Source organism: Rubellimicrobium thermophilum DSM 16684 (assembly GCF_000442315.1).
In the GTDB taxonomy this organism is placed as follows: domain Bacteria; phylum Pseudomonadota; class Alphaproteobacteria; order Rhodobacterales; family Rhodobacteraceae; genus Rubellimicrobium; species Rubellimicrobium thermophilum.
The window spans coordinates 382,175-436,636 of the sequence record NZ_KE557320.1; the positions used below are offsets into that span (position 1 = coordinate 382,175).

General features: G+C 69.9%; 49 protein-coding genes, 1 tRNA gene and 11 pseudogenes (2 of these 61 only partly in view). 35 read left to right on the forward strand and 26 right to left on the reverse strand.

The features are described 5' to 3' along the window. From RUTHE_RS02860 to cysE, 13 genes and pseudogenes are all read left to right on the forward strand, one after another. Positions 1-559, forward strand: the 3' end of a protein-coding gene (locus RUTHE_RS02860) for a phage major capsid protein (protein WP_021096754.1). The gene continues 623 nt to the left of window position 1, outside the view; 559 of the gene's 1,182 nt are visible here — the last part of the coding sequence; the start codon falls outside the window, past its left edge; the stop codon is at positions 557-559. Between the two features lie 72 nt (positions 560-631). Next, a complete protein-coding gene (locus RUTHE_RS02865; RefSeq protein WP_021096755.1) occupies positions 632-1,228 on the forward strand; it encodes a head-tail connector protein in 597 nt (198 codons plus the stop codon). Further along, positions 1,225-1,566, forward strand: coding sequence for a head-tail adaptor protein (locus tag RUTHE_RS02870; RefSeq protein WP_021096756.1), 342 nt, complete (start codon positions 1,225-1,227; stop codon positions 1,564-1,566). Before RUTHE_RS02865 ends, RUTHE_RS02870 begins: the two co-directional genes overlap by 4 nt. Continuing rightward, positions 1,563-2,000 (forward strand): DUF3168 domain-containing protein, encoded by a 438-nt coding sequence (locus RUTHE_RS02875; protein WP_021096757.1) that lies wholly within the window; start codon positions 1,563-1,565, stop codon positions 1,998-2,000. The genes RUTHE_RS02870 and RUTHE_RS02875 overlap by 4 nt, the downstream gene beginning before the upstream one ends. A 23-nt stretch (positions 2,001-2,023) precedes the next feature. Further along, positions 2,024-2,428, forward strand: a pseudogene (locus RUTHE_RS02880) (phage major tail protein, TP901-1 family); the annotation flags it as partial. 77 nt (positions 2,429-2,505) lie between these two features. Further along, positions 2,506-2,823 carry a gene transfer agent family protein gene (locus tag RUTHE_RS16750; RefSeq protein WP_021096759.1) on the forward strand — a complete coding sequence of 106 codons (318 nt, stop codon included), beginning with the start codon at positions 2,506-2,508 and terminating at the stop codon, positions 2,821-2,823. Continuing rightward, the gene (locus RUTHE_RS16755; protein ID WP_021096760.1) at positions 2,820-3,026 is read left to right on the forward strand and encodes a rcc01693 family protein; all 207 of its coding nucleotides are present in this window, start codon (positions 2,820-2,822) and stop codon (positions 3,024-3,026) included. Before RUTHE_RS16750 ends, RUTHE_RS16755 begins: the two co-directional genes overlap by 4 nt. Further along, a pseudogene (locus RUTHE_RS02895) lies at positions 3,023-3,678 on the forward strand (phage tail tape measure protein). Before RUTHE_RS16755 ends, RUTHE_RS02895 begins: the two are co-directional and overlap by 4 nt. A gap of 18 nt (positions 3,679-3,696) precedes the next feature. Next, a pseudogene (locus RUTHE_RS02900) lies at positions 3,697-4,328 on the forward strand (phage distal tail protein, Rcc01695 family). Continuing rightward, a complete protein-coding gene (locus RUTHE_RS02905) occupies positions 4,325-5,200 on the forward strand; it encodes a DUF2163 domain-containing protein (RefSeq protein ID WP_021096763.1) in 876 nt (291 codons plus the stop codon). The pseudogene RUTHE_RS02900 and the gene RUTHE_RS02905 overlap by 4 nt, the downstream one beginning before the upstream one ends. Then, positions 5,197-5,649 (forward strand): NlpC/P60 family protein, encoded by a 453-nt coding sequence (locus tag RUTHE_RS02910; RefSeq protein ID WP_021096764.1) that lies wholly within the window; start codon positions 5,197-5,199, stop codon positions 5,647-5,649. The genes RUTHE_RS02905 and RUTHE_RS02910 overlap by 4 nt, the downstream gene beginning before the upstream one ends. Then, a pseudogene (locus RUTHE_RS02915) lies at positions 5,637-9,551 on the forward strand (baseplate multidomain protein megatron). The gene RUTHE_RS02910 and the pseudogene RUTHE_RS02915 overlap by 13 nt, the downstream one beginning before the upstream one ends. 90 nt (positions 9,552-9,641) lie before the next feature. Continuing rightward, complete coding sequence (gene cysE / locus RUTHE_RS02920) at positions 9,642-10,448, forward strand: serine O-acetyltransferase (protein WP_021096767.1); 807 nt, start codon at positions 9,642-9,644, stop codon at positions 10,446-10,448. A gap of 44 nt (positions 10,449-10,492) precedes the next feature. Here the strand turns inward: cysE and RUTHE_RS02925 are convergent, their stop codons facing one another. From RUTHE_RS02925 to RUTHE_RS02945, 5 genes and pseudogenes are all read right to left on the reverse strand, one after another. Further along, the gene (locus tag RUTHE_RS02925; protein WP_021096768.1) at positions 10,493-11,857 is read right to left on the reverse strand and encodes a pyruvate dehydrogenase complex dihydrolipoamide acetyltransferase; all 1,365 of its coding nucleotides are present in this window, start codon (positions 11,855-11,857) and stop codon (positions 10,493-10,495) included. A 12-nt stretch (positions 11,858-11,869) separates the two neighbouring features. After that, positions 11,870-13,209 (reverse strand): annotated as a pseudogene (locus RUTHE_RS02930) (pyruvate dehydrogenase complex E1 component subunit beta). Positions 13,210-13,263: 54 nt separating this feature from the next. Further along, positions 13,264-14,304 (reverse strand): pyruvate dehydrogenase (acetyl-transferring) E1 component subunit alpha, encoded by a 1,041-nt coding sequence (gene pdhA, locus RUTHE_RS02935; RefSeq protein WP_021096770.1) that lies wholly within the window; start codon positions 14,302-14,304, stop codon positions 13,264-13,266. Positions 14,305-14,427: 123 nt separating this feature from the next. Continuing rightward, on the reverse strand, positions 14,428-14,727 hold the full coding sequence (locus tag RUTHE_RS02940; RefSeq protein WP_021096771.1) for an FtsB family cell division protein: 300 nt from the start codon (positions 14,725-14,727) through the stop codon (positions 14,428-14,430). A 183-nt stretch (positions 14,728-14,910) separates the two neighbouring features. Next, the gene (locus RUTHE_RS02945; RefSeq protein ID WP_021096772.1) at positions 14,911-15,834 is read right to left on the reverse strand and encodes a class I fructose-bisphosphate aldolase; all 924 of its coding nucleotides are present in this window, start codon (positions 15,832-15,834) and stop codon (positions 14,911-14,913) included. Positions 15,835-15,990: 156 nt separating this feature from the next. Here RUTHE_RS02945 and RUTHE_RS02950 point away from each other — a divergent pair, with 156 nt between their 5' ends. Next, on the forward strand, positions 15,991-16,503 hold the full coding sequence (locus tag RUTHE_RS02950; RefSeq protein ID WP_021096773.1) for a hypothetical protein: 513 nt from the start codon (positions 15,991-15,993) through the stop codon (positions 16,501-16,503). Positions 16,504-16,524: 21 nt separating this feature from the next. Here RUTHE_RS02950 and RUTHE_RS02955 read toward each other — a convergent pair. Then, positions 16,525-17,713, reverse strand: a pseudogene (locus tag RUTHE_RS02955) (phosphoglycerate kinase). A 150-nt stretch (positions 17,714-17,863) separates the two neighbouring features. Between RUTHE_RS02955 and RUTHE_RS02960 the strand changes: the two are divergent. Further along, complete coding sequence (locus RUTHE_RS02960; RefSeq protein ID WP_021096775.1) at positions 17,864-18,397, forward strand: peptidylprolyl isomerase; 534 nt, start codon at positions 17,864-17,866, stop codon at positions 18,395-18,397. Next, the gene (locus RUTHE_RS02965) at positions 18,394-18,942 is read left to right on the forward strand and encodes a peptidylprolyl isomerase (protein WP_021096776.1); all 549 of its coding nucleotides are present in this window, start codon (positions 18,394-18,396) and stop codon (positions 18,940-18,942) included. The genes RUTHE_RS02960 and RUTHE_RS02965 overlap by 4 nt, the downstream gene beginning before the upstream one ends. 52 nt (positions 18,943-18,994) lie before the next feature. Here RUTHE_RS02965 and RUTHE_RS02970 read toward each other — a convergent pair whose 3' ends face one another. Beyond that, positions 18,995-20,404, reverse strand: a complete 1,410-nt coding sequence (locus RUTHE_RS02970) for a protein adenylyltransferase SelO (RefSeq protein ID WP_021096777.1) — start codon at positions 20,402-20,404, stop codon at positions 18,995-18,997. Positions 20,405-20,447: 43 nt separating this feature from the next. Next, positions 20,448-21,350, reverse strand: a complete 903-nt coding sequence (locus RUTHE_RS02975) for an acyltransferase family protein (RefSeq protein ID WP_040644961.1) — start codon at positions 21,348-21,350, stop codon at positions 20,448-20,450. A 163-nt stretch (positions 21,351-21,513) separates the two neighbouring features. Here RUTHE_RS02975 and RUTHE_RS02980 point away from each other — a divergent pair, with 163 nt between their 5' ends. Next, the gene (locus tag RUTHE_RS02980; protein ID WP_021096779.1) at positions 21,514-22,248 is read left to right on the forward strand and encodes a GcrA family cell cycle regulator; all 735 of its coding nucleotides are present in this window, start codon (positions 21,514-21,516) and stop codon (positions 22,246-22,248) included. A gap of 261 nt (positions 22,249-22,509) precedes the next feature. Further along, positions 22,510-23,881 (forward strand): annotated as a pseudogene (gene rimO / locus RUTHE_RS02985) (30S ribosomal protein S12 methylthiotransferase RimO). Positions 23,882-23,944: 63 nt separating this feature from the next. Here rimO and RUTHE_RS02990 read toward each other — a convergent pair. Both RUTHE_RS02990 and RUTHE_RS02995 read right to left on the reverse strand, forming a co-directional pair. Continuing rightward, entirely contained in the window at positions 23,945-24,631 is a 687-nt protein-coding gene (locus tag RUTHE_RS02990) for an exopolysaccharide biosynthesis protein (RefSeq protein ID WP_021096782.1), read from the reverse strand. A 90-nt stretch (positions 24,632-24,721) separates the two neighbouring features. Further along, positions 24,722-25,174: an NUDIX hydrolase gene (locus RUTHE_RS02995; RefSeq protein WP_021096783.1), complete on the reverse strand. Its 453-nt coding sequence runs from the start codon at positions 25,172-25,174 to the stop codon at positions 24,722-24,724. A 191-nt stretch (positions 25,175-25,365) separates the two neighbouring features. Here RUTHE_RS02995 and RUTHE_RS18150 point away from each other — a divergent pair. The 3 genes and pseudogenes from RUTHE_RS18150 to RUTHE_RS03000 form a co-directional block, all read left to right on the forward strand. Further along, a pseudogene (locus tag RUTHE_RS18150) lies at positions 25,366-25,614 on the forward strand (NAD(P)-binding domain-containing protein); the annotation flags it as partial. Beyond that, positions 25,592-25,795: pseudogene (locus tag RUTHE_RS18155) on the forward strand (NAD(P)-binding domain-containing protein); the annotation flags it as partial. The pseudogenes RUTHE_RS18150 and RUTHE_RS18155, both read left to right, overlap by 23 nt. Before the next feature lie 17 nt (positions 25,796-25,812). Further along, positions 25,813-26,769, forward strand: a complete 957-nt coding sequence (locus RUTHE_RS03000) for an NADP(+)-dependent, decarboxylating phosphogluconate dehydrogenase (RefSeq protein WP_342662216.1) — start codon at positions 25,813-25,815, stop codon at positions 26,767-26,769. A gap of 172 nt (positions 26,770-26,941) precedes the next feature. Here RUTHE_RS03000 and hrpB read toward each other — a convergent pair. From hrpB to RUTHE_RS03015, 3 genes and pseudogenes are all read right to left on the reverse strand, one after another. Then, positions 26,942-29,319 (reverse strand): annotated as a pseudogene (gene hrpB / locus RUTHE_RS03005) (ATP-dependent helicase HrpB). Further along, positions 29,310-30,332, reverse strand: a complete 1,023-nt coding sequence (locus RUTHE_RS03010) for a quinone-dependent dihydroorotate dehydrogenase (protein WP_040645192.1) — start codon at positions 30,330-30,332, stop codon at positions 29,310-29,312. The pseudogene hrpB and the gene RUTHE_RS03010 overlap by 10 nt, the downstream one beginning before the upstream one ends. Before the next feature lie 29 nt (positions 30,333-30,361). After that, positions 30,362-30,694 carry a DUF952 domain-containing protein gene (locus tag RUTHE_RS03015; protein WP_021096788.1) on the reverse strand — a complete coding sequence of 111 codons (333 nt, stop codon included), beginning with the start codon at positions 30,692-30,694 and terminating at the stop codon, positions 30,362-30,364. Positions 30,695-30,837: 143 nt separating this feature from the next. Between RUTHE_RS03015 and RUTHE_RS03020 the strand changes: the two genes are divergently transcribed. The 6 genes from RUTHE_RS03020 to RUTHE_RS03035 all read left to right on the forward strand — a co-directional run bounded on the left by RUTHE_RS03020 (position 30,838) and on the right by RUTHE_RS03035 (position 34,234). Then, positions 30,838-32,424 carry a bifunctional metallophosphatase/5'-nucleotidase gene (locus RUTHE_RS03020; protein ID WP_021096789.1) on the forward strand — a complete coding sequence of 529 codons (1,587 nt, stop codon included), beginning with the start codon at positions 30,838-30,840 and terminating at the stop codon, positions 32,422-32,424. 5 nt (positions 32,425-32,429) lie between these two features. Next, complete coding sequence (locus tag RUTHE_RS15275) at positions 32,430-32,930, forward strand: MliC family protein (RefSeq protein ID WP_021096790.1); 501 nt, start codon at positions 32,430-32,432, stop codon at positions 32,928-32,930. Between the two features lie 13 nt (positions 32,931-32,943). Then, entirely contained in the window at positions 32,944-33,180 is a 237-nt protein-coding gene (locus RUTHE_RS17335; protein ID WP_051150367.1) for an META domain-containing protein, read from the forward strand. After that, positions 33,177-33,440 (forward strand): META domain-containing protein, encoded by a 264-nt coding sequence (locus RUTHE_RS18550; RefSeq protein ID WP_425413927.1) that lies wholly within the window; start codon positions 33,177-33,179, stop codon positions 33,438-33,440. Before RUTHE_RS17335 ends, RUTHE_RS18550 begins: the two co-directional genes overlap by 4 nt. Further along, entirely contained in the window at positions 33,406-34,089 is a 684-nt protein-coding gene (locus tag RUTHE_RS03030; protein WP_021096792.1) for an SOS response-associated peptidase, read from the forward strand. Before RUTHE_RS18550 ends, RUTHE_RS03030 begins: the two co-directional genes overlap by 35 nt. Positions 34,090-34,160: 71 nt before the next feature. Continuing rightward, positions 34,161-34,234, forward strand: a tRNA-Gly gene (locus RUTHE_RS03035). Positions 34,235-34,292: 58 nt separating this feature from the next. Here the strand turns inward: RUTHE_RS03035 and RUTHE_RS03040 are convergent. Then, a complete protein-coding gene (locus RUTHE_RS03040; RefSeq protein ID WP_021096793.1) occupies positions 34,293-34,535 on the reverse strand; it encodes a DUF2934 domain-containing protein in 243 nt (80 codons plus the stop codon). Between the two features lie 62 nt (positions 34,536-34,597). Next, complete coding sequence (locus RUTHE_RS03045; protein WP_040645193.1) at positions 34,598-35,458, reverse strand: helix-turn-helix transcriptional regulator; 861 nt, start codon at positions 35,456-35,458, stop codon at positions 34,598-34,600. Positions 35,459-35,589: 131 nt separating this feature from the next. On the opposite strand from RUTHE_RS03045, the gene RUTHE_RS03050 reads away from it, so the two are divergent. Beyond that, positions 35,590-36,486: a fatty acid desaturase gene (locus RUTHE_RS03050; RefSeq protein WP_021096795.1), complete on the forward strand. Its 897-nt coding sequence runs from the start codon at positions 35,590-35,592 to the stop codon at positions 36,484-36,486. Between the two features lie 15 nt (positions 36,487-36,501). Here the strand turns inward: RUTHE_RS03050 and RUTHE_RS03055 are convergent, their stop codons facing one another. After that, complete coding sequence (locus tag RUTHE_RS03055; protein ID WP_040645194.1) at positions 36,502-36,897, reverse strand: DUF983 domain-containing protein; 396 nt, start codon at positions 36,895-36,897, stop codon at positions 36,502-36,504. Positions 36,898-37,108: 211 nt separating this feature from the next. On the opposite strand from RUTHE_RS03055, the gene RUTHE_RS15285 reads away from it, so the two are divergent. From RUTHE_RS15285 to RUTHE_RS15290, 4 genes are read left to right on the forward strand one after another with little or no spacing between them, the layout of a single operon-like run. Beyond that, entirely contained in the window at positions 37,109-37,696 is a 588-nt protein-coding gene (locus tag RUTHE_RS15285) for an EF-hand domain-containing protein (protein ID WP_021096797.1), read from the forward strand. 59 nt (positions 37,697-37,755) lie between these two features. Then, a complete protein-coding gene (locus tag RUTHE_RS03065; RefSeq protein WP_040645198.1) occupies positions 37,756-38,358 on the forward strand; it encodes an RNA polymerase sigma factor in 603 nt (200 codons plus the stop codon). Next, a complete protein-coding gene (locus RUTHE_RS03070) occupies positions 38,348-38,695 on the forward strand; it encodes a hypothetical protein (protein WP_021096799.1) in 348 nt (115 codons plus the stop codon). Before RUTHE_RS03065 ends, RUTHE_RS03070 begins: the two co-directional genes overlap by 11 nt. Positions 38,696-38,704: 9 nt before the next feature. After that, positions 38,705-39,136 carry a periplasmic heavy metal sensor gene (locus RUTHE_RS15290; RefSeq protein ID WP_021096800.1) on the forward strand — a complete coding sequence of 144 codons (432 nt, stop codon included), beginning with the start codon at positions 38,705-38,707 and terminating at the stop codon, positions 39,134-39,136. A gap of 77 nt (positions 39,137-39,213) precedes the next feature. Here the strand turns inward: RUTHE_RS15290 and argF are convergent, their stop codons facing one another. The 10 genes and pseudogenes from argF to RUTHE_RS15860 form a co-directional block, all read right to left on the reverse strand. Continuing rightward, the gene (gene argF / locus RUTHE_RS03080; protein WP_021096801.1) at positions 39,214-40,140 is read right to left on the reverse strand and encodes an ornithine carbamoyltransferase; all 927 of its coding nucleotides are present in this window, start codon (positions 40,138-40,140) and stop codon (positions 39,214-39,216) included. A gap of 73 nt (positions 40,141-40,213) precedes the next feature. After that, a pseudogene (locus RUTHE_RS03085) lies at positions 40,214-41,388 on the reverse strand (acetylornithine transaminase). A 160-nt stretch (positions 41,389-41,548) separates the two neighbouring features. Then, a complete protein-coding gene (gene dtd / locus RUTHE_RS03090; RefSeq protein WP_021096804.1) occupies positions 41,549-41,986 on the reverse strand; it encodes a D-aminoacyl-tRNA deacylase in 438 nt (145 codons plus the stop codon). Further along, positions 41,983-42,903: a carbohydrate kinase family protein gene (locus RUTHE_RS03095; RefSeq protein ID WP_021096805.1), complete on the reverse strand. Its 921-nt coding sequence runs from the start codon at positions 42,901-42,903 to the stop codon at positions 41,983-41,985. Before RUTHE_RS03095 ends, dtd begins: the two co-directional genes overlap by 4 nt. A gap of 7 nt (positions 42,904-42,910) precedes the next feature. Beyond that, the gene (locus RUTHE_RS03100; protein WP_021096806.1) at positions 42,911-44,023 is read right to left on the reverse strand and encodes a TFIIB-type zinc ribbon-containing protein; all 1,113 of its coding nucleotides are present in this window, start codon (positions 44,021-44,023) and stop codon (positions 42,911-42,913) included. A 103-nt stretch (positions 44,024-44,126) separates the two neighbouring features. Further along, the gene (locus RUTHE_RS03105) at positions 44,127-45,254 is read right to left on the reverse strand and encodes an SPFH domain-containing protein (RefSeq protein ID WP_021096807.1); all 1,128 of its coding nucleotides are present in this window, start codon (positions 45,252-45,254) and stop codon (positions 44,127-44,129) included. Between the two features lie 92 nt (positions 45,255-45,346). Continuing rightward, on the reverse strand, positions 45,347-46,345 hold the full coding sequence (locus RUTHE_RS03110; RefSeq protein WP_021096808.1) for a DUF2927 domain-containing protein: 999 nt from the start codon (positions 46,343-46,345) through the stop codon (positions 45,347-45,349). Positions 46,346-46,367: 22 nt separating this feature from the next. After that, positions 46,368-47,570, reverse strand: coding sequence for a toxic anion resistance protein (locus tag RUTHE_RS03115; protein ID WP_021096809.1), 1,203 nt, complete (start codon positions 47,568-47,570; stop codon positions 46,368-46,370). Next, complete coding sequence (locus RUTHE_RS03120; protein WP_021096810.1) at positions 47,567-48,496, reverse strand: 5-bromo-4-chloroindolyl phosphate hydrolysis family protein; 930 nt, start codon at positions 48,494-48,496, stop codon at positions 47,567-47,569. The genes RUTHE_RS03115 and RUTHE_RS03120 overlap by 4 nt, the downstream gene beginning before the upstream one ends. Positions 48,497-48,697: 201 nt before the next feature. Further along, positions 48,698-50,224 (reverse strand): pseudouridine synthase, encoded by a 1,527-nt coding sequence (locus tag RUTHE_RS15860; RefSeq protein WP_021096812.1) that lies wholly within the window; start codon positions 50,222-50,224, stop codon positions 48,698-48,700. Between the two features lie 77 nt (positions 50,225-50,301). Between RUTHE_RS15860 and RUTHE_RS03130 the strand changes: the two genes are divergently transcribed. The 3 genes from RUTHE_RS03130 to rpoD form a co-directional block, all read left to right on the forward strand. Beyond that, complete coding sequence (locus RUTHE_RS03130) at positions 50,302-50,757, forward strand: nucleoside deaminase (RefSeq protein ID WP_021096813.1); 456 nt, start codon at positions 50,302-50,304, stop codon at positions 50,755-50,757. Between the two features lie 48 nt (positions 50,758-50,805). Beyond that, entirely contained in the window at positions 50,806-52,791 is a 1,986-nt protein-coding gene (gene dnaG / locus RUTHE_RS03135) for a DNA primase (RefSeq protein ID WP_021096814.1), read from the forward strand. A gap of 150 nt (positions 52,792-52,941) precedes the next feature. Beyond that, a protein-coding gene (rpoD, locus tag RUTHE_RS03140) for an RNA polymerase sigma factor RpoD (RefSeq protein WP_021096815.1) crosses the window boundary here: on the forward strand, positions 52,942-54,462 show its 5' portion. Its footprint extends 468 nt past the window's final position; 1,521 of the gene's 1,989 nt are visible here — the first part of the coding sequence; it begins with the start codon at positions 52,942-52,944; the stop codon falls past the right edge of the window.

Sequence of the window (54,462 nt, forward strand, 5' to 3'; positions counted from 1 at the left end):
CGCCGAACGCTTCGCCCGGGCCGAATCGGCCGCCTTCGTGACGGGCGATGGCGTGGACAAGCCGCGCGGCTTCCTGGCCTATCCCGCCGTGCCGGATGCGGACTGGGCCTGGGGCAGCATCGGCTATGTGCCGACCGGTGTCGCCGGGGGGCTGACGGATATCGATCCGGTGGTGGATCTCGTCTATGCGCTGCCGGCGGCCTACCGGTCGGGCGCGGCCTTCGTGATGAACTCGAAGACCACCGCCGTGCTGCGCAAGCTCAAGGATGCCGACGGCCGCTTCCTGTGGTCGGACGGGATCGCCGCGGGCGAACCGCCGCGTCTGATGGGCTACCGGGTGCTGGTCTGCGAGGACATGCCGGACATCGCGCCGGGCTCGCTGTCGGTGGCCTTCGGCAATTTCGCCCAAGGTTACACCATCGCCGAACGGCCCGATCTGCGCATCCTGCGCGATCCCTTCAGCGCCAAGCCGCATGTGCTGTTCTACGCGACGCGGCGCGTGGGCGGGGCCGTGACCGATTTCGCCGCGATCAAGCTGCTGCGCTTTGCCGCCTCCTGATCTCTGCCGGGCCGTGCCGGGAGCCATGACGGCGCGGCCCTTCCAGACAACCCATGCGAGGGGGATCTTGCGATGAATCTGGTCGAACTGACCGAGGCGCCGGCTGCCGCGCTCCCGGTCCAGACCCTGCGGGAGCATCTGCGCCTCGGCTCGGGCTTTGCCGATGACAGTCTGCAGGAGGGGCTGCTGGCAGGCTTTCTGCGCGCGGCCATCGCGGCGATCGAGGGGCGGACGGGCAAGGCGCTGCTCTCGCGCGATTTCGCGCAGAGCGTCACCGAATGGGCGCGCCCGGACCGTCAGCCGCTTGCCGTGGCGCCGGTGGTGGAGATCGCCGCCGTCCGCCTCGTGGATGCCAATGGCGCCGAGACCTCGCTGCCGCCTTCGGCCTGGCGTCTCGACCGCGAAGGCAGCGTCCGCCCCGCGCTCGTGCCCGTCGGGGCCTTCCTGCCGCGCGTGCCGATCGGCGGACAGGCGATCGTCACCTTCACGGCCGGATACGGGCCGCAATGGGCCGATGTGCCACCCGATCTGGCCCAGGCGGTTCTGATGCTGGCGGCGCATTATCACGACTTCCGCCATGATACGGCGCTTGGTCCCGGCTGCATGCCCTTCGGCGTGACCGCCCTGATCGAGCGCTACCGCCCGCTGCGGCTGGGGGTCTGCGCATGATCCCGCGCCCCAATCGCCGCCTTCTGCTCGAGGCGCCCATGACCGAACCCGACGGGGCAGGGGGCTTCGCGATCCGCTGGGCGCCGCTCGGCACGCTGTGGGGCGCCGTCGTCCACCCCCCCCCGCGCGAAGGCATGCTCCCCGCCGGCAGCGGGATGCGGCGTCCTGTCCGGGTGACGCTGCGCGCGGCCCCTCCGACGGCGCCCTCGCGCCCCCGTCCCGGCCAGCGCCTGCGCGAGGGCGACCGCTTCTATCTCATCGATGCCGTGGCCCCCGCGACGGCGGATGGCCGCTGGCTGATCTGCCACGCGCATGAGGAGGAGGAGGCTGCCCCATGACCTATGCCCTCGCCGGCGCCCTTCAGGCCGCCCTGCATGGGCGCCTGTCTGCCGATCCTGCCCTGACCGCGCTGGTCGGCCCGCATGTCCATGATGCGCTGCCCCCCGGCCCCGTCCCGCCCCTCTATGTCGCCCTCGGGCCCGAGACGGTGCGCGACCGCTCCGACGGCACGGGGCGCGGGGCCGACCATGACTTTTCCATCGTCGTGGCGACCGAGGCGCATGGCTTTGCCCGGGCCAAGGCGGCCGCCAGCGCCGTCTGCGATGCCCTGCTGCGCGCGCCCCTGACGCTGAGCCGCGGCCGTGTCGTGGCGCTGCATTTCCTGCGCGCCCAGGCCCGCCGCGCCGGGCCCGCGGGCGAAAGGCGCGAGATCGCCCTCCTCTTCCGCGCCCGGGTCGAGGACGCGCCCGACCCCTCACCCCTCCAACCCTGAACCAGCCAGAAAGGATTTCCATCATGCCTGCACAGGCCGGCAAGGACCTCCTGCTCAAGATCGACATGACCGGCGACGGACTCTTCCAGACCGTCGCAGGGCTGCGCGCCACGCGCCTCTCGCTCAATGCGGAGACGGTGGATGTCACCACGCTCGACAGCCCCGGCGGCTGGCGCGAACTGCTCGCCGGGGCGGGAATGCGCTCGGCCTCGCTCTCCGGTGCGGGCGTGTTCCGCGACGAGGCCTCGGACGAACGGATGCGCGCGCTGTTCTTCGCGGGCGCGATCGCGGCCTTCCAGGTCCTCATCCCCGGTTTCGGCACCATCGAGGGGCCGTTCCAGATCACCGCCATCGACTATGCCGGCAGCCATGACGGCGAGGCGACCTTCGAGGTCTCGCTCGCCTCCGCGGGGGCGCTGAGCTTCGCGCCGCTCGATACCTCACCGGTGGCGCCGCCCCCGCCCCCCGACGGGGATGACGGCTCCGGCGAAGGGGAGGGCGCCTGATGGCCAATCCCCATGCCGGAGAGGTGGAGGTGACGGTGGACGGGATTCCGCGCATCGCCCGTCTCACGTTGGGCGCCTTGGCCGAGCTGGAGGAGGAGCTGGGCGAGGACAGCCTCGTCGCCCTCGTCTCCCGCTTCGAGAAGGGCGAGGTGTCGGCCCGCGACGTGCTCGCCCTGCTGGTGGCAGGGCTGCGCGGCGGGGGCTGGCGGGTGAACCGTGCGGATCTGCTCGCGGCCGAGATCGCGGGCGGCCCGCTGGCTGCCGCACGGGCCGCGGCGCTGCTGCTGACACGCGCCTTCGGGTCCCCCGCGCCATGAGCCCCGCGCCCCCCCCGTTCGACTGGCCCGCGCTGCTGCGCGCGGGCCTCCAGACCCTGCGGCTGCGCCCGGCCGAATTCTGGGCGCTCACGCCGGCCGAACTGGCGCTGATGCTGGGCCTCCAGAGCCGCGCCCCCGCCATGACCCGCTCGCGCCTGTCCGAACTGCTCGAGCGCTTTCCCGACAAGGTGCCCCCGCCATGACCGGATCTGTCCTAACCGACGATTTCGCCGAGGATCTGCCCTCTGCCCTTTCCGATACGGGCCGCTTTGCCGCCGCCTTTGCCGAGGAACTGGCCCGCCTGCGCGACGGGCTCGCCGCCACCTCGCAGGAGACGCTGCGCCTCGAACGCGGCTTCTCGGGCGGGTTGCGGCGGGCCATCGACGGGCTGCTGCTCGATGGCGACCGTCTGTCCGATGCGCTCTCGCGCGTCGCCCGCGCCATGGCCGACACGATCTATGCCGCCGCCATGAAGCCGGTGACGGACCGTCTGGGCGATGTTCTGGCCCAGGGGGTCGGGCCGCCATGCAGGCCTTTTCTCCCTTCGCGGCCGGCGGAGGCCTTGCCCAGGGGCGGGTGATGCCCTTCGCCCGGGGGGGCGTCGTCTCTCAGGCCACGGCCTTTCCGATGCGCGGCGGCCTCGGCCTGATGGGCGAGGCCGGACCGGAGGCGATCATGCCTCTGGCCCGCGATGCCTCGGGCCGGCTCGGGGTCCGGGCCGAAGGGGGCACGGCACGCCCCGTGCAGGTGACGATCCATGTCACCACCCCCGATGTGGCCGGCTTTGCCCGCTCCCAAGGGCAGATCGCCGCCGAGATGGGGCGCCTGCTCGCCCGCGGCGCCCGCAACCGCTGAGACCGAAGGGAACTGGACATGGCCTTTCACGACATCCGTTTCCCCCCCTCGCTGTCCTTCGGCGCCCTGGGCGGACCCGAACGGCGGGTGGAGATCGTCACCCTCCGCTCCGGGCATGAGGAACGCAACGCCCCCTGGGCGCATGGCCGGCGCCGCTGGGATGCCGGGCTGGGGCTGCGCTCGCTCGACGATCTGCACGATCTGATCGCCTTCTTCGAGGCGCGCGGCGGGATGCTCCATGCCTTCCGCTGGAAGGACTGGGCGGATCACAAGTCCTGCCCCCCCTCGCGCGATCCCTCGCCTTTCGATCAGGAGATCGGGACGGGAGACCGGACGACCGTGACCTTCGCCCTGCGCAAGGCCTATGCCTCCGGTCCTGCTGTCTACTGGCGCCCGGTGACCAAGCCCGTCCCCGGCACGGTCCGCGTCGCCGTCGGTGGCAGCCCCTGCAGGAGGGGATCGACTGGACGCTCGACGCGCTGGCCGGCACCGTCACCTTCGCGGTTCCGCCCGCGGCCGGCGCCCCCATCACCGCGGGCTTCGAATTCGACGTGCCGGTGCGCTTCGACACGCCGCGCATCGCGGTCCAGGTCTCGTCCTTCCGCGCGGGCGAGGTGCCGTCCGTTCCCGTCGTGGAGGTGCGCGAATGACCCCCGCCTTGCGCGACCATCTCGCCTCCGGCTGCACCACGCTCTGCCGCGCCTGGGCCATCGCGCGGCGCGACGGGGTGGTGCTGGGCTTCACCGATCATGACGCGCCCCTGTCCTTCGAGGGGATCGACTTCCGCCCCGATCCCGGCCTGACGGCCCGTGCCCTCGTGCAGGGCAACGGCCTGGCCGTGGACAACAGCGAGGCCGAAGGGGCCTTCACCTCCGACGCCATCACCGAGGCCGACATCGAGGCCGGCCGCTATGACGGGGCCGAACTGCGCCACTGGCTCGTCAACTGGGCGGATCCGGCCCAGCGGCTGCTCCGCTTCCGCGGCACGATCGGAGAGATCCGCCGCATGGGCGGCAGCTTCCATGCCGAGCTGCGCGGCCTGACCGAGGCGCTCAACCGCCCGCTGGGGCGTCTCTATCAGCGGACCTGCTCGGCCATTCTGGGCGACGGGGCCTGCCGCTTCGATCTCGCCTCGCCGGGTTACGCGGTCGAATGCCCCGCCCCTGCCACGGACGGCCAGAGCTTCCGCCTCGAAGGCCTGCCCGCCTTCGCACCCCGCTGGTTCGAGCGCGGCCGCCTGCTGGTGCTCTCGGGGGCCGCGCAGGGGCTCACCGGCCTCATCCGGCAGGACCGCAGCGAGGACGGGACCCGCGTGATCGAGCTGTGGACCCCGCTGCGCGCGCCGGTGACGGCGGGCGACCTCATCCGGCTCGAACCCGGCTGCGACAAGCGCGCCGAGACCTGCCGCGTCAAGTTCGGCAACATCCTCAACTTCCAGGGGTTCCCCTTCATTCCGGGAGAGGACTGGCTGCTCTCCACGCCGCTGCGCGAAGGGGATCATGACGGGGGGCGCCTGGGATGACCGCGCCGCAATCCCGCATCGTCGCGGTGGCCCGGCTCTGGCTGGGCACGCCCTATTGCCATCAGGCCTCGCTCCGTGGGGCGGGCTGCGACTGCCTCGGTCTGGTCCGTGGCGTCTGGCGCGAGGTCCACGGTGCCGAACCCTGCCCGGTGCCGCCCTACACGCCCGACTGGTCCGAACCCCAGGGCGAGGAGAGGCTCTGGGCCGAAGCCGCGCGCCTGCTGCGCCCCGGCACCGGCCGGCCGGGCGATCTGCTGCTGTTCCGCATGCGCGAAGGCGCCGTGGCCAAGCATCTGGGCATCCTCTCCCGGACCGGAGAGACACCGGCCTTCATCCATGCCTGGTCCGGGCGGGGCGTGGTCGAAAGCCCCCTCTCGGCCCCCTGGGCGCGGCGCATCGTCGCCCTCTTCGATCTCGAACAAGGGAGCAACCCCACATGGCAACCCTGATCCTCGGTGCGGCGGGCGCGGCTCTGGGCGGCGCCATGGGCGGCTCGGTGCTCGGCCTCTCGACGGCGGTCATCGGCCGCGCGGCCGGTGCGGCTCTTGGCCGGGCCATCGACGAACGCCTGCTCGGCCCCGGCAGTGCCCCGGTCGAGACGGGGCGCATCGACCGCTTCCGCCTGACCGGTGCCGCCGAAGGCACCCCCCATTCCCCGCCTGCATGGGGCGGCGCGGATCGGCGGCCAGGTCATCTGGGCCACGCGCTTTCGCGAACATGTCGCCGAAACGGGCGGCAGCGGCAAGGGTGGCGCCCCCCGCCCGGCAGTCCGCGAATACCGCTATACGGTCAGCCTCGCCCTTGCGCTCTGCGAAGGCGAGATCGCCGGCATCGGCCGCATCTGGGCCGACGGGGCCGAGATCGCGCGCGACAGCCTTCAGCTCTCGCTCTATCGCGGCACGATGGACCAGCTTCCCGATCCGCATATCGAGGCGGTGGAGGGGGCAGGGAATGTCCCGGCCTTCCGCGGCATCGCCTATGTGGTGATCGAGGATCTCGACATCACCCGCTTCGGCAACCGCATCCCCCATCTCTCCTTCGAGGTGTTCCGCCCCGCCCCGCGCAGCAGCGATGCCTCGGCCGAGGATCTGGCGCATCTGCTGCGCGGGGTCTGCCTGATCCCCGGCACCGGCGAATATGCGCTGGCCACCACACCGGTGGAGCTCTCGCGCGGCTTCGGCCGGCGCGAGCCGGCGAATGTCAGCACCGATCAGGGCAAGGCCGATCTGCTGGTCTCGCTCGACCGGCTTCAGGCCGAACTGCCCGCCGTCCGTTCGGTCAATCTCGTCGTCTGCTGGTTCGGCGACGATCTGCGGATGGATCGCTGCACGATCCGCCCCAAGGTCGAACAGCGCGAGGCCGACGCCCCCGCGATGCCCTGGCGGGTCTCGGGCCTGTCCCGCGCCGCGGCGCAGGAGGTGCCCCGACAGGACGGCCGTCCCGTCTATGGCGGCACACCCACCGATCAGAGCGTGATCGAAGCCATCCGCGCGCTCAGGGCGCGCGGCTATCGGGTCGTCTTCTATCCCTTCATCCTGATGGACCAGATGCCGGGCAATACCCTGCCCGACCCCTATACGGGAGGGATCGGCCAGCCGGCACTGCCCTGGCGCGGACGCATCACCCTGTCGGTGGCGCCCGGCCGTCCCGGCTCGCCCGACGGAACGGCGGCGGCCGAGGCCGAGGTTGCCGCCTTCTTCGGCGGGCCCGGCCCGATCACTTCACCCGTCATGCGGCGGGCGTCACCTATGCCGGCCCCGAGGACTGGGGATTCCGCCGCATGATCCTGCATTATGCCCATCTCTGCGCGGTGGCAGGGGGCGTGGAGGCCTTCTGCATCGGGACCGAGATGCGCGGCCTGACCACCGTCATGGGGGCTGCGGGTTTTCCGGCCGTGGACCGCCTCCGCCAGCTCGCCGCCGAGGTGAAGGCGATCCTGCCCCAGGCGACCATCACCTATGCCGCCGACTGGACGGAATATCACGGCCATCAGCCCCCCGGCACAGAGGACAAGCATTTCCATCTCGATCCGCTCTGGGCCGACCCCGCCATCGGCGCCGTCGCCATCGACAACTACATGCCCCTGTCGGACTGGCGCGAGGGCGAGGATCATGCCGATGCCCATTGGGGATCGATCCACAATCTCGATTATCTCACGGCCAATGTCGCCGGGGGCGAGGGCCATGACTGGTTCTACCCTTCCGATGAGGCCCGCGCGGCCCAGCGTCGCGTCCCCATCACCGACGAGGCCGAGCAGGAGCCCTGGGTCTGGCGCGTCAAGGATCTGCGCGGCTGGTGGGAGAACGAGCATCGCAACCGCATTGGCGGCATCCGCCAGAGCACCCCGACGCCCTGGGTGCCGCGCTCCAAGCCCATCTGGTTCACCGAGATCGGCTGCGCCGCCATCGACAAGGGCACCAACGAACCCAACAAGTTCCTCGATCCCAAATCGTCCGAATCCGCGCTGCCGCGCCATTCCAGCGGCCTGCGCGATGATCTGATCCAGATCAACTATTTCCGGGCGATCTACCGCCATTTCGCCGATCCGGCGGCGAATCCGGTCTCGGATGTCTATGGCGGGCGCATGGTGGACATGGACATGGCCCATGCCTGGGCCTGGGATGCGCGGCCCTGGCCGCATTTCCCGCTCGACCGGGACCGCTGGGCGGACGGGGCCAATCATGCGCGCGGCCACTGGCTCAACGGGCGGGCCTCGGCGCGGCCGCTCGCTTCGGTCGTCCGGGCGATCTGCCGCGACAGCGGCCTGCCGGATGTCGATGTCTCCGGCCTGCACGGGGTGGTGCGGGGCCTTGTCCTCTCCGACACCGGCACCGCGCGCGAGGCGCTCCAGCCCCTGATGCTCGCCCATGGCTTCGATGCGGTCGAACGCGAAGGCCGCCTGTGCTTCCGCAGCCGCCGGGGCCTGGCCGCGGTGCCGAAGCTCGACCCGGACCGCCTCGCCCTCACCGAGGCCGATGCGCCGGCCCTCGAACGCTGCCGCGCCCCGCAGGCCGAACTGGCCGGTCGCGTGCATCTGACCTTTCTCGACGCCGAACGCGACCATGCCGCCGCCGCCGCCGAGGCGGTCCTGGCCGATGATCCCCTGCCTGCGCTCTCGCGCAGCGAACTGCCGCTGGTGCTCCTGCGCGAGGAGGGGCAGGCGATCGCCGAACGCTGGCTCGCCGAATCGCGGCTGGCGCGCGACACGGCGCGCTTTGCCCTGCCGCCGTCGCTGTCGTATCTGGGCGCGGGGGATCTGGTGCGGCTCGACGGGGCGCTCTGGCGGATCGACCGGACCGAGGATCGCGGCCTGCTCTCCGTGGAGGCCACGCGTGTCGAACCCGCGCTCTGGCGTCCCTTCGAGGGCGCTGCCGACGGGGCCCCGCCGCCGCCTGCCGCGCCCCCCGTGGGGGTAGAGGCGCTGTTCCTCGATCTGCCCCTGATGACGGGGGAGGAACGGCCCCATGCGCCGCATGTCGCCTTTGCCTCGGCCCGCTGGACGCGGCCGGTGGTGCTCATGGCCTCGGACGGGGATGCCGACTATGCCCCCGTCCTGACCGCGCGCCGCGCCGCGGTGGTGGGCACCACCCTGACGCCCCTGCCGGCGGCCCGCCCCGGCCTGTGGGACCGCGGTCCCGCCCTGCGGGTGGAGCTGCTGCGCGGCACCCTCTCCTCGGCCTCCCCGGCGCGCGTCCTGGCCGGCGCCAATCTCGCCGCGATCGGCCCCGGCACCGCCGAGCCCTGGGAGCTGTTCCAGTTCGCCGAGGCCGAGCTGGTCGCCCCGAACATCTATGAGCTGCGGCTGCGGCTGCGCGGACAGGCCGGCACCGATGGCATCATGCCACGGGACTGGCCGGCAGGATCGCGCTTCGTCCTGATCGACGAGGCCGTGATGCAGTGGGATTTCCCCCCCTCCCTGCGCGAGGTGCTGCGCCATTACCGCTGGGGGCCGCAGGGGCAGCTGCCCTCGGATCCCTCCTGGGGCCATCGCGCGATCGCCTTCCGCGGCATCGGCCTGCGTCCCTGGGCGGTGGCCCATCTCCGCCTGACGGCCGTCCCGGACGGCGGGCTGCGCCTGTCCTGGATCCGCCGCACCCGCATCGACGGCGACTCCTGGACCCCCCCCGAGGTTCCGATGGGCGAGGACCGCGAGGCCTATCTCGTCCGCGTGATGCGCGAAGGGGTCCTGCTGCGCGAGGCAACGGTGACCACGCCTGCCTGGATCTGGACCGCCGCCATGCAGGCGGCGGATGGCGCGGCGGAGGGCCCCGGCCCCGTGGTCCTGTCGGTGGCACAGCTTTCGGACCGCTTCGGCCCCGGCCCCTTCCGCTCGGTGGAGGTCCGGCCATGACAGCAGGACAGACCCGGAAAGGGGGGCCTTGCCAGTGGCCGTCGCTGCCTATCTGTCCTATGCTGCCTGCCGGAAACGATGGAGGCGCAGATGGCCACACCCCTTGCCCAGGTCGCAGAGGTCGATCCGGTCTGGTCGCGCATCCGGCGCGAGGCCGAGGACGCCCTGGCCGAGGAGCCGCTTCTGGGCGGCATGATCCACTCGAGCGTGCTGCACCATGCGGGATTCGAGCGGGCTCTGGCCTACCGCATCGCGATGAAGCTCGCCTCGCCGGAGATGGGCCAGCAGATCCTGCGCGAGATCGTGGACGAGGCCCTGGCCGACGATCCGGGCATCGCCCGCAGCGCCCGCACCGACATCGTCGCCATCGAGGACCGCGACCCCGCCTGCCACACCTTCCTTCAGCCTCTGTTGTATTTCAAGGGCTTCCAGGCGGTGCAGAGCTATCGCATCGCGCATTGGCTGTGGAACCGGCGACGTCGGAACATGGCCTATTTCTTCCAGATGCGCGTGTCCGAGGTGTTCGGCGTGGACATCCATCCCGCCGCGCGGATCGGCCAGGGCATCATGATCGACCACGCCCATTCCATCGTCATCGGAGAGACGGCGGTGGTGGGGGACAATGTCTCCATGCTCCATTCCGTGACGCTGGGCGGAACCGGCAAGGAGGATGGGGACCGTCATCCGAAGATCGGGGACGGTGTGCTGATCGGCGCCGGGGCCAAGGTGCTGGGCAATATCCGCGTTGGCCGCTGCTCGCGCATTGCGGCGGGTTCGGTGGTTCTGCACGACGTGCCGCCCTGCACGACGGTGGCCGGGGTGCCGGCGCGCGTCGTGGGCGAGGCGGGCTGCCCCCAGCCCGCGGTCAGCATGGACCATGTTCTGCCGGGGGCCTGATTCCCCCGGCAAACCTTCCCCCGATGGGGCGGGCCGGCCTGCGCTCAGGCCAGCATCGCCATGGGGTTCTCGAGGTTGCCGCGGATCGCATCGAGCAGCTCCGCCCCCAGCGCGCCGTCGATCACGCGGTGATCGACCGAGAGGGTGACGGTCATCACGGTGGCGGCCTCGATCCGGTCGCCCTCGCCGATGACCGGCCGCCTGACCCCTGCGCCGACAGCCAGGATCGCCCCATGCGGCGGGTTGATGACCGCATCGAAGCTGTCGATCCCGTACATCCCGAGATTGGAGATCGCAAAGCTTCCGCCCTGGTATTCATGCGGCGCGAGCTTCCGGCTCCGGGCGCGGGCGGCCAGATCCTTCATCTCGGTCGAAAGCTGCGAGAGGGACTTGGTCTCGGCATCCTTGATGACGGGGGTGAACAGCCCTCCTTCCACCGCCACCGCCACCGCCACATCCGAGGCCTTCATCCGCAGGATCCGGTCCCCGGCCCAGACGGCATTGGCCGCCGGCACCTGCTGGAGGGCGATCGCGCAGGCCCTGATGATGAAGTCGTTGACCGAGAGCTTGACCTTGCGCGGCTCGAGTGCGGCGTTCAGCTCGGCCCGCAGGGCCAGCAGCGCGTCGAGCCGGATGTCCCGCCGCAGGTAGAAATGCGGAATGGTCTGCTTGGCCTCGGTCAACCGCTGGGCGACCGTGCGGCGCATCCCGTCCAGCCTGACCTCCTCGTAGGGGCGCCCTTCGTAGATCCGCAGGATCGCGTCGGCCGAAGGTGCAGCAGGCTTCGGCGCCGCGGGGGCGGCGGGGGCGGCAGGGGGCGCTGCCGGGGCGGCAGCGGGGGCTCCGGCCTGCGCGGCGGGCTTCGCCCCGGGCTGAGCCTTCTCGACATCCGCCTTGACGATCCGCCCGTTCGGCCCGCTGCCTTGAACCGTGGACAGATCGAGCCCCTTCTCCGCCGCGATCCGCCGAGCCAGCGGAGAGGCGAAGATGCGTCCTCCCTTCGCCGGGGCGCTCCGGCCCACGCCGGTCCTGGCCGCGGGGGCGTCCTGCGATCCGCCTCCGGCAGGCAATGCCGGTGCGGAGCGGTCATCGCCGCCCCGTGCGGCCTTGTCGGGGGCCTTGTCGGGGGCCTTGTCGGCGGGGGCGGCGATGTCTCCGGCCTCCTCGCCTTCGGCCAGAAGGATGGCGATGGGCGTGTTGACCTTCACCCCCTCGGTCCCCTCGGGCACCAGGATCCGGCCCAGACGGCCTTCGTCCACCGCCTCGAACTCCATGGTCGCCTTGTCCGTCTCGATCTCGGCGATGACATCGCCGGCACGGACCTCCTCGCCCTCCTTCTTGAGCCAGCGCGCCAGCGTGCCCTCCTCCATCGTCGGAGACAGGGCGGGCATCAGGATCTCAGTCGGCATCTCTCTGCCCCCTTACCGGTAGGTAACCTTGTGGACGGCCTCGACGATCTCGGGCACCGTCACCAGGGCCAGCTTCTCGAGATTGGCGGCATAGGGCATGGGCACGTCCTTGCCGGTGCAGGAGATCACCGGAGCATCGAGCCAGTCGAAGGCCTGCTGCATGATCTGCGAACCGATCCAGGATCCGACCGAACCCTGCGGCCATCCTTCCTCGACCGTGACGCAGCGGTTGGTCTTCTTCACGCTGTCGATGACGGTGGGCAGGTCCATCGGGCGCAGGCTGCGCAGGTTGATGACCTCGGCCTCGATCCCGTCCTTCGCCAGCTCCTCGGCGGCGGCAAGGGTATGCGCCATCCCGATACCGAAGCTGACCAGCGTCACGTCGCGGCCTGCCCGTTCGATCTTTGCCTTGCCGTAGGGGATGGTGAAGTCCTCCATCACCGGCACTTCGAAGCTGCGGCCATAGAGGATCTCGTTCTCGAGGAAGATCACCGGATTGGGATCCCGGATCGCGGTCTTGAGCAGGCCCTTCGCATCGGCGGCCGAGTAGGGCATGACCACCCTCAGCCCCGGCACCTGCATGTACCAGGCGGCATAGTCCTGGCTGTGCTGGGCGGCGACGCGGGCGGCGGCGCCATTGGGCCCGCGGAACACGATGGGACAGCCCATCTGCCCCCCGGACATGTAGAGCGTCTTGGCCGCCGAATTGATGATCTGGTCCATCGCCTGCATGGCGAAATTGAAGGTCATGAACTCGACGATGGGGCGCAGCCCGCCGAAGGCCGCACCGACGGCCAGACCGGTGAAGCCATGCTCGGTGATGGGCGTGTCCACGACGCGGCGGGCGCCGAACTCGTCCAGAAGCCCCCTGGGAGACCTTGTAGGCGCCCTGATACTCGCCGACTTCCTCGCCCATCAGGAAAACCGTCTCGTCGCGGCGCATTTCCTCGGCCATCGCCTCGCGCAGCGCCTCGCGCACCGTCATGGTCTTCGTGGGCGTGCCCTCTGGCCAGTCGGGCGACAGGGGCGCGCGCGGCTCGGCCGGGGCAGGGGCCTGGGGCCTTGTCGGGGGCCTTGTCGGCGGGGGCGGCGATGTCTCCGGCCTCCTCGCCTTCGGCCAGAAGGATGGCGATGGGCGTGTTGACCTTCACCCCCTCGGTCCCCTCGGGCACCAGGATCCGGCCCAGACGGCCTTCGTCCACCGCCTCGAACTCCATGGTCGCCTTGTCCGTCTCGATCTCGGCGATGACATCGCCGGCACGGACCTCCTCGCCCTCCTTCTTGAGCCAGCGCGCCAGCGTGCCCTCCTCCATCGTCGGAGACAGGGCGGGCATCAGGATCTCAGTCGGCATCGGTCATCCTCATGTCCTTGGAATCGACGCGCTGCGCCGGGAATGGGGCCACCATCAGGCGACCACATCGGTCCAGAGCTCGGACGGATCCGGCTCGGGGCTTTTCTGGCTGAACTCGGCGGCTTCGTTGACGATGTCGCGGATCTCCCGGTCCACGGCCTTGAGGTCGTCCTCGGTCGCGTGGTTGCCGGTCAGCAGCAGCGAGCGGACCTGTTCGATCGGGTCGCGCTCCTCGCGCATCTTCTGGACCTCCTCGCGTGTGCGGTACTTGGCGGGGTCCGACATGGAATGGCCGCGATAGCGGTAGGTCTTGACCTCGAGGATGTAGGGTCCCTTGCCGGAGCGGCAGTGGGCGACGGCGCGCGCCCCGGCCTCGCGGACCTTGAGGACATCCATGCCGTCCACCTCCTCCCCGGGGATGCCGTAGGCGGCGCCGCGCTCCCAGAAGGAGGGGGACATCGTGCTCCGCTTCACGGAGGTGCCCATGGCATACTGGTTGTTCTCGATGACGAAGATCACCGGAAGCTGCCAGAGCTGGGCCATGTTGTAGGTCTCGTAGACCTGGCCCTGATTGGCGGCGCCGTCGCCGAAATAGGTGAAGGTGACGCGGTCCCGCCCCAGATACTTGTCGGCGAAGGCAAGGCCTGCCCCGATCGGCACCTGGGCGCCGACGATGCCATGACCGCCGTAGAAATGCTTCTCGCGGCTGAACATGTGCATGGAGCCGCCCTTGCCCTTGGAATAGCCTCCGGCGCGGCCGGTCAGCTCGGCCATCACACCCTTGGGATCCATGCCGCAGGCGAGCATGTGGCCATGGTCGCGATAGCTGGTGATGCGCTTGTCGCCGTCCTCGGCCACGGATTCGAGGCCGACGACAACCGCTTCCTGTCCGATATAGAGGTGGCAGAACCCGCCGATCAGGCCCATGCCGTAGAGCTGACCGGCCTTTTCCTCGAAGCGGCGGATCAGCAGCATCTCGCGGTAGAACTTCAGGAGTTCCTCGCGCGAGACATTGGGAAGGGCGGGGCGGGGGGGCGTCCCGTGGGGCGCGCCATCGGCGGCTGGCTGGGCGGCGGCGGGGGCGGCTCGGGCCATGCGGGTCTCCCTCTGGATCGGTCGCTTTCCTTCGACTTAGCGGAGGGGTCGCCCCTTGGCGAGAGGCCGGACACGCCGCAGCGCGGCGATGGTGGCGCTAACAGCGCGGTCCGGGGGCGGGTCTCAGCGGATGACGATCTCGTCGGCGCGGACCATGCCCAGCACGTCGCGCGCCTGCTGGTCGAGCAGGTCGAGATCGAGATAGTTGTCCGAAAGCCGCCGGGTCAGGTTCTCCATGCGGGCGACCTCCTCGGACAGGGCGGCAAGCGTGACGCGAAGCTCGAGGGCCTCCGCGTCGATCTCGGCGCGGCGGAACAGGCCGTAATCGCCCTGGATGGCGGCAAAGATGAAATAGATGCCCGCCAGGATCATCGTCGTGGCGAACATCAGATAGCCGAGCGGCGCGCGCGAATGGCGGTTCATGCTGTCACCGACTGGTTCCTGCGGCCCTGCAGGGGGCTCTCTGCCGCCCAGCCTGGCACGGGCCGGGCCGATTGCAAGGGGGACGCGCGGCAGCCGATGCGGAGTGGGCCGGCAGCGCCACAGGCTTCAGGGCCGTCGCGCCGCCGGTCGGGCGGATGGGGCAGGGGGCGGCCTGGCTTCTGCTCAGTTCCGGTAGATGTCCACGAGGCGGTCGAGCAGCGCCATTGCCTCCTCGCGCGGGCGCTGGAACACGTTGCGCCCGATGATGGAGCCGTTGCCGCCCCCTTCGCGGATCGCCCGGGCGTCCTCGAGGACCGAATCCTCGCCCTTGGCCGCCCCGCCCGAGAAGACGACGATGCGCCGTCCGTTGAAGCAGGCCTGCACGACATGGCGCACGCGGTCGGCCATGGAGGCGGCGGGGATACCCACCTTGTCATAGACCTTCTTCGCCTCGGCCTGCCCGAGATGATCCGAAGGCAGCTTGACCTTGATGATATGCGCCCCCAGCAGCGCCGCGATATGGGCGGCATAGGCCGTCACGTCGAGCGCCGTCTCGGCCTTGCTGTCCAGATCCTCGCCGCGCGGATAGGACCAGATCACCGTGGCCACCCCCTTGGCGGCGGCTTCGCGGCGCATCTCGGCGATGTCCTCGAACATCGACAGCGACATCGAGGAGCCGGGATAGATCGTGAAGCCGATCGCCGCACAACCGAGGCGCAGCGCATCATCGACCGAAGCGGTGATGGCCTGGGTCTTGGGCGAGGCCGAGGGCATCAGGGAGTTGGAGGAGTTCACCTTCAGGATCAGCGGGATCTGGCCGGCGAAGGTATCGGCCCCGGCCTCCAGCGGGCCGAGCGGTGCGGCATAGGCGGACAGCCCTGCATCGATGGCCAGCCGGTAGTGATAATGCGGGTCGTAGGCCGCCGGGTTGACCGCAAAGCTGCGGGCCGGTCCGTGCTCGAAGCCCTGGTCCACGGGCAGGATGATCATCCGCCCCGTCCCTCCGAGCCGGCCCTGCATCAGCATTCGGGCCAGGTTGGCCTTCACGCCCGGCGTCTCGCCTTCATAGCGGCTCAGGATGGTCTCAACGCTCCTGGTGATCGTCATGGCCGGGCCTCTCTGCGATGCGTGCATGCGTGCGTGTCCAGGGCTGTAGCGGGGTGGCGGGCCGCGTGCAATCGCGTTCGCGCCGGCAGGGCGGGCAATTGCCCCGCCCCTGTTGCCGGCTGTATCGGATGCCGTGCAGGAGAGGAGGACGGCAGGATGCACTGGCAGAGGAGAATGGCCGCCGGGATGCTGGCGGCGGTCGTGCTGGGGGCAGACGGGGCTGCGGCCGGGTCGCCCGAGCTGTGCGAGGCGATCGCGCAAGCCGATCTCGGCGATCTGCTGACGAAGGGGGCCGAGCTCTCCGTCACCGGCCCGCTCGAGTATGGCGGCCTGCGGACGGTGAGCTGCGCCTTCGGGCCGGCGCTCGGGCCAACCCTCATCGTCAACATCGGCGAGGACATCGGCGACCAGATGCCCGACACCGCCGCCGAGGCCGCGGCCGCGGAGGCGGCGATGCTGCGGATGATCGAGGGCCCCGACCACCCGCTGGAGGACATCGCCGGCCTGGGGGCGGCCGCCTTCTGGGATCCGGCGTCCGGGCTTCTGCGGGTCTGGCCGGGCGATGGCCAGATTGCGGTGCAGATCAGCGTCCTCGGCGTCGAGGATCCGCGGTCGGTGGCCGAAGAGGCCGCAAGGCGGGTTCTCGCAGTGCTGCCCGCCGGGGGCTGAGGCGGCCGCCCGGCCCCCGCGTCAGCCTCCGAGCGCCTTCACACCGGGGAGTTCCTTGCCTTCCATCCATTCGAGGAAGGCCCCCCGGCGGTGGAGACATAGGTGAAGTCGCCCGCCACGCCGACCTCGTTGAGGGCGGCCACCGTGTCGCCTCCCCCCGCGACGGACAGCAGCGACCCGCTGCGCGTCAGTTCCGCGGCCTTCAGGGCGACGGCATGGGTTGCGGCGTCGAAGGGCTTGGTCTCGAAGGCGCCGAGCGGGCCGTTCCAGACAAGCGTGCGCGACCGGGCAAGGATCGTGCCGATATCCATGACCGTCTGCGGCCCGACATCGAGGATCATCTGATCCGGCGGGCAGTCATGGGCGGCATGGATGAATTCGGGCTCGCCGGCCCGCAGCGCACGGGCCGTCACGACGTCGCGCGGCAGCACCAGGTTGCATCCCTTCTCCTTCGCCTCCTCGAGGATGGCGAGCGCGCGCCCGGCAAGGTCGGGCTCATGAAGGGAACGGCCGATCTGGGCCCCCTGCGCGGCCAGGAAGGTGTTCGCCATCCCGCCCCCGATCACGAGATGATCGACCCGGCCCACGAGATTCATCAGCAGCTCGAGCTTGGTGGAGACCTTGGAACCGCCGACGATGGCCGTCACCGGACGTTCCGGGTGACCGAGGGCGCGGTCGAGGGCCGCCAGTTCCTCGGCCATCAGCAGACCCGCGCAGGAGGGCAGCCGATGCGCCAGCGCCTCGGTAGAGGCATGGGCGCGATGCGCGGCCGAAAAGGCATCGTTGCAGTAGATGTCGCCCAGCTTTGCCAGCGCGGCGGCAAAGTCGGGATCGTTCGCCTCCTCGCCTGCATGGAAGCGCGTGTTCTCGAGCAGCAGCACATCGCCGGGCTTCATCGCGGCGGCGGCATCCTCGGCCTCGGGGCCGATGCAGTCGGAGGCGAAGCGGACGGGCTGGCCCAGCGCCTGTTCGAGCGCAGGCAGGATCTGGCGCAGCGACATGCCGGGCACGACCTTGCCCTTGGGCCGGTCGAAATGGGCCAGAAGGATCGGCATCCCCCGGCCTCCAGAATCGCGCGGATGGTGGGCACGATGCGTTCGATGCGCGTGGCGTCGGTGACCTGCCCCCCCTCCACGGGGACGTTGAGGTCCACCCGCGTCAGCACCCGCTTGCCGTTCAGATCCATCTCGCGCAGCGTCTTCGGGGCCATCGGTGCCTCCCTGTGGTTGCCCGCGCGACAACTGACGCGACCGGGGCGGCCAGTCAACGCCGATGACGGGTGAGGCGGCATCCTGCGGGATTGGCTTCGCCTTCCCCCGCCTCTAGATCAGCCCCGACTCAAGCAGAGGAGCATTCCCGCATGGTTGCGATCCGGGACCCCGAGAACACCATCGTCATGGACCTCAAGGACGGTCCCGTCATCATCGAGCTCCTGCCCGAAGTGGCGCCGAAGCATGTCGCGCGGATGAAGGAGCTGGCGCGCGCCGGCGCCTATGACAATGTCGCCTTCCACCGGGTCATCGACGGCTTCATGGCCCAGACCGGGGATGTGCGCAACGCCAACATGGAACGGGGCTGGAATCCGCGCCTGGCCGGCACCGGCGGCAGCGACCTGCCCGATCTGCCGGCGGAATTCTCGAACCTGCCGCATGACCGGGGCACCGTCGGCGCCGCCCGCGCGGCCAACCCGAACAGTGCCAACAGCCAGTTCTTCATCAATTTCGCGGACAATCACTTCCTGAACCGGCAATACACCGTCTATGGCCGTGTCATCTCGGGGATGGAGCATGTGGACCGCATCGCCCGCGGCGAACCGCCCGCCAACCCCGACCGCATGATCCGCGTCCGCGTTGCCGCAGATATCCAGCAGACCGAACAAGGAGACCAGGCATGAGGCCTCTTGCCGCCCTTCTGATCGCCCTTTCGGGGACCCCGGCTCTTGCCACGGGGCTCGAGATCGACGTTTCGGGCGAGGCGAACGGCACCATCGTCATCGACCTGTTCGAGGACGTCGCCCCCCAGCATGTGGCCCGCATCGTCGAGCTGGCCAATCAGGGCCTTTACGACAACGTGGTGTTCCACCGCGTGATCGACGGGTTCATGGCCCAGACCGGCGATGTCCAGTATGGCCGGGCAGGGGGGGATCTGTCGCTGGCGGGAACAGGCCGTTCGACGCTGCCGGACCTGCCGGCCGAATTCTCGGACATCCCCTTCACGCGCGGTGTCGTCGGCATGGCCCGCAGCCAGGATCCCGACAGCGCCAACAGCCAGTTCTTCATCATGTTTGCCGACGGGCCGCATCTCAACGGCCAGTATACGGTCGTGGGCGAGGTGACCGGGGGCTTCGAGGTGCTCGATGCCATCAAGCGCGGCACCGGTCCCAATGGCGAGGTGACCGGCCAGCCCGATGTGATGACGGATGTCCGTGTGACGGAGTGACCGCCCCGGGCGGGCGTCGCGGGCCGACGCCCCCTGGCGGGCCGCGCGGCCCTCAGGTGCCGCAGAAGGTCTGAAGCACGCGCTCTTCCTCCGTGGGCGGCGTGCGCAGGGGGTCGAACCGCGCCGGCGGCGCGAAGGGATCGGCGAGGGCTGCCCGCATCTCCTCCAGGGGGCCGAGATCGCCCTTCTCGGCCGCCGCGATCATCGCCTCGATCCGGTGGTTGCGCGGGATGATAGCGGGGTTGGCACGGCGCATGGCGTCGCGATCGGGCGAGCGGGCCTCCCAGGCGGCCCGCCATTCGCCGAAGGCCGGAAGCTCCGTCAGGGCTTCCGGCAATGCGCCATCACCCGAAAGGGCCCGGAAGGTCAGGGTGAAGTCGGCCCAGGTCGCCGCCATCATGTCGAGAAGCCTTGCCGCAAGGGCGGCCGTTTCCTCATCCGCCGGAAGGCCCAGCTTGGCGGCGAAGATCCGGCGCCATTCCGCATCATAGAGCGTGGCGAAGCCCCGGACGGCTTCGGTCGCCTCCGGGATCGCCGCCTCTCCGCCCATCAGCGGCAGCAGGCAGGAGGCGAGCTGAGCCAGGTTCCATGCGGCCACATTGGGCTGCTGCCGATAGGCATAGCGGCCGTAGTGGTCGATGGAAGAGAACACCGTCTCGGGGTGATAGCCGTCGAGGAAGGCACAGGGGCCATAGTCGATCGTCTCGCCCGAGATGGCCATGTTGTCGGTATTCATCACGCCGTGGATGAACCCCAGTCCCATCCAGGCGGCGACCAGACGCGCCTGTGCGGCGATGACGGCCCGCAGGAAGCCCATCGGCCCGTCGGCCTGCGGATAGTGGCGGGCCATGGCATGGGCGGTCAGCGCGGCGAGTGCCTCGCTGTCCTCGCGCGCGGCGAAATACTGGAAGGTGCCGACGCGGATATGGCTGGCGGCGACGCGGGTCAGAACCGCGCCAGGCAGGGCGCGCTCGCGCCGGATCGTCTCGCCTGTGGCGACGGCGGCAAGGGCGCGGGTGGTCGGGATGCCCATGGCCGCCATGGCCTCCGAGACGACGAATTCACGCAGTACGGGGCCGATGGCGGCGCGTCCGTCCCCCATGCGCGAAAAGGGGGTTCGCCCCGCCCCCTTGAGCTGGATGTCGCGGCGGCGTCCCTGGCGGTCGATCACCTCGCCCAGCAGGATCGCCCGGCCGTCGCCCAGCCGCGGCACCCAGCCGCCGAACTGGTGACCGGCATAGGCCTGCGCCAGCGGCTCGGCGCCCTCCGGCACGCTGTTGCCCGACAGGACCGCCACCCCCTCGGGCGAGGCCAGCCATTCCGGATCGAGCCCCAGTTCCCGGGCCAGCCCCTCGTTGAGCGCGATCAGGCGCGGGGCGGCCACGGGCACCGGCGCCTGACGGACATAGAAGCGCTCCGGCAGGCGGGCATAGCTGTTGTCGAAGGGGATGTGCAGGGTCATGGGCGGGATGTAGGCGCCTCCCCCAGTCCTGCAAGCGTCGCCATCAGGCGATCAGCCGGCCGCCGGGCAGGCGCCGGATCAGCCAGGCGGCCGAAGCCGAGGCCACAAAGACCGCGAACGCGCCCGCGATGGCGGACCATCCGCCGGCGAATCGATACCAGACCAGCATGAAGAAGGGGTGAACCAGATAGATTCCGTAGGCGAGCTGCCCGAGCGCCGGCAGGGCCGGATGCGACAGGGGCAGGCGCCACAGCCCCTCGAACAGCAGGCAGGCCAGCAGCAGGAAGGGGGCCGGGATCGATCCCCAGAGCAGCGAGGCGCCGACGCAGGAGGCCGTGGCGAACAACAGGGGAGCGGCCACCGCGTCATGCCTCTGCCCCCCTGCCGAGAGCAGTCCGTAGAGGAAGGGCAGCGCGGCAAAGGCCCACTGGATGACGGGTTCGGGCGGGGCGATCCGGTCATGCGCCCACAGGGCCCCCATCGCGGCCGGAATCAGCAGGAGGGACAGGATCCAGACATGCCGGGCCGAGGTCATCGCATGCAGGGCCAGCAGGACCAGCGGGGAAGAGAGGATGATGAAGGGCAGGAACCACAGATGGACCGTCGGCCCGATCAGCAGCCTCAGCGGGTCCGTCAGGGTCAGTGCCATGCGCGGATCCTCTGCCCGCCAGAGCTCGAGCAGCAGGTAGAAGGCCGACCAGACGACCCAAGGCAGACCGAAGCGGACCAGCCGCCCGAGCCAGAACCATCGCGGCCCGCGCCGCGCGAGCGAGCGCAGGGAGAGAAAGGCCGTGAGGATCGTGAACAGCGCCAGGGCGACATAGCCTTCCACCATGCCGGGGGCCTGCATGTGCGCCCAGACGACACCGAAGGCCGCGACGAAGCGGAGCAGGTCGATCGACTGTCGTCGGGTCGCGGCCGGGGCGGGGGGCAGGGATGGTGTCATGGGCGTCGCGCAGAGACTGCCCTGTCGGCTTGCGTCGGGCAACACGGGCCCCCCCTGCCGGCATGTCGGATCCGGGCGGCGTGGCATGCCTGCCGCGCCCGCCTGCCTTGAACTTGCCGATTCGCTTCTGTATCTCGGATCGTCACCCAACGGAGGGTTGCCGATGTCCTGGACCGAAGAGCGCGTCGAGAGGCTCAAGCGCATGTGGGCCGAAGGCGCCTCTGCCTCCCAGATCGCCAAGGAACTCGGGCAGGTCACCCGCAATGCGGTGATCGGCAAGATCCATCGCCTCGGCCTGTCCAATCGCGGCGGGCCCGGTGCGGCCGAGGATGCCGCCGAGGAGGCGCTGTCGCCGGGGCCTGCCGACACGCCGGAGGCCGATCCGGCCGCCGCATTGTCCCCCGGGGCGGCCTCCGCCCCGCCCATGTCCGCAGCGGCACCGGCGGAGGAGGATCCTTCCCCCGCCGAAGAGGAGACAGGGGCAAGGACAGGGGCAACGGTCGTGCAGGAGACCGCGGCCGGAGCCGCCGAGGACGGCAGGGATTCTGACGGAGAGGACCCATCGGACGAGGAGGACACCTCCGACGATGACGGAGAGATGGCTCCGGTTCCCTTCCGGCGGCCTGTCTTCACGGCCGGCCAGCCCCTTCCGCCCCAGCCGTCCACCAGCGAGATCAGCCCCGAGGCCATCGCCAAGGTGCAGGAGGTGGAAAAGGTCGCCCGGCGTCTGACGCTGATGGAGCTGACGGAAAAGACCTGCAAATGGCCGGTAGGCGATCCCGCGACGCCCAATTTCTGGTTCTGCGGGCTGCCGGTCCAGCCGGGCAAGCCCTATTGCGAGGCGCATGTGGGCGTGGCCTTCCAGCCGATGAGCGCCCGCCGGGACCGCCGGCGCTGATCACCGGCGGTGCAGGCGCGGCGGCCCCGCCCCGGTGCATCGGCAAAGGGGCGGCTGACACGGGGCCGGAAGACCCGGAAGGCATGGCAGGGAGCCGGCGAGAGCCTGGCCCGTTGCCGGCCTCTGGCATCCCCGGTGCCGCCGTGCCGCCGCGCCTCCGGGGCGGTCTCCGTCCGGCATGGTCCGCGCTCTCCGTCCCCCTTTCCGACCACCGCCCTTTCCGGTAGGACGCTCCATCCTGCTGCCGCCCGGATGCCCGCGATGACGCCGAACCCTCCCGATCTCCGCCCCGATCTCGCGCCGAAGGCGCGCCTGACCGAAACGCCCCGTCCCGGTCAGCCGCGCATCGGCATGGTCTCGCTGGGCTGTCCCAAGGCGCTGGTGGACAGCGAGCGCATCCTGACCCGCCTGCGCGCCGAAGGCTATGCCATCTCACCGGATTATGCCGGCGCCGATGCGGTGATCGTCAACACCTGCGGCTTTCTCGACAGTGCCAAGGCCGAGAGTCTCGAGGCCATCGGCGAGGCGCTTGAGCGCAACGGCCGGGTGATCGTCACCGGCTGCCTCGGGGCCGAGCCGGACTACATCACCGGAGCGCATCCCCGGGTTCTGGCCGTGACGGGGCCCCATCAGTACGAACAGGTGCTGGACGCCGTTCATGCGGCCGTGCCGCCGCGTCCCGACCCCTTCATCGACCTGCTGCCGCCCCAGGCCGTGCGGCTGACCCCGCGCCATTACAGCTATCTGAAGATTTCGGAGGGCTGCAATCACAAGTGTCGGTTCTGCATCATTCCCGACCTGCGCGGCCGGCTGGTCAGCCGTCCGGCCCATGCCGTCCTGCGGGAGGCCGAGCGTCTCGTTGCGGCTGGCGTGCGCGAACTTCTGGTGATCAGCCAGGACACCTCGGCCTACGGGGTTGACCTGCGGCATGCCGAGGAGCGCGGCCATCGCGCCCATATTGTGGATCTTGCACGCGATCTCGGCTCGCTGGGGGCCTGGGTGCGGCTCCATTACGTCTATCCCTATCCCCCATGTCCGCGATCTGATTCCGCTGATGGCCGAAGGGCTGGTGCTGCCCTATCTCGATATCCCCTTCCAGCACGCCCATCCCGATACGCTGCGGCGCATGGCCCGTCCCGCAGCGGCCGCACGCACCCTCGACGAGATTGCCGCCTGGCGCCGGATCTGCCCTGATCTGACGCTTCGCAGCACCTTCATCGTCGGCTTTCCCGGCGAGACCGAGGAGGAGTTCCAGACGCTGCTCGACTGGCTCGAGGAGGCCCAGCTCGACCGCGTCGGCTGCTTCCAGTACGAGGATGTCAAGGGCGCCCGCTCCAATGCGCTGCCCGATCACGTTCCGGCCGAGGTCAAGCAGGACCGCTGGGAGCGGTTCATGGAGAAGGCCCGGGCCATCAGCGCCGCCCGCCTGGCTGCCAAGGTGGGCCGGACCGTGCAGGTGATCGTCGATGAGGTGGACGCAGAGGCGGCGACCTGCCGGACCCAGGGCGACGCGCCCGAGATCGACGGCCATCTCTATATCGACGAGGGGCATGAGGGATTGCGTCCCGGTGACATCCTGCCCGTCCTTGTGGAGGAGGCCGGGGACTACGACCTCTGGGGCCGCCGGGTCTGAACGGGGCGCGTCGGGGACAGGGGGCTGCGGGGGCGATTCCGCGGCTCCTTCGGACAGGCCCCTTCAGAAGGCAGCCGTGAGCAGCAGCAGCCCCGCCCGCAGCAGCGCGAGCACCACGAACCCCGCCACGAGAAGCGACAGCAGCCCGACCGCCACGCCGATCCCGATCCACAGGCCGTCGCGCTCCAGCACGCCCAGCGCGATCAGGCAGATGGCGAAAGCCGGCAGCATGTTGCCGAGCGGGATCGGCAGGGTCACCAGGATGGCAAGGATCATCACGAAGGCGCCGATCGCCTGTTCGACCTTCGGGGCGACGAGGAACTGGAGCCGGGGCGCCGTGAGGCGGTCGGCCCGGTCGATCCAGGGATTGATGCGGGCGACCAGCCGCGCGAAATCCTCCCGCGGGATCGACCGTTTCGCGATCGCCTGCGGCAGGCGGGGATGCTGCCCGATCATCATCTGGAAGGCCAGGAACACCAGCGGCAGCCCCAGGATGGCGGTGGTGCCGGGGATCGTCGGCAGGGCGTTGGGCACCGCGAAGACGAGCAGCAGAGCCCCGAAGGCGCGTTCGTCCATGGCCTCGATCAGATCCGAGAGCGACACCCGTTCGCGTGCGGGGTCATGGGCCAGATCCGTGAGGATCGCGGTGAGCTTGCGCGGTTCGGCCCCCCGGTTCCGCCGCAGACGAAGCCGCAAGGCCCGGCGCTCCTCCCCTTCCTGCTTGCTGCCGATGCCGCCGTCCCCATCCATGGCTGCCCTGCCTTCCGCCTCCATCCGATCAAGGCTTACGGCCCGGTCGGGCGCTGCGGCAAGAAGCCCGACGCCACCCTGTCGGACCGCTCACCGGAAATTCAGAAGGAGGTCGCGCAGCCCTTCCTCGTCCACCATCTTGGCGGCCTCTTCCACGGGGACCCAGATCCGCTCGCGACGTCCGGCCTCGGGAAAGTCATCCACCAGCTCCCGCACCCGGATGGCATAGACCTTGTGGAGCACCGGCACATCGTCACCCGATTCGGTGCGCTTGATGGAGATGTAATCCCCCACGGGCTTGCGCCCCACCTTGCCCTTGGCGACCCCGGCCTCTTCCCAGGCCTCGATGCGGGCGGCGCGATGAGGCGGGCGATGCGGCATGGGCCAGCCCTTGGGCAGGATCCAGCGCCCGGAGGAAGAGGTGACGAGCAGCACCTCGCGCCCCGTCTCTCCCATGCGCCAGCACAAGGCCGCAAGCTGGGTCCGGCGCGGCAGGACATGGGCGGCAGGCTTGTCGGGCGGCAAGAGGGGATTGATGACCATGCGGCGGGCAATCCTGCTGTGGGTGAGGGGAAATTCCCCCACACTAGGGGGACAGGATCGCCTCGGCAATGGCCACCCGGATGCGGCGCGGGCAAGGGAAGGGCACGGGCAGGGGCGTCCCATGCGGGACCCGGTTGCCCCCGCTGCGCCGCCCGCTACTGTGGCCACGACAACCGCAGGAGGGATGCGCGATGGGGACGAGCCTGGGGCTCTATGGACTTGGCACGATGGGCTCGGCGCTGGCGCTCAACATTCTGGAGAAGGGCTTTCCCCTTCATGTCGCCAACCGGACGGCAGCCAAGGTGCCTGCCTTCCTGCAGGCGGCGGGGCCGCTGGGGCAGAAGGCCACGGGCCATGACAGCCTGGCCGCCATGGCGGCGACGATGCCGGCGCCGCGGGCGATCATCCTGATGGTGGATGCCGGGCCGGCGGTGGACGAGGCGATCGAGGCGCTCCTGCCCCCATCTGTCGCCCGGCGACACCGTGGCCGACTGCGGCAATGCCGACTATCACGATACCCGCCGCCGCGCCGCCGCGATCGAGGCCCGCGGCATCCGCTATCTCGGTGTCGGCGTCTCGGGCGGCGAGGAGGGCGCGCGCCATGGCCCCGCCATCATGGCCGGCGGCCAGCCGGAGGCCTGGGCGGCTCTCGCCCCGGTTCTCGAGGCCATCGCGGCCCGTTACGAGGGAGAGCCCTGCGCCGCCCTGCTGGGGCCGGACGGGCGGGGCATTTCGTCAAGACCGTGCACAACGGCATCGAATATGCCGACATGCAGCTCATTGCCGAGGCCTATGGCCTCATGCGCCATGGGCAGGGCCGTGCTCCGGCCGATCTCGCCCCGGTCTTCGCCCGCTGGAACGAAGGGCGTCTGCGCAGCTATCTGGTGGAGATCACGGCCGCTGTCCTCGCCGCGACGGATCCGCTGACCGGGGGGCCGGTCCTGGATGTGATTCTCGACAGCGCGGGGCAGAAGGGCACCGGCCGCTGGACCGCGGTCGAGGCGCTGGCGCTGGGTCAATCCGCCTCCACCATCGAGGCCGCCGTTGGCGCGCGCTCCTGGTCCTCCGAGATCGCCGTCCGCGCGGCGGGCGAATCGATCCTCGCCACCCGCCGCAGCGCCGTGGACCTGCCCGATACCGATCTGGAAGGGGCGCTGCTTGCGGGGCGCATCATCGCCTATGCGCAGGGCTTCCGCCTGTTGCAGGCGGCCTCGGATCTGCATGGCTGGGGAACCGACATGGCCCGCGTGGCCGAAACCTGGCGGGCCGGCTGCATCATCCGTTCGGCGCTGCTGGCCGATATTGCGGCGGCCTTCCGCTCGGGCGATCTGCCCGAAGGACAGCTCTTCCTGTCGCCGGCCTTCGCGGCCGATCTGCGGGCGACCCTGCCGGCCCTGCGCCGCACGGTTGCGGCCGCTGCCCTTGCGGGCCACCCTGTGCCGGCGCATTCGGCGGCCCTCGCCTTTGCCGACACCATGGCCCAGTCCCGGGGGACGGCGGACCTGATCCAGGCCCAGCGGGATTATTTCGGTCGTCATGGCTTTGTCCGGCGCGATACCGGCGCGGCCCATCAGCACGGCCCATGGGCGGGGTAGAGCGCCTTTGTGGCTGCGGGGTGTTGCGTGAATCGGCCCTGCACCGTTCGGAGCCTTAAGCAGCGATTAACCTTTGGCTGGGCAGGATGCGGGCATGACGATCTGCATGCCCATCATCCTGCCCGGCTCGCTTCTGAACGGTCCTGTCCCTGGGGGGCGGTCCGTCCGGCCCTCACGCGCCGCGCGGCTTGGCGCGCAGGGTGGGCTCGGCCTCCCAGGGGCGTTCGGGCCAGGGGTGGCGGGGGTAGCGGCCGCGCATCTCCTTGCGCACCTCCGGGTAGGCCGTCCGCCAGAAGCCGGGCAGGTCGGTGGTGACGGCGATGGGCCTGCCCCCGGGCGACAGCAGGGTGATGCGCAGCGGGCGGCCTGCGGCCCGGGGGTGGTCCGTCACGCCCAGCATCTCCTGCAGCCGGATCTCGATTCCCGGCATCTCGCCCCCGTAATCCACCGGCACCCTCCGGCCGAGCGGGGTGACGAAGATCGCCGGCACCTCTTGGTCGAGCCTCTGGCGCTGTCCGTGATCCAGCATTGCCTCGAGCGCCGGAAGCAGATCGAGCCGCCGGAAGCCCTCGGCTGTGCGCAGCCGACCAATCCAGGGCCGCAGCCAGTCTTCCAGGCGCGCCATGAGTGCGGCATCCGACAGGTCTGGCAGATCCATTCCTGCCTCCCGGCCGATGGCCACACGGGCCCGGAACCGTTCGGCCGCTTCGGACAGCCGCAGCCCCATGGTGCGCACCCCGTCGAGCATCGCCGCCGCGACGGCCTCTTCGGGGGCGTCCTCCCACGGTCTGTCGGCCAGGATCAGCGCGCCGAGCCGTTCCTGCCGCCGCGTCCGGACCCGGCCGGCCCGCTGGTCCCAGAGGGCGCATTCGACAAGGGTCAGCCGGTCGCCCAGCGCGGCCCGCAGCGCGTCTTCCTCCACGGCCAGGGCGGCGCGGATCCGCGCTTCCTCTCCGGCATCGTCGAGGTCGGTCACGACGATCAGAGCTTCGCGCTCCATGGGATCGCCGGGCGGCATCGCTGCCCCCCGCCCGCCCGAGAGGAGATAGCGCGCGGCCTCGCCCTCGCGCCGCAGGCCGATGCGGTCTGGGTAGGCCAGGGCCGCCATGGCGCCCGGCGCCATCGCCGGCCGTTCGGGCACCAGCGCGGCGAGGCGGCGCGCCTCCTGCCGCAGCCTTTCGCGCGCCTCGGGCCGCACCCGCCCTTCGATCAGCGGGATGAGGTCCACCGATCCGGGCGCGGGGCGTTCCCCTTCCGACAGCAGCGCCGCCAGCGCCGCCGCCCCGCGGCCCGCGATCAGCAGCATATGCGCCAGGCGCGGATGCACGGCGAGATCGGCCATCGCCCGGCCGTGCGCCGTGATCCGCCCTTCGGCGTCCAGGGCGCCCAGATCGCGCAGCAGGGCCCGTGCCTGTGCCAGCGCCCCCTCCGGCGGAGGGGTGAGGAAGGGGGGCTGCCCCCCCACAGCGCGAGGTCGAGCGCCAGCGGGGCGAGATCGGCCTCCAGGATCTCCGGCGGGGGGAAGGGTTGCATGCCGCTTTCCTCGCCGCGGGTCCAGAGGCGCCAGCAGATTCCCGGCGCCTCGCGCCCCGCCCGCCCGGCACGCTGGGCCGCTTCGGCTTTGGTGACGCGTTCAGTCACGAGGCGCGTCATTCCCGTGCCGGGATCGAAGCGGGCGCGGCGGCTGCGTCCGCTGTCCACCACGGCCCGGATGCCGGGAATGGTGAGCGAGGTTTCCGCGATGGCTGTGGCCAGAACGACCTTGCGCCCTTCGGCGGGGGCGATCGCGGCGCGCTGTTCGGCGGGGGGCATGGCGCCGTAGAGCGGGCGGATCGCCACGCCTTCCAGATCCTCCAGAAGCGCCGCCGTGCGGCGGATCTCCCGCTCGCCCGGCAGGAAGGCCAGGATGTCGCCCTCGGTTTCGGCCAGGGCCTCACGCACCGTCGCGGCAACCGCCGCCTCGATCCGCATGTCCCCCAGGGGCCGGGGCAGCCAGCGCAGCTCTACAGGAAAGGCACGCCCTTCGGCGGTGACGACCGGAGCCCCCATCCAGGCGGCCACCTGCCCCGTATCGAGTGTGGCCGACATCACGATCAGCCGCAGATCCGGGCGCAGCGCTGTCCGGGCCTCGATCGCGAAGGCCAGGCCCAGATCGGCGGGCAGGTTGCGCTCGTGGAACTCGTCGAAGATCACGCAGGACACGCCCGGAAGGTCCGGCGCATCGCGGATCATGCGGGTCAGGATGCCCTCGGTCAGCACCTCGATCCGCGTCGCCGGTCCCACCCGGCTTTCGCCGCGCATCCGGTAGCCCACCGTCGCCCCGACCGGCTCGCCCAGGGTCCGGGCCATCCGCTCGGCCGCGGCCCGCGCCGCAAGGCGCCGCGGTTCGAGCATCAGGATCCGCCCCTCCAGACCATGTTCGAGCAGCGCAAGGGGAACGCGGGTCGTCTTGCCGGCGCCCGGCGGGGCCTGGAGCACGACCTGTCCCTCCCGGTCCAGGGCGGACAGAAGCTCCGGCAGGACGTCCTCGATGGGCAGGGTCAGAGCCACCGCTCCCGCTCCGTGCCCACCGCTTCGGCGACCGAGGCGAAACCCTCCCGCGCGAGGAGCCTGTCCAGTCCCTGCAGGATCCCCGCCGCCAGGGACAGCCCCCCATGGGTCAGCGCGGTATAGATCTGCAGGGCCGAGGCGCCGGCGCGGATCTTGGCCAGGGCATCCTCGGCCGTGAAGATGCCCCCCACGCCGATCAGGGGCAGCCGCGTGAGGGCGGACAGCCGTGCCAGCACCCGCGTCGAACGCGTGAACAGCGGGGCGCCGGACAGCCCCCCCGGCCGGTCCCGCATGGCGCTGCGCAGCCCTTCGCGCGACAGCGTCGTGTTCGTCGCCACGATGGCCGCCACGCCTGCGTCCTCGGCCACGGCGGCGATCGCCTCGATCTCGGCTTCGGTCAGATCCGGGGCGATCTTGAGGAACACGGGCACCGGCCGCGCCAGGGCCGACCTTGCGTCCATCACGCGGGCCAGCAGATCGGCCAGGGCCTCGCGCCCCTGCAGCTCGCGCAGCCGCTCGGTATTGGGCGAGGAGACATTGACCGTCGCGAAATCGACAAGCGGCCCGAGCCGCCCCAGCACTGCCGCGAAATCCCCCGCCCGATCCGCGCTGTCCTTGTTGGCCCCGAGATTGACGCCCAGGATCAGCCCCGCGGGCCTCTGCGCCAGCCGCGCCGCGACCGCCTCCATGCCGTCATTGTTGAAGCCGAAGCGGTTGATGACGGCGCGGTCCTCCGGCAGCCGCCAGAGGCGCGGCCGGGGATTCCCCTCCTGCGGGCGGGGCGTCACGGCGCCGATCTCGACAAAACCCAGCGCGCTTCCGGCAAGACCCTTCAGCGCCACGGCATTCTTGTCGAATCCGGCGGCCAGGCCGAGCGGATTGGGCAGATCGAGCCCCGCAATGCGCGTCCGCAGCCGAGGCGAGGTCATGGCCCCCCCTCGTGGCCCCAGCCCCATCCGCAGCGCCAGCAGAGCCAGGCCATGGGCCCGCTCCGGGTCGATCCGGCGGAGCATCGTCAGCCCGGCCCGTTCCAGCACGGCGTTCACGGCAGCGCAGGGCGGTGTCGTCCGCCCTCCAACGGCAGGGGAACGGACCAGGCCACGTCCGTGAGTTGCAGCGCCCGGTAGAGATGGGGGAACAACGCACCCCCCCGCGAGGGCTCCCAGCGCAGCGCATCGCCGAGCCGCCCCACCTCGAGAGCGAGCAGCATCAGCCCCTCTTCCCCGCCGAAATGCCGGGCTGCCGTCTCTTCGATCTGATCGGCGGCGGACAGATGTACGAATCCGTCGCGCAGATCGTCGGGAGAGCCGGCCAGCCGCCCTTCGGCCTGCAGGGCGGCCCATTCGTCGGCGCGGAGGATCTTGTAGACCATCATGCGCGCCTCATGCGGCCGGCGCGGCGTCCGGTCAAGGCAAGCCCTGGCGCGTTTACGCCATCTTAACCATTGCCGGTGCAGAATGTCTTTCGACCGTCACGCGAATCGGTCCACTGTCGTCACACCAGCAAGGGAGAGGATTCATGCGTCTCTGGCACAGGACTGCCGCGCTCGCGCTGGCCGCCTCCGGGGTGGCGACCGGAGCTGCGGCGGATTTCACGCTCACCATCCTGCATACCAACGACTTTCACGACCGGTGGGAGCCTGTGAACGCCTTCGACTCCGCCTGCACGGCGGATCAGGCGGCGGCGGGGGAATGCTTCGGGGGGATCGCCCGCCTCGTGACGGCCGTGGCCGCGGCCCGCGAACGGGCAGGGGGCCCTGTCATCCTCCTCGATGCCGGGGATCAGTTCCAGGGCTCGCTGTTCTACACGCAGTACAAGGGTGCCGTCGCGGCGGAATTCATGCCAAGCCTCGGTTATGATGCGATGGCCGTGGGCAATCACGAATTCGACGACGGTCCCGCCGTTCTGGCCGGGTTCATCGATGCGGTGGGCATTCCCGTCCTCTCCGCCAATATCGACGCCAGCCGCGAACCCGCTCTCGAGGGCAAGATCGCCCGCTCGACGGTGCTGGAGATCGGGGGAGAGCGGATCGGCATCGTCGGCCTGACCACGACCGACACGCCCGAGATTGCCGCGCCGGGCCCGAATGTGAACTTCCTGCCCTATGACGCCGCCCAGCAGGAGATCGACCGCCTCACGGAAGAGGGCGTGAACAAGATCATCCTGCTGAGCCATGTCGGCTTCGAGGAGGACCAGGCGCTGGCCGAAACCCTCACCGGCGTGGATGTCATCGTCGGCGGGCATTCCCACACGCTGCTGTCCAACACCGCAGAGGGGGCCGCCGGGCCCTATCCCACGGTCGTCAACGATGTGCCCATCGTCCATGCCCGGTCCTACGGCACATATCTGGGCGAGCTGACCGTCACCTTCGACGATGAGGGCAAGGTGCTTTCCGCCGAGGGTGAACCGATCCTGCTCGATGCCTCGGTGCCCGAGGATGAGGCGACGCTGGCCCGCGTGGCCGAACTGGCCATCCCGCTCGAGGAGATCCGCGCCCGCGTGGTGGCCGAGGCGGCGGACGCCATCGACGGAGAGAGGGCATCCTGCCGGGCCATGGAATGCGAGATGGGCAATCTCGTGGCCGAGGCGATGCTGGACCGCGTGCGTGATCAGGGGATCAGCATTGCCATCGCGAATGGCGGCGGCCTGCGCGCCTCGATCGATGCAGGGCCGGTGACGATGGGCGAGGTGCTCACCGTGCTGCCCTTCCAGAACACGCTCTCCACCTTCCAGGTCTCGGGACAGACCGTCATCGACGCGCTCGAGAACGGGGCCAGCCAGATCGAGGAAGGGGCAGGCCGCTTCGCCCAGGTCGCGGGGCTGCGCTATACCATCGACCTGTCGCAGCCTCCCGGCTCGCGCATCTCGGATGTGCAGGTCATGCAGGATGGCGCATGGGTCCCCATCGACCCGGCGGCAACCTATGGCGTGGTGTCCAACAACTATGTCCGCAATGGCGGTGACGGCTATGCGATGTTCGTGGATGCGCAGAACGCCTATGACTTCGGTCCCGATCTGGCGGATGTGACGGCCGAATATCTCGCGGCGAACCAACCCTATCAGCCCTTCACCGACGGGCGCATCACGGTGCTGGGGGCGGACTGAGCGTCATGAGAACCCTCCTCCTCGCCCTGTGCGCGGCCTTTGCGGCGCCTCCGGTCGCCGCCGAGGGGGGCGGACCGCCCCTGACGAGCCTCTATGACTGCGGCGGGCTCGCTGTCCTCGTGCGGATGGGCGAGGGGGGTGAGGGCGCCTCCATGCGGATCGGGGACAGGATCCATGCCCTCGTTCCCGCCCTCTCGGCCTCCGGCGCCCGTTTCGAGGCCGTTGACGACCCCACGACCGTGTTCTGGTCCAAGGGGTTGTCTGCGACCCTCACGCTGAGGGGCAGGGACCTGCCGCCCTGCCGGATTGCGGATGATCCCGGCTGGAGCGCTGCGGGGAACGAACCGTTCTGGACGGCTTCGCTTCGCGGTCTGACCCTGACGCTCGATCGGCTGGGAGAGGTCGAACAGGTGGTCCGGCTTGCCGGGCCGGTCTGGCGGGACGGGGCCCTGCTGCTGGAAGGAGAGGGGGTCCGGCTCCGCTCCGTTGCGGCCCTCTGCCAATGATGACATGACAGGAATGCCCTATCCCGAGACGGTGGAGATCGCGACAGGGGGCCAAACGCTCGACGGCTGCGGCGGGGATCCGGCCGTCCTGCTTGCCGGGGGCGAATGGGTCGTGGAGTCCATCGACGGGGTGCCCCCGGCCGCCGGAGCGCTGCCGACGCTCCTCTTCGATGGCGCAGCTGGGGAGGTCGCGGCTCGGGCGGATGCAACCGCTGGAGCGCCCGCTACAGCCTCACCGGAGAGGGGCTGAGCTTCGCCCCGCCCGTGGCGACCCGAATCGCCTGTGACACGGCCGTCATGAGAAGCGAGGAGCGATTCTTCGCGGCCCTCGCTGGGGTGGCAGGGTTCGACATCGACAGCAGGGGGGGCGTTGCATCTGCTGTCTTCTTCCGGTTCGGCGCGGATCGTGGCACGGCGCTGACGGGGCAGACAGGGCGGGGTTGGAGAGGGCGGGGTTGTGGCCTAGGGTTGTCTCATGTGCGGGCGCATGGCCATCACCCTGACCCATGACGCGATGGCTCATCTGTTCGATGCGGCCCCCGTCGGCGATCTGCCGGATCTGCCGGATTACAATGTCTGTCCGACACGGCCCATCGCCGTCGTCCTGTCGCAAGGGGGGCGGCGCTTCCTGCAGGCGATGCGCTGGGGTTTCCTGCCGGCCTGGTACCGCTCGCCGACGGATGGGCCGCTACTCATCAATGCCCGGGCCGAGAGCATCGCCGACAGGCCCGCCTTCCGCGAGGCCGCGCGCCACCGCCGCTGCCTTGTGCCAGCGACCGGTTTCTATGAATGGCAGCGCCTGGAATCCGGCAGGTCGCAGCCCTGGTTCGTCACCCGTGCGGATGGGGCGCCCATGGTCTTTGCGGCGGTCTGGCAGAACTGGGGAGAGGCGGAGGCGCAGCAGGGCACGGTCGCCATCGTCACCTGCCCGGCGAATGCGCAGATGGCCAGGATCCATCCCCGTCTTCCGGTGATCCTGGAACCGGGGGACTGGCCCTTGTGGCTGGGCGAGGCCGGGCACGGAGCAGCTCGGCTCATGCGGGCCCCGCCCGAGGGGGCCTTGCGCATGGTCCCTGTGGGGCCGGCGATCAACTCTGCCCGATCACGGGGGGCAGATCTGATCCGGCCGCTGGATCAGGACCCGATCAGCCCGGCGTGAAGTCCCGGCGTGAAGTGGAGTGCCGGGGTCTTGCCTTGAGGGGGGAGCCCGGCCTATATCAGCACCCGCGGGCGGCTATGGTGTAGTGGTAGCGCCTCAGCCTTCCAAGCTGATGGGGTGGGTTCGATTCCCACTAGCCGCTCCAATCCTCCATCAAATCTAATCCTCCATCGGATCCTGTCGGGCCCGGTCCCATCAGGCTTTCAGGTCTTGGTCCGCTGCCGCCTGGCCTTGGGGGCGCTGTCGGCTGGCGCGTCCTCGCCTGCGGGCTGCGCTGCTGGCTCCTCCGCGCGCATCTGCCCGTCTGGGCCACCGCTTGCCTCGATTGCCTCGATCTCGGCGCGGGCCTGCTCCCAATGGGCTTCGTGGCGTCCTTCGGGGCGGCCCTCGGCCTCCCAGATCGCGTGGGCGCGCCGACGGATGCGGTCTTCCTTGTCATCGTGCATGGCAGGATCCTCCCCTGACCTCATCTGTGGAACATGAACCCCTGCATCCCGGTTCGGTTCCCTCAGCCCAGGTTGCGGGCCAGTTCGTCGAGAACCGCGGGAAAGTCGCGCGAAGGGATCATGGCCTCGCGCACCAGCACATCGAAATGCCGGGTGAAGGCCTCCACGCGCGCCCGGTCGCGAAAGACGAGGTAGTGCTGCCCGATATACAGCGCCGCAAGCAGCGGTCCGAAGACCGTGAGCGGCGCCGAGAACAGCCGGCGCGCGTCGAAGAGATGGACCCGCAGCGACGGGTAGAGCTGATCGTGAAGCGCGATGACATGCTCCAGCTGCGCGCGGCGGAGGACGGGATCGAGCCCGCGATAGAGGCCTTCGCCCCTGGCGAAGCATTCCAGCTCCTGATAGGGCATCGCGATCTCGTAATCGGATCGCTGGCTGCGCATCCAGGCCAGCCGGTCCTCGCTGGCCCCCAGCGCCTGATCAAGGGTGCGGCCCTGGGTGGGCTCGGATTCCCAGCGCAGGATGGCGGGGGTCTTGAGCATGTCGGGCAGCCCGGCGGGAACATGCCGGATCTTGTAGCCGGCAGCCTCGCGGTGCCAGGCGAAGAGATGGTCGTCCACCAGGGCGCGGGGGGCCTCGGTCATCGTCAGGGCGGCCGCGACCAGATCGGCTGCGCGCTCCTGCCGGTCCGACAGACCGAGAAGCCAATCCGCCGACACCCCGAGGGCCTGGGCGCATTCGGCCGCAAGCTGGGCATTCGGCAGCCGGGTGAGGCCGGGGGTCAGCAGCTGCGAGATCGTGGAGCGGTCCACACCGACACGCCTTGCGAGGTCTGCCTGGGACAGGCGGCGTTCCGACAGCGCCGTGCGGAGCCGTTCGCGAAAGAGATCCGCCCTGTCCCGCTTGTCGAGAAAACTCATCAGTGATGTGAAAAATCTGCAGAAGGGATTTTCAGTTGCGCAGATGAGATCTCCCGCCGTCAAGGGGATTGCAGCACAGTCGCCCCGAATCCGGCGGGATCAGCCCCCGGATCGGCTGCATCACCATCACGACCATGAAGACGGGATCGGACCGGATCGAATGGCCAACCCTGGCCCTGCTGGCGTTCTGCTACCTGCTCTGGGCGCTGGCGGTCTTCGTTCTTGCCCCTGTGGCTCTCTGGCTTGCAGTGCCCCTTGCGGCCTGGAGCATCGCCCAGCATTCATCCCTCTGCCACGAGGCCATTCACGGACATCCCACCCGGAATCCGACGGTCAATGCCGCGCTGGTCTTTCCGGCGCTGGCCCTTGTCATTCCCTATGGCCGCTTCCGCGATACCCATCTTGCCCATCATCGCGATGCCAATCTGACCGATCCCTATGACGACCCGGAATCGAACTATCTCGCCCAACGCGACTGGGACAGCCTGCCCGCCGCCCTGCGCCTGCTGCTGCGCGTGAACAACACGCTGGCCGGGCGGATGCTTCTCGGGCCGGTCATCGGGACCGTGACATGGACGGCCGGTGACATCCGGGCGATGATCCGGGGCGATCGGGCCGTCATCGCGGCCTGGATCTGGCACATCCCCGCCGTCCTGCTGGTTCTCGGCCTTCTCCGGCTCTCGCCGATGCCCTTCTGGGCCTATGGCCTGGCCGTCTATCTTGCCCTTTCGCTCCTGAAAATCCGCACCTTCCTCGAACATCAGGCGCATGAACGCGTCCGGGGGCGCACGGCCATCGTGGAGGATCGGGGGCCTCTGGCCCTGCTGTTCCTCAACAACAACCTGCATGTGGTCCATCACATGCATCCGCGCGTGCCGTGGTATCGGCTTCCTGCGCTCTATCGCGCGAATCCTCAGCGCTATCTCGGGGTCAACGGGGGCTACCGCTATCGGTCCTACGGCGAGATCTTCCGGCTCTATCTCTGGGCCGCCAAGGATCCCGTCCCGCATCCGATCCTGCGCCGCGACTGATGCGCGGGGCGATCCTCATTCGCCTGTCGCGTCGCCGAAACCGTGCATCCGTCTCGCCCACTGGAAGGCGACGATCGCGCCCTTGAAGCGCGGCAACAGCCAGAGCGCCATGGCCACGGCCGCCACCGTGAGGATCGTCGCAAGAACCAAGGGTTCGGGCCGGAACCAGACCCACAGGAGATGCATCAGCACCCCCAGGACATGCCCGACGACCAGGATCGTCAGATAGGCCGGCCCGTCATCGGCACGCTGGGGTGTCAGATCCTCTCCGCAGGACGGACAGGTGTCGGCGACCTTGAGATAACCATCGAACAGATGGCCCTGTCCGCAGCGCGGGCAACGCCGCAGGAAACCGCGCCGCAGCGCAGGCCAGGTCTCACGTTCGCCGTTTTCCATCGTCGGGGCAGCCATCGGACAGGGTTCGGACATCGGAACTCCTCGCGAAGGATCGCGATGGCCTGATCTGGACCCGCCCGGCGGTTTTGGAAACCCCCTGCGGCCTGTTGCGGCGCCATGTCGCTGCGCCCCGGTCACGAGATCGTGCAGGCGCGACGGAAAGGCCGGAAGGGGTCGTGTCAGGGCTGTCGGTGACATGATCACCACAGGATGAGAGGTTGGATCCATGCGAAGGACGATGATCACGGCGGCCCTCATGGCCCTCGGTCTGGGCGGTGCGGCCATGGCCCAGGATGCGCCGGCCGAAACCCCTCTGGCCGATGCGCCCGCCGGCGAGGCGATGGGCCCCATGGCCGGACCGGGCTGGATGGGCCATCCCGGAGGCCGTCGGGGTTTCGGGCGGGGCGGCCCCTTCGGCCATGGCGATGGATGGGGGCCGGGCGATCTGCCCAACATGGCGCCCCTGGCCCATGAATTCTACGATACCGATGGCGACGGCCGCATCACGCGCGAGGAGATCGAGGCCCGCAAGGCCCAGCGTTTCGCCGAGGCCGATGCGAACGGCGATGGCGCCCTGTCGCCCGAGGAGCTGGTCGCGCTCGAGGAGGCGATCCGCCAGGAGATGCGGCTTGCCCGCGCGACGCGGCAGATCGCGCGCATGGATGACAACGGCGACGGGCTGCTCCAGGCCGAGGAGCTCGAGGAACGCACTCCCCGGTTGGCGCCGATCTTCGACCGGCTGGATGCGGATGGTGACGGTGCGCTGACGGTCGAGGAACTGGGTGCCGGTCGTCCCGGCCGGTCCGGCGGCTGATGGACGGGATCCGGGGCGGGGCTGCCTGCCCCGGATCGCTTCTGGACAGACGGGCCCTGATGGGTCAACACGCGCGCGCGATGATCGAAGCGGGGCTCGATGAGGCCGGAGAGGCCGAAGCCATGCTGCTGACCGCTTTTGCGGCCGGCGATCGCGTGGCAGCCCGCCGCCTGGCCGATCGGCTTGTTCCCCGGGCGCTGTCCCTGGCGTTCCGGATGCTCGCCGACAGGGCCGAGGCCGAGGATGTGACGCAGGAGGCGATGATGCGGCTCTGGCGCGCGGCGCCGGACTGGAGAACGGGCGAAGGGCGGGTGTCCACCTGGCTCCACCGTGTCGTGGTCAATCTCTGCATTGACCGTCTTCGGCGCCGGCGGGAAACGGCGCTTGCGGAGGTGCCGGAGCCCCCGGATCCTGCGACCCCCCCGGCCGAGCGCCTGGATCAGGCGGCACGACTGCGGGCCCTGTCCGATGCCCTTGCCGGGCTGCCCGAACGCCAGGCTCAGGCGGTGGCGCTGCGGCATCTGGAGGGCCTGTCGAACCCCGAGATCGCCGCGATCATGGGGATCGGGGTGGAGGCGGTGGAATCGCTGACGGCACGCGGGCGCCGGGCGCTCGCCGCGGCACTGGCAGGACGCAAGGCGGAGCTGGGCTATGAAGACTGAAGACGGCTGGCTCGAAGAATTCCTGTCCGAGGCGCGCGCGCAGCAGCTCGCGCCGTCGGAGACGCTGATGGCCCGCATCCTCCATGATGCGGACAGGGTGCAGCCCGCTTTGCCCCGGACGCCGCAGCCGAGGGCAGAACGCCCCGTCCGACTCTGGTTTCGCGCGCTCGGGGGCTGGGCCGGCTTCGGAGGGCTGGCTGCTGCTGCCGCCACGGGTTTCTGGATCGGATATCTGCCGCCCGATGTGCTGGCCCCCTATGTTCCCGTTCTGGGTGCGGAGGATGCCTCATCGCTGGGCCTCGGGCTCGATGATCCGCTTGCCCTTCTGGAGCCATGAGAGGCCACCATGCCGTCCACACGTCTCCTCCGCCTTGCCCTGATTGTCTCGCTCCTGCTCAATCTGGTTGCGCTGGGCATCTTTGCCGGCTCGGTCATCGGGGGTCGCCCGCCGCCGGGACCGGACGCCGGGCTGGGGCCCCTGGCGGGCGCGTTCGGCCCCGAGGATCGCCGCGCCCTGCTGCGCGATCTGCGCCAGCGCCGGGACATCCGGCCGCCTGACCGCGCCCTGCGCGAGGCGACGCTGACCACCCTGATCGAGGCCCTGCGCAGCGATCCCTTCGATCGCGATCTGGCCCGCGCGGCGATCGAACAGCACGCCGCCCGCATCGAGCAGGCCGAAGCCGCCCTGCGCGAAGCCTTCATCGAGCGCCTGGCCGCAATGGACCCGGCCGAACGGCAGGCCCTGGCCGAACGGCTCGAATCGGCGCGCCATCGCTGACCGCCGGGGCCGCGGCTGCTGCCTGGCTGCGGCCTTCCATGCGGCCCTCCGGTGACCCCGGCCGGTCTGTCCTGCCCCTACACGCCCAGGCACCAGCGCATCACCGCCTTCTGCGCGTGCAGGCGGTTCTCGGCCTCGTCCCAGATGACCGATTGCGGCCCGTCCATCACGGCGCTGGTCACTTCGTCCTCGCGATGGGCAGGCAGGCAATGCATGAACAGGGCGTCGGGCTTGGCCGCGGCCATCAGCCTTTCGTTGACCTGATAGGGACGAAGCTGGTTGTGGCGCCGCTCGCGCGCGCTTTGCGGATCATGCATGGAGACCCAGGTATCGGTGACGACCAGATCGGCCCCGGCCACGGCCGCGAAGGGATCGCGCAGGATCTCGACCCGCGACCCCTTCCGGCGTGCAAAATCCAGCGCCTCGGGATCGGGGTCGAGCGGCTCGGGCCCCGTGAAGGTGATGTCGAATCCGAACTGCCCGGCGGCATGGGCCCAGGAATGGAACACGTTGTTCCCGTCTCCGGACCAGACGACCTTGCGTCCGCGGATCGGTCCGCGATGTTCCTCATAGGTCATCACATCGGCCATGATCTGGCAGGGATGGGTGCGGTTGGTCAGGCCGTTGATGACGGGAACCGTCGCATGTTCGGCCATCTCGTGCAGGACCGCCTCCTCGAAGGTGCGGATCATGATGAGATCCACATAGCGGCTCATGACGCGGGCGGTATCGGCGATCGTCTCCCCATGGCCAAGCTGCATGTCCGCTCCGGACAGGACCATCGTCTGCCCGCCCATCTGCCGCACGCCGACATCGAAGCTCACCCGCGTGCGGGTCGAAGGCTTCTCGAAGATCAGGGCCACCATGCGGCCCGCCAGAGGCTGTTCGTCGTCCGGGGCGCCCTTGGGGGCTCCGTTGCGCGCGGCCTTCATGGCGCGCGCATGATCGATCATCGCCCGCAGATCGGCAGGATCGGTCCGGTGGATATCGAGGAAATGCTTCATGGGAATCACTGTGGTCGAGAGGCCGGAGGTTTTCCAGCCCCCGGCTGCGGGAGGCCAGGCGACGCTGGCCGGATCAGGCGGGGCGCAGCGAACCGGCCGCGCTGTCGAGCCGGCGGAGCGCCTCGCCGATCTCCTCATCCGTGATCGTCAGGGCCGGGAGAAGCCGCACCACATTGTCGGCGGCGGGCACGGTCAGGATGCGCGCGGCATGGCCGGCCTGCACGAAATCTGCCGGCGGCAGGCGCAGCCGCAGGCCCAGCATCAGGCCCGTGCCCCGGACCTCCTCGATCACCCCGGGATGGGAGGCCGCGAGCCCCTCGAGCCCCTGCCGGAACAGGGCCGCCTTGCGCCGCACCTCGGCCAGAAAGGTTTCGTCCATCGTCTCCAGGACCGCGGCGCCCACGGCACAGGCCAGCGGATTGCCGCCATAGGTCGATCCATGGCTGCCCACCGTCATCGCTGCGGCGGCGGCCTCGGTCGCCAGGACGGCGCCAAGCGGAAAACCTCCGCCGATGCCCTTGGCCACCATCATGATGTCGGGCACGATCCCCGCCCATTCATGGGCGAACAGCCGCCCCGTCCGACCCATCCCGCACTGCACCTCGTCGAGGATCATCAGCACGCCCGTTTCATCGCAGAGATCGCGCAGGCGCCTGAGAAAGGCATCGGGCAGGGGACGGATCCCGCCTTCGCCCTGCACGGGCTCGATGATCACGGCACCGACATCCGGCTCGCGCATCACCCTGTCCAGCGCGTCCCAGTCCCCCCAGGGAAGCTGGGTGAAACCCGGCAGCAGCGGCGCGAATCCCTTCGTCATCTTCTCGGAGCCGGCGGCGGCGATGGCGGCGGAGGAACGGCCGTGAAAGGCCCCTTCGAAGGCGAGGATGCGCGTGCGCTCGGGCTGTCCGGCCGCGTGCCAGTGACGGCGCGCCATCTTGACGGCCAGCTCCATCGCCTCGGTGCCCGAGTTGGTGAAGAAGACCGTATCGGCAAAGGTCCGCTCCACGAGCATGGCCGCCAGCCGCTCCTGCTCGGGGACGCGATAGAGGTTCGAGACATGCCAGAGCCGCTGCGCCTGCTCCGTCAGCGTCTTGACCAGGCGGGATGGGCATGGCCCAGGGCATTCACGGCGATCCCGGCTGCAAGGTCGAGGTGGCGCGTGCCGTCCTCGGCGATGAGCCAGGACCCTTCGCCCCGGACGAAGGCAAGGGATGCACGGTTGTAGGTGGGCAGCAGGACAGGAATCATCAGACAGAGCCGGAAGCATGAAGGCCCCGCATGGGGGGCGGATGGGAACGAACGGCGGACGGCCCCGCCGTTGCGGCAGGGCAGGGGCGTCAGCGTCGTCGGTTCAGTCCCGGTGCCATGGGCATCGCGTAGCGCGGGCCCGGGCGGGGTGCAAGCGGTCTCACGCCTCGATCCAGATCGTCACCGGCCCGTCATTGACCAGGGAGACCTTCATGTCCGCCCCGAAGCGGCCGCGCTGAACCGGGATGCCTTCGGCGGCCAGGGCGTCGGCGAAGGCCAGATAGAGCCGTTCGCCTTCGGCCGGAGGGGCGGCCGTGGAAAAGCCGGGCCGATTCCCGCGCGAGGTGTCTGCCGCCAGGGTGAACTGCGACACGACAAGAGCTGCCCCGCCCGTATCACGCAGCGAGCGGTTCATCTTGCCGGCCTCATCGCGGAAGATGCGCAGCCGGGCGATTCTGCCCGCCAGCAGGGCGGGTCTGGTGTCGTCATCCCCCTGCATCGCACAGACCAGGACCAGAAGCCCCGGACCGATGGCTGCGATCGTCTCGCCATCCACGCGGACGGCCGCCTCCGAGACACGCTGGACCAGTGCTCTCACAGCTCGTGGCTCCAGGGCGGATTGGCGCCGGGGCGACTCACGGTGACGGCGGCCGCCCGGACGCCAAGCTCCACCGCTTCCTGCAGGGCCGCCTCATCCAGGGAGCGCAGCGCCTCCTTCGACAGGCGCCCCTGACGCCAGAGCGCGACCAGCAGGCCGGCATTGAAGGTGTCCCCTGCGCCGACCGTGTCCGCGACATTCACCTTCGGGGCGGCGACATGCCGATGTCCCGCGGCGGTGTGGGCCGTCGCACCCTTTGCGCCTTCGGTGACGCAGACGAGCGCCGGCCCGCGGGCCAGAAGCCCCCGGGCAAGGTCATGGGTGTCCCCCGGTCCCATGAGCCAGTGCAGATCCTCGTCCGAGACCTTCACGATGTCGGCCGCTGCGATCATCCGCCCGAGGCGCCCGCGATAGGCGGCCTCGTCGGTGACAAAGCCGGGGCGGATATTGGGGTCGAGCATCGTCACGCGCTGCCCCGCTTCGCGGGCCTGCAGCGCCTCATAGGCCGAACCGCAAGGTTCGCCGACAAGCGAGATGCCGCCGAAGAACAGCGCGCCGACATCCGCCGGAATTGGCGGCAGATCCTCAGCCGAGAGCATCCGGCCGGCGGTGTTCTCGTCGTAGAAGGTGTAGGTCGCATGTCCGTCGCGCAGGCGCACGAAGGCCAGCGTCGTCGGCCGCGCGCTCACGACCGACAGCGAACTGTCCACATGGGATTGTGCCAGCCTCTCGCGCAGCACATCGCCGAACAGGTCCGAGGACAGGCCGGAGAAGAAACCCGCCGGCGCCCCGAGGCGCCCGACGGCGACGGCGGTGTTGAACACCGCGCCTCCGGCATGGGGGGCGAAGGCATCTTCGCCCTGCACCGTGACACGCGGGAGCATGTCGATCAGGGCTTCGCCGCAGCACAGGATCATGAGCACCTCATGGTGAGATATAACCGTTTTCGACACCCCACTGGTAACCCCAGCCGGCAAGACCGGCGAGAAGCAGTGCCGCCAGGATGGCAAGGGCAATCTTCCATCCGGACCAGGGCCGTTCGCCCTGCACCTTGCCTGTCTGGCCGTTGACGACAAAGCGGAAGCTGCGGTTCCGGTAGCGATAGGCGGCCATCCAGACCGGCAGGAGGACATGCTTGAAGGTCACATCGCGGATCTCGGTTGCCTTCTCGGTGATCCGCTGATGATCGCCCCCGATGTCGTGGCGGATGTCCTGTTCGATCACCCGGTCCATCTTCTCGCGCGCGATGACGAAACCTTCGCGCAGTCCCAGCTGGTAGCCTTCGGCCAGAAAGCCCGAGAGGTAATCGGGACGATAGGGGCGCAGCGCCGTCAGGTCCCACGGTTCGAGCGCATCGGTATGCGCCCGCGGCAGACCCTGCGAGGCAAGCACGAGGACATCGTCGAAGGCCCGTGCCACGCGGCCGCGCACCGCGCGCCAGCGGATGCGGATCTCGGTCACGGTGGTGGGCTTGCCGTTTCGGATCACCATGCGCGAGACGGTGTAGTTGTCGCCCCGCTGTCCCCGATAGGCCGTCTCGGTAGCGGCATCGAAGGTCCAGTAGGGAACATAGATGCCGGTCATGCGCCGTTCCGCGCGCGCATAGTCCTTCAGTCCGCCCGGCGCGAACCAGAGCTGGCCCAGCCACTCCCTCATCGCCCTGAGGGCCTGCGCCTCATCGAGGACGAAGGGGATGATCGCCGCCGGCCGGATATGCCGGTGGGTGCCGGCATGGGCTGCGACCAGCGGTGTGGCGCAGAAGGGGCAGGTCGTTGCCTGCACGCCTTCGGGGAATTCGGTCTGCGCGCCGCAGTTCGGACAGGCAAGGATGCGCGTCTCCTCGTGATCGGCCGCTTCCTCCATCCGGGCGAGGGTGGAGACGAAATCGATCTCGCGGAGCGCGTTCCGCCGTTCCGCGGCATCGCCTTCGGGGATGGTCTGTTCCTGCCCGCAATAGGGGCAGGTCAGGGTCGTCTGGCCGGGGGTGAAGAGGAGCTGGGCTCCGCAACTCTCGCAGGGAAAGCGGTGGTCCGACATTCTGTCCCTTGGCTTTCCCCCCTGACACGAGCCGAGTTATGAGCGACCGGCGCGCCTCTCGCAATGGGCAGGCCGGATCGACCGATCGGCCAGCGGTCGCGGATCAGGCCGCCGGGGGCGGAGGCGGGACCGCCGCGAAAAGGGTGGCAAGCGCAGGGATCTCTCCTGCGCGCTTCCAGCCGTCCTGTCCCGGTGTCCAGACATGCGTCTGCCGCGTCAGGGTGCCATCCTGCACCATGCGCATCAGCTCGCCCTGGCCGAAGGGGCCTCTGGTGGCCCCATTCTCCGCGATGTGCCACTGCGTGTCGACCGACGGGGGCAGAGGAGGCGGCGAAGGAGGCGGAACTGCCTGCCGTGTCTCCTGCGTGGCCGAGGGAGCCGCACCCCAGGGACCGGCGCCCGTCGCCATGCCGATCCCCATCCCCATGCCGAGGCCCGCCCCCATGCCGCCGCCGGGATTGGCGGCGGCGGCCGTCATGGCCTCGGCGGCGGAATACTGCTGGTATTTCGACAGATCGCCCACGATTCCCATCGAGGTCCGCTTGTCCAGCGCCCGTTCGACCGCCTCGGGAAGAGAGATGTTCTCGATGTAGAATTCCGGGATGGACAGGCCGTATTGCGCGACTGTCGGCGCGATGGCATCGGCCACGATCCGGCCCAGATCCTTTGTGTTCGCGGCCATGTCGAGCACCGGGATCCCCGATCCGGCCAGCACGCGCGAGGCCTCCTGCACGACGATGTTGCGGATCTGGTCCGAGACATCGGCCGTCGTGAACTCGCCCGAGGTGCCGACGATCTCCCTGACGAACAGACCCGGATCGGTCACACGCATCGCATAGGTGCCGAAGGCGCGCAGACGCACGGGGCCGAATTCCGGGTCGCGCGTCGTGACCGGGTTCATCGTGCCCCATTTGAGATTGGTGAAACGCGTCGTGTTGACGAAATAGATCTCCGACTTGAAGGGCGACTGGAAGCCGTGGCTCCAGTGCTGGAGGCTCGTCATGATCGGCATGTTGTTCGTCTCGAGCCGGTAGAGCCCCGGCCCGAAGACATCGGCAAGCTGCCCCTCATGGACAAAGACGGCGGCCTGCCCCTCCCGCACGGTCAGCTTGGCGCCATACTTGATCTCATGCCCGTGGCGTTCGAAGCGCCAGACCATCCGGTCCCGGCTGTCCTCGGTCCAGGCGATGACGTCGATGAACTGGCCGGAAAGGAAATCGAAGATGGGCATGTCGCCGCTCCGTCCTGTGCGCGATGCCGGGGCGGCGGCCCCGGACGCTGGATGATCTCATATAGGAGTAGGCCCTGCGCGACGCCAAGGGTTCAGCTCGGACCGGGGCCTATCAGTTCGGTGGCAATGCGTTTCACGATCGGTTCGGCTTCCTCTAGGGTCATGCCGGAACGCAGCCGCCGGTCGTAGAGGATGCGCAGGAGAAGCTCGTCATGCCGGGTGAGCAGGGCGAATTCCTCGTCGTCGTTGAAGATGGACGGACGCGCATAGGGACTGTCATTGGCCAGCCCCATGCCCTGGGCCAGCTCTTCATGGATGCAGGCCGTTCGCAGCAGGCTGGGATGCTCGGCGCGGATCAGGGCGACCGCCTTTCCATAGCCCGTCTGCCCTGCCTCTCCGAAGGCGATGACAAGGCACAGCGTCGAACGCGGCAGGTTCGTGAAGGCGCGCACCGAACTGTCGGCGATGCCGGGAACGAGGCTGCGCAGCTGCGGTCCGAAGGCACGGCGCTCATCTTCGGACAGGATCGCGACATGGAAATTGCCCCCGCTTTCGACCAGGGTGATCGGCACGCCGGTCAGCCGCGAAAGCCTTGCGGCATAGGCGGCAATGCTGCTGCGGTCGCGCGCGGCCTGTTCGGGAGAGACCGAAGCGCCGAACAGGATCTGCATGAGGATCGGCTGTTCCCAGCGGCGGAGAGGCGATTGCCGCGCCTGCGCGACCATCGTGCCGGCATTGCCTTCGCTGTATTCGTCAAAGAAGGCGATACGCAGGAAATTGCGTGCCAGCATCGTGTCGGTAAAGGGGGTGTCCGCCCCGCCTCCATCCCCCCGCAGCAGACCCTGCCTCAGCAGATCGGCCTGAAGCCGCCGGTAATAGAGCGCCAGTGCATTGCTCTGCTCCGATGGAACGGCGGGCGATGCCGAGGGCGCAGGGGGCACGCTGGACCGGGGAGGCGAAGCAGGCGGGGCCGGCGGATCCGCCTCCTCTTCGGGGGCGGGGGGCGTGGGTGCAGGCGGCGGATCCTCTCCGCAGCCCGACAGGAGCAGGAGGGCCGCCAGAAGGGCGGTCAGGGCATGGGCGTGTCGCAAGATCCCTCCCGTCACGTCGGCATCACGCCTGCTGCGCTCTCGCCGAGGCGGTCCCGCCGCCGGTTCCGAGGCCATGCGATCGCGCTGCGGCCAGCGCTGTCTTCAGTTCGGCCTCCATGCGCGCCAGCTCTTCCTCGGCGGCCGCACGGCGGGCCTTGCCTTCATCGGCGATCTGGAGGCTTTCCTCGATGGTCGCGATGAGAGCCGCGTTGGCGGCACGCACGGCTTCGATATCGAAGACGCCGCGTTCCATCTCTTGCCTTATGGTGCGATTGGCCTGGCGGAGATTCTCGGCGTTGCGGGTCAGCAGCTCGTTGGTCAGGTCCGTCGCGTCCCGCACCGCGGCGGCGGCCTCCGCGGAACGCTGGATCGTCACTGCCTGCGCAAGCTGCGTCTCCCACAGCGGCACCGTGTTGACGAGGGTCGAATTGATCTTCGTCACCAGGCTCTTGTCGTTTTCCTGAACCAGCCGGATCGAGGGCAGCGACTGCATGGTCACCTGCCGCGTCAGCCGGAGGTCGTGCACCCGCCGTTCGAGATCGTCACGCGCCGAACGCAGATCGCGCAGCTCCTGTGCCTTCATCACGGCTTCATCCCCGGTGGCGGCCCTGGCTTCGGCCTCCCTGGCCGGGATGATCGTGTCATCCAGCTCCTTCAGCCGGGCCTCGCCCGCGGCGATGTAGAGCGCCAGTTCGTCATAGAAGGCCAGTGTCCTGTCATAGAGCCGGTCCAGGGCCTCGATATCCTTGAGCAGCTGATGCTCATGCCGCAGCAGATCGTCGGTGATGCGGTCGATCTGGGTCTGGACCTCCTCGAAACGGGCCTGGAACTTCGCGATGGGGGCCATGCGGCCGGTCAGCCTCTCCCACAGGCTGCGTTCGCGCCGCAGGTCGAGCTCTTCGGCGGAAAAGCCGCGGATCGCCGCAACGATCGCCCGGAGGGATTCGCCGGCCGGGCCCACATCCTTGTTGCGAACCCCTTCCAGCATCGCCTGGCTGATCTGCTGCAGATCGCTCTGCGCCCGGGATCCGAAGCCGACGATGGACCTTGTGTCGGACAGGTCGATCTCGGCCATCCGCCGACGGATTTCCGCGGCGCGGGCGGGGTCTGCCTGTTCGATGGACACCACCTCGGCGGCCGGCGCCGGCTCGGGCAGGATGGTCTCCGTCACCTTCCGGGCTTCGGCGAGCGTTGCCTTGGCGGCTTCGCGGACGCTGTCGCTCATGCCTTTCTCCCCTCGTTAGGGCTGACACCCTCGCGCTGCAGCCGTTCGCGCAGGACCGTGATCTCGATGTCCAGCGCTTCGCGACCTCCCTCGATCAGCCTGCGCGTCGCCCCTGCATAATTCGCCTCCAGATCACCGAGCAGGGCCTCGTAGTCGGCCCGCGCCCGGGCGTCGCGGCTGCGGCGATACAGATCGACGAAGCGGACCGTCGCATCCCGCGCCCCCATCAGATAGACCCCGAGATAGCGCCGCGCCTCGCCCAGATCGCGCGGGTCCTCCTCCAGGGTGCGGATCATCCGGCGGGCGACCGCCTCGAAACCGGCGACCCGCATTGCCAGTGCCCGGTCGCCGAGCGTTCCGATCTGCTCGCGGATCGTGGCGAGATAGCCTTCCGCTTCGGTCGCGAGGCGGGCCGCTCGGTCCTGCTGATGGCTGTCGATTCCCGGGATGCGCTTGTCGTGCAGGGGGTCGATCCCGAAGGCCGCCAGATGCAGCCCTCCCGCCGCGAGCCCATAGAGCAGGCCGCCCAGGGGCTCGATGCCGTGACCCATGGTGGCCAGGGCGGTTCCCGCCGCCGCCAAGAGCGCCGCGAGGATCTTGCGCGGCAGGGCGGGACGCCGGGCGGCGGGGCGCGCCTCATGGGCGGCCTGTGCGCGCAATCCCTCGCGCAGAAGCCAGGCCCCCAGGGCCAGCATGACCGCCGCGCCAAGGCACAGCAGCAGCGAGAGGGGATCGCGGAACAGCCCCGCGAAGGCCGCGACGACCGGCGGCACGAAGAGCAGATTCGCGCGCGCCCCGGCCGCGTCCACGCGCCGCGCCTCGGTCAGGGCCTCGCGCGTGGCCTCCGCCTGCGCAGTGCCCTGCGGAGTGCGAGGGGACGGCCTGCCTCCGGGGCTGTAGGGTCCGCCGAACCGTTCCGCCGCCATCACGACCCCGCAAGGCCGGGAAGGACCCCGCTGGCGGCACCCAGCAACAGCAGCAAGAGGACGGCATAAGCGACGGCACGGAAGGCAGCCGGCATGGAATCCTCCTGTCCGGGGGCGGTGCAGGCGCGGTCAGCGCCCGGAACGCCATCACCGCTGCCGCCAGGGCCACGGCCAGGGCCGCGAAGACCATCAGAACCAGGATCAGCCGCACCATGCCTCATTCTCCCCGAGTGCCGCGGGCGCGGCAAGCGCAAAGCTGCCGCGCTCCGAGGGCATCAACGTCCCGGGAAGAGCGCTGTTCCTGCTGCGCTCAGCCCTTGCGGGGGCCCTTGGGCCGCCCGCCGCCGGGCCGCCCGCCGGATGTCCGCGGTCTGCGGGATGGGCCGCCGGGCCTGCCGCCGCCCGGGCGTTCCGGTCCGCGGGGTCTGCCAGGGCGGGCCCCTGCGGGGGCGGCGCCGGCGGTCTTGGATGCTGCGCCCTTGCGGGCGGATGTCCTGCCCTCCCGGACTGACCGGCCCCCCGAAGCTGCCGCGGGGTCGCGGTTCGGTTGCGCATCGCCCGTGCCCGATCCGGCCCCGGCATCGGCTGGCCGGCTCCGGGACCAGCGGGGCTTGCGCTCGCCCGGTTCGCTGCGGGGGCTGCGGGGCCCGGCAGCCTTCGGAGGGGCCCCGGCCCGTCCTCCTTCGCGCCCGGTCCGCGATCCCGCCCCGGCGGCGCGCGACGCCTCCTGTCCGCTGCGCGGCTTGCGCGGAGCGGGGGCAGGCGTGGGGCCGGTCTCGGGCGGCTCCTCGGGCCGCAGCCAGGTCTTCGGGCGGCGGAAGGGGGCCTCGCCGGGCGGCGGACAGCCTCGGTCGTCCCGGCGGTTCCGCTGTCTTCGCCGGTGTCGCCGCCGGCCGGCTCCGCGGCCGGCCCGGTGGCCGTGCCGCCCTTGCGCCGCCGGCTCGGCTCGGGCCTGGGCACCGCAAGGCCGAGCTGCTCCCGCACGACCCGCGGCTTGACCTCCTCCACCTCGCCCACCGGCAGATCGCCGAGCTGGAACGGCCCATAGCTGATGCGGATGAGCCGGTTCACGGTCACGCCCAGATGCTCCATGACGCGCCGGATCTCGCGGTTCTTCCCTTCACGGAGCGCCACCGTGAACCAGGAATTCGCCCCCGTCTGCCGGTCGAAGGTGATCTCCATCGGCTGATATTCGATGCCGTCAACCGTGATGCCCGCGCGCAGCCGGTCCAGATCCGCCTCGGACAGCGTCCCGTGCACCCGGACACGATAGCGCCGTGTCCAGCCTGTCGCCGGCAGTTCCAGCTTGCGCTTCACCTCGCCGTCATTGGTCAGCAGCAGCAATCCTTCCGAGGTCAGGTCCAGCCGCCCGATCGACATCACCCGAGGCATGTCCTCGGGCAGCGAGTCGAAGACCGTCGGCCGCCCTTCCTCGTCCTTTTCCGTGGTCACGAGGCCCGCCGGCTTGTGATAGAGCCACAGCCGCACCGCCTCGGGCGGGGGCACATCCACCCCGTCCACGGCCAGCCGGTCCTCGGGCCGGACATTGATCGCGGGCGAGGTCACGATCGTGCCGTTGACGCTCACCCGGCCCGCGATCACCATGCGCTCGGCATCCCGGCGCGAGGCGACCCCCGCGCGTGCAAGAGCCTTGGCAATGCGTTCGCCCTCCTCCGGTGCGGGAAGGGGACGGGCGGGCTCGGCGGGGCTGTCGTCATCGGTGCTCATGCGCGGCCCTTACCTCTTGCGCTGTGCGCACGCCAGTGGGACTTGCCTGCCGCAGCCGGTCCTGCCACCACCCGGCCATGCCGTTCCTCTCTCATATGGGGGCCGCGCTCGAGGCGGCCCGTCAGGCTGCCGCCCGGGGCGAGGTGCCCGTGGGGGCCGCCGTGGCCGATCCGGCCGGCCGGCTCGTCGCCGTTGCCTCCAACCGCACCCGGGAACTGCACGATCCCACCGCCCATGCCGAGATCCTGGCGCTGCGTGCTGCCTGCGCGGCCGCCGGCAGCGAACGCCTGCCCGGATATTCGCTCTGGGTCACGCTCGAACCCTGCCCGATGTGTGCCGCGGCCATCGGCCTGGCCCGCATCGCGCGGCTCCATTTCGGGGCCCCGGATCCCAAATCCGGGGGGGTCCTGCATGGCCCGCGCCTCTTCACCCATCCCCAGCTGCATCACCGACCCGAGATCTATCCCGGCATCGCCGAGGCCGAGGCCGCCGCCCTCCTGCGCGACTTCTTCGCCAGCCTGCGGGAGAGTTGATCGTCCTGCCACTGGCGACTCGGGCGGCCGCTCTGCCATACTGGCGCCATGTCCCTTCCCCCGGGCTTTCTCGAGGAACTGCGCGCTCGCGTGCCCCTTGGGCGCGTCGTCGGGCGCAAGGTCGTCTGGGATCCGCGCAAGTCGAATCAGGCCAAGGGCGATCTCTGGGCGCCCTGTCCGTTCCATCAGGAAAAGACGGCCTCCTTCCACGTCGATGAGCGCAAGGGATTCTACTACTGCTTCGGCTGCCATGCGAAGGGCGATGCCATCGCCTTCATCCGGCAGACGGAGAATGTCTCCTTCCTCGAGGCCGTGGAGATCCTCGCGCGGGAGGCGGGCATGGCGATGCCGGCGCCGGATCCGAAGGCGGCCGAGCGGAGCTCGCGCCTGCAGCAGCTGGCCGAGGTCATGGAGATGGCCGTCCGGCATTATCGCCTTGCCCTCTCGCGGCGCGAGGGCGAGGCCGCGCGCGCCTATCTCGAGCGGCGGGGCCTGAAGGGCGAGGCGCTGGCCCGGTGGGAGATCGGCTGGGCCGGAGAGGACCGTCACGGCCTCTCGAAGGCCCTTGTGGCCAGGGGCGTTCCCGAGGATCTCCTGCTCGAGGCCGGCCTGACGGGCGAAGGGCAGGGGGGGCGTTATGACCGCTTCTGGGGGCGGATCATCTTTCCCATCCGGGATGCGCGCGGCCGCGCGGTGGCGCTGGGGGGGCGGTCGCTGGATCCCCATGCCCGTGCCAAATATCTCAACTCGCCCCAGACGCCGCTCTTCGACAAGGGGCGGACCCTGTTCAACCTCCCCCGCGCGCGTGAGGCGGCGGGCAAGGGCGCCCCGCTGATCGTCGCCGAAGGCTACATGGACGTGATCGCCCTGTCCGAGGCCGGCTTTCCCGCTGCCGTTGCTCCTCTGGGCACGGCGATCACCGAGGATCAGCTCGCGCTGCTCTGGCGCCTGTCGCCCGAGCCGGTGATCGCCCTCGATGGCGATGCGGCGGGGCTGCGCGCCGCGCTGCGCCTTGTGGATCTCGCCCTGCCCCGGCTCGAGGCGGGGCGCGGCCTGCGCTTTGCGCTTCTGCCGGCGGGGCTCGACCCCGACGATCTCCTCCGCCAGCAGGGCGCGCCGGCCATGCAGGCCCTGCTGGACCGGGCGGAGCCGATGGTCGCCCTGCTCTGGCGGCGCGAGACGGAGGGCAGGACCTTCGACAGCCCCGAACGCAAGGCCGCTCTGGAACAGGGCTGGCGCCGGGCCATCGCCGCGATCCGCGATCCCGCGATCCGCCGCTTCTACGAGGACGAGCTGAAGCGCCTCCAGTGGCAGTTCCTGCGCGGGGCCGAACGGTCGCCGCCACGTCGTTCGGGCCAGACCGGACGTTCCGGGGCCGGTCCGCGCGAACCCGCCCCGGCCACCCGGGCCAGCCCCCTGGCCGTCGCGCCGCCACCGGGGGGCAATCTGCTGTGGGATGTGCTCTGGGCGCCCGATCCCGGGCCGGAGGCCGAACTGCGCCGGGCCGTCCTGGCCATCCTGCTGGTCCATCCCGCGCTGATCGAGGACTTCGCCCCCGATCTGGAGGCGATGGACTGCCCCGATCCGATCGAGGCAGCGCTGCGCGACGGGCTTCTGCGTCATGCGGGCGCGCCCGATCTGCGCGCCGCGCTGGCCGGGGAGTTCGGCGCCGAAAGCGTCTCCCGGCTTCTTGAGCGCGCCCATATCCTCGCGCTGCGCCCCCCGGGAGAGACCGAGGCCGCCCGGCTCGACTGTGCCGAGGCCCTGGCCCGTCTGGCGGCCCGCCGCGGGCATGCCGCCGCGCTGGCCGAGGCCATGGAGGATCTGGCCGCGGGGGCGGACGAATGGCTGACCCTGCGGCTGGGCCAGGCCGCGGCCGCCGTGGACATCACGCGCCGCAAGGACATGGAGGACACGCGCGAGGTCTATGTTGCGCCCAACGGCCTGGCGCTGGACAAGGAGGAGCGCGAACGGGCCGAGGATCTGTTCGCGCGAATCAGCTTCGTGCGGCGGCCCCGACCATCGGCTTCTTGACCTGCGCCCTCCGGCACACCAGATGGCTGTGTTCCAGGGGGCGTCGCCTTCCCTGTTGCGAATCACCTGCCTGTTGCGAATCACCTCAGACCGCCCTTGATTCGCCCGAGCGCCCGACGCAGCGAATCACCTATCCGCACGGAGCCCCGCATGGCCGCCAAGGACACCGACGATCTCCCGAAGGACGACGCCGAGGATGGCGACCTGTCGCTCGACATGAGCCAGGCCGCGGTCAAGCGCATGATCGCGGAGGCGCGGGAGCGCGGTTATATCACCTATGACCAGCTCAACGCCGTTCTGCCGCCCGATCAGGTCTCCTCCGACCAGATCGAGGATGTGATGGCCATGCTCTCTGAGATGGGCATCCAGGTCACCGAGGAGGAGGAGCCCGAGGAGACCGGGGAGGAGGAGGCGTCTTCCTCCTCGCGCGAGGTGGCCGTCATCGGCGGGCGCGATCTGGCGCTGACGGGCGGCGAGACGGAGCGGCTCGACCGGACCGATGACCCCGTGCGCATGTATCTGCGCGAGATGGGCTCGGTGGAGCTGCTCTCGCGCGAGGGGGAGATCGCCATCGCCAAGCGCATCGAGGCCGGCCGCAACACGATGATCGCCGGCCTCTGCGAATCGCCGCTCACCTTCCAGGCCATCACCATCTGGCGGAACGAGCTTCTCGACGAATCGATCCTGCTGCGCGATGTCATCGATCTGGAGGCGACCTTCGGCACCCAGATCGGCGGCGATGACGGGATCGAGCCGCTGGTGGATACCGGCTCTTCCGTCCCCGGCCGTCGCGACACGGGCCCCGAATTCGATGCCGACGGCAATCCCATCCTGCGGGACGACGAGGAGGACGACGAAGACCAGTCGAACATGTCGCTGTCGGCGATGGAGAATGCGCTCAAGCCGCGTGTGCTCGAGACGCTCGACGCGATCGCCCGCGACTTTGCCCGCCTGTCCGAGATGCAGGATGCGCGCATGTCAGCCACCCTCAACGAGGATGGCAGCTTCGATTCCGAACAGGAGGCCGCCTATCAGAAGCTCCGCTCCGAGATCGTCGCACAGGTCAATTCGCTGCATCTGGACAGCCGCCGCATCGAGGCGCTGATCGATCAGCTCTACGGCATCAACAAGCGCATCATGGCCATCGATTCGGCGATGGTGAAGCTGGCCGATCAGGCCCGCATCAACCGCCGCGAATTCATCGAGGAATACAAGGGATCCGAGCTTGATCCCACCTGGCTCGACCGGATGGCGCAGAAGCCGGGGCGCGGCTGGCAGATGCTTCTGGAGCGTTTCCGCGACCGGATCGAGGAGCTGCGCGCCGAGATGGCCCAGGTCGGTCAGTATGTCGGCGTGGACATCTCCGAATTCCGCCGCATCGTCGCCCAGGTCCAGAAGGGGGAGAAGGAGGCCCGCCAGGCCAAGAAGGAAATGATCGAGGCCAATCTCCGCCTCGTCATCTCCATCGCCAAGAAATACACGAACCGCGGCTTGCAGTTCCTTGATCTCATTCAGGAAGGCAATATCGGCCTGATGAAGGCGGTGGACAAGTTCGAATATCGCCGCGGCTACAAGTTCTCCACCTATGCGACATGGTGGATCCGTCAGGCGATCACGCGGTCGATCGCGGATCAGGCCCGCACGATCCGCATCCCCGTGCACATGATCGAG

Bases quoted from the DNA above. Each gene is read 5' to 3' on its own strand.
- RUTHE_RS02865 (WP_021096755.1), top strand. From the start codon at position 632: ATGAATCTGGTCGAACTGACCGAGGCGCCGGCTGCCGCGCTCCCGGTC.
- RUTHE_RS02870 (WP_021096756.1), top strand. From the start codon at position 1,225: ATGATCCCGCGCCCCAATCGCCGCCTTCTGCTCGAGGCGCCCATGACC.
- RUTHE_RS02875 (WP_021096757.1), top strand. From the start codon at position 1,563: ATGACCTATGCCCTCGCCGGCGCCCTTCAGGCCGCCCTGCATGGGCGC.
- RUTHE_RS16750 (WP_021096759.1), top strand. From the start codon at position 2,506: ATGGCCAATCCCCATGCCGGAGAGGTGGAGGTGACGGTGGACGGGATT.
- RUTHE_RS16755 (WP_021096760.1), top strand. From the start codon at position 2,820: ATGAGCCCCGCGCCCCCCCCGTTCGACTGGCCCGCGCTGCTGCGCGCG.
- RUTHE_RS02905 (WP_021096763.1), top strand. From the start codon at position 4,325: ATGACCCCCGCCTTGCGCGACCATCTCGCCTCCGGCTGCACCACGCTC.
- RUTHE_RS02910 (WP_021096764.1), top strand. From the start codon at position 5,197: ATGACCGCGCCGCAATCCCGCATCGTCGCGGTGGCCCGGCTCTGGCTG.
- cysE (WP_021096767.1), top strand. From the start codon at position 9,642: ATGGCCACACCCCTTGCCCAGGTCGCAGAGGTCGATCCGGTCTGGTCG.
- RUTHE_RS02925 (WP_021096768.1), bottom strand. From the start codon at position 11,857: ATGCCGACTGAGATCCTGATGCCCGCCCTGTCTCCGACGATGGAGGAG.
- pdhA (WP_021096770.1), bottom strand. From the start codon at position 14,304: ATGGCCCGAGCCGCCCCCGCCGCCGCCCAGCCAGCCGCCGATGGCGCG.
- RUTHE_RS02940 (WP_021096771.1), bottom strand. From the start codon at position 14,727: ATGAACCGCCATTCGCGCGCGCCGCTCGGCTATCTGATGTTCGCCACG.
- RUTHE_RS02945 (WP_021096772.1), bottom strand. From the start codon at position 15,834: ATGACGATCACCAGGAGCGTTGAGACCATCCTGAGCCGCTATGAAGGC.
- RUTHE_RS02950 (WP_021096773.1), top strand. From the start codon at position 15,991: ATGCACTGGCAGAGGAGAATGGCCGCCGGGATGCTGGCGGCGGTCGTG.
- RUTHE_RS02960 (WP_021096775.1), top strand. From the start codon at position 17,864: ATGGTTGCGATCCGGGACCCCGAGAACACCATCGTCATGGACCTCAAG.
- RUTHE_RS02965 (WP_021096776.1), top strand. From the start codon at position 18,394: ATGAGGCCTCTTGCCGCCCTTCTGATCGCCCTTTCGGGGACCCCGGCT.
- RUTHE_RS02970 (WP_021096777.1), bottom strand. From the start codon at position 20,404: ATGACCCTGCACATCCCCTTCGACAACAGCTATGCCCGCCTGCCGGAG.
- RUTHE_RS02975 (WP_040644961.1), bottom strand. From the start codon at position 21,350: ATGACACCATCCCTGCCCCCCGCCCCGGCCGCGACCCGACGACAGTCG.
- RUTHE_RS02980 (WP_021096779.1), top strand. From the start codon at position 21,514: ATGTCCTGGACCGAAGAGCGCGTCGAGAGGCTCAAGCGCATGTGGGCC.
- RUTHE_RS02990 (WP_021096782.1), bottom strand. From the start codon at position 24,631: ATGGATGGGGACGGCGGCATCGGCAGCAAGCAGGAAGGGGAGGAGCGC.
- RUTHE_RS02995 (WP_021096783.1), bottom strand. From the start codon at position 25,174: ATGGTCATCAATCCCCTCTTGCCGCCCGACAAGCCTGCCGCCCATGTC.
- RUTHE_RS03010 (WP_040645192.1), bottom strand. From the start codon at position 30,332: ATGCTCCGCCGGATCGACCCGGAGCGGGCCCATGGCCTGGCTCTGCTG.
- RUTHE_RS03015 (WP_021096788.1), bottom strand. From the start codon at position 30,694: ATGATGGTCTACAAGATCCTCCGCGCCGACGAATGGGCCGCCCTGCAG.
- RUTHE_RS03020 (WP_021096789.1), top strand. From the start codon at position 30,838: ATGCGTCTCTGGCACAGGACTGCCGCGCTCGCGCTGGCCGCCTCCGGG.
- RUTHE_RS15275 (WP_021096790.1), top strand. From the start codon at position 32,430: ATGAGAACCCTCCTCCTCGCCCTGTGCGCGGCCTTTGCGGCGCCTCCG.
- RUTHE_RS17335 (WP_051150367.1), top strand. From the start codon at position 32,944: ATGCCCTATCCCGAGACGGTGGAGATCGCGACAGGGGGCCAAACGCTC.
- RUTHE_RS03030 (WP_021096792.1), top strand. From the start codon at position 33,406: ATGTGCGGGCGCATGGCCATCACCCTGACCCATGACGCGATGGCTCAT.
- RUTHE_RS03040 (WP_021096793.1), bottom strand. From the start codon at position 34,535: ATGCACGATGACAAGGAAGACCGCATCCGTCGGCGCGCCCACGCGATC.
- RUTHE_RS03050 (WP_021096795.1), top strand. From the start codon at position 35,590: ATGAAGACGGGATCGGACCGGATCGAATGGCCAACCCTGGCCCTGCTG.
- RUTHE_RS03055 (WP_040645194.1), bottom strand. From the start codon at position 36,897: ATGGCTGCCCCGACGATGGAAAACGGCGAACGTGAGACCTGGCCTGCG.
- RUTHE_RS15285 (WP_021096797.1), top strand. From the start codon at position 37,109: ATGCGAAGGACGATGATCACGGCGGCCCTCATGGCCCTCGGTCTGGGC.
- RUTHE_RS03065 (WP_040645198.1), top strand. From the start codon at position 37,756: ATGGGTCAACACGCGCGCGCGATGATCGAAGCGGGGCTCGATGAGGCC.
- RUTHE_RS03070 (WP_021096799.1), top strand. From the start codon at position 38,348: ATGAAGACTGAAGACGGCTGGCTCGAAGAATTCCTGTCCGAGGCGCGC.
- RUTHE_RS15290 (WP_021096800.1), top strand. From the start codon at position 38,705: ATGCCGTCCACACGTCTCCTCCGCCTTGCCCTGATTGTCTCGCTCCTG.
- argF (WP_021096801.1), bottom strand. From the start codon at position 40,140: ATGAAGCATTTCCTCGATATCCACCGGACCGATCCTGCCGATCTGCGG.
- RUTHE_RS03095 (WP_021096805.1), bottom strand. From the start codon at position 42,903: ATGATCCTGTGCTGCGGCGAAGCCCTGATCGACATGCTCCCGCGTGTC.
- RUTHE_RS03100 (WP_021096806.1), bottom strand. From the start codon at position 44,023: ATGTCGGACCACCGCTTTCCCTGCGAGAGTTGCGGAGCCCAGCTCCTC.
- RUTHE_RS03105 (WP_021096807.1), bottom strand. From the start codon at position 45,254: ATGCCCATCTTCGATTTCCTTTCCGGCCAGTTCATCGACGTCATCGCC.
- RUTHE_RS03115 (WP_021096809.1), bottom strand. From the start codon at position 47,570: ATGAGCGACAGCGTCCGCGAAGCCGCCAAGGCAACGCTCGCCGAAGCC.
- RUTHE_RS03120 (WP_021096810.1), bottom strand. From the start codon at position 48,496: ATGGCGGCGGAACGGTTCGGCGGACCCTACAGCCCCGGAGGCAGGCCG.
- RUTHE_RS15860 (WP_021096812.1), bottom strand. From the start codon at position 50,224: ATGAGCACCGATGACGACAGCCCCGCCGAGCCCGCCCGTCCCCTTCCC.
- RUTHE_RS03130 (WP_021096813.1), top strand. From the start codon at position 50,302: ATGCCGTTCCTCTCTCATATGGGGGCCGCGCTCGAGGCGGCCCGTCAG.
- dnaG (WP_021096814.1), top strand. From the start codon at position 50,806: ATGTCCCTTCCCCCGGGCTTTCTCGAGGAACTGCGCGCTCGCGTGCCC.